This is a genomic window from Gilliamella sp. Gris1-4 (assembly GCF_001690335.1).
GTDB classification, from domain to species: Bacteria; Pseudomonadota; Gammaproteobacteria; order Enterobacterales; family Orbaceae; genus Gilliamella; species Gilliamella apicola_P.
Map to the genome: position 1 here is coordinate 1 of NZ_LZHA01000014.1, position 57,671 is coordinate 57,671.

The 57,671-nt window shown below is 35.1% G+C and carries 54 protein-coding genes, 1 pseudogene and 1 riboswitch (1 of these 56 running past the window's edge); of the genes and pseudogenes, 27 read left to right on the top strand and 28 right to left on the bottom strand.

The genetic code is table 11. From position 1 onward, the window contains the following. On the top strand, positions 1-615 hold a 615-nt coding region (locus A9G31_RS01500; protein ID WP_065559901.1), incomplete at its 5' end, for an IS5 family transposase. Between the two features lie 77 nt (positions 616-692). On the opposite strand, the gene A9G31_RS01505 is transcribed toward A9G31_RS01500, so the two are convergent. The 4 genes from A9G31_RS01505 to dusA form a co-directional block, all read right to left on the bottom strand. Beyond that, on the bottom strand, positions 693-980 hold the full coding sequence (locus A9G31_RS01505; protein ID WP_065560126.1) for a hypothetical protein: 288 nt from the start codon (positions 978-980) through the stop codon (positions 693-695). Between the two features lie 12 nt (positions 981-992). Continuing rightward, entirely contained in the window at positions 993-1,448 is a 456-nt protein-coding gene (locus tag A9G31_RS01510; RefSeq protein ID WP_065560127.1) for a hypothetical protein, read from the bottom strand. A gap of 35 nt (positions 1,449-1,483) precedes the next feature. Then, positions 1,484-3,499: a DNA helicase Rep gene (gene rep / locus A9G31_RS01515; RefSeq protein ID WP_065560128.1), complete on the bottom strand. Its 2,016-nt coding sequence runs from the start codon at positions 3,497-3,499 to the stop codon at positions 1,484-1,486. A 104-nt stretch (positions 3,500-3,603) separates the two neighbouring features. After that, the gene (gene dusA / locus A9G31_RS01520) at positions 3,604-4,530 is read right to left on the bottom strand and encodes a tRNA dihydrouridine(20/20a) synthase DusA (protein ID WP_081299300.1); all 927 of its coding nucleotides are present in this window, start codon (positions 4,528-4,530) and stop codon (positions 3,604-3,606) included. A gap of 120 nt (positions 4,531-4,650) precedes the next feature. Here dusA and A9G31_RS01525 point away from each other — a divergent pair, with 120 nt between their 5' ends. Next, positions 4,651-5,028 (top strand): DUF5362 family protein, encoded by a 378-nt coding sequence (locus A9G31_RS01525; protein WP_065560130.1) that lies wholly within the window; start codon positions 4,651-4,653, stop codon positions 5,026-5,028. 93 nt (positions 5,029-5,121) lie between these two features. Here the strand turns inward: A9G31_RS01525 and bamE are convergent, their stop codons facing one another. Then, positions 5,122-5,541: an outer membrane protein assembly factor BamE gene (bamE, locus tag A9G31_RS01530; protein WP_065560131.1), complete on the bottom strand. Its 420-nt coding sequence runs from the start codon at positions 5,539-5,541 to the stop codon at positions 5,122-5,124. Between the two features lie 212 nt (positions 5,542-5,753). Here bamE and A9G31_RS01535 point away from each other — a divergent pair, with 212 nt between their 5' ends. Further along, entirely contained in the window at positions 5,754-6,365 is a 612-nt protein-coding gene (locus A9G31_RS01535; protein ID WP_065560132.1) for an FKBP-type peptidyl-prolyl cis-trans isomerase, read from the top strand. Between the two features lie 41 nt (positions 6,366-6,406). Here the strand turns inward: A9G31_RS01535 and A9G31_RS01540 are convergent, their stop codons facing one another. Beyond that, positions 6,407-7,603 (bottom strand): MFS transporter, encoded by a 1,197-nt coding sequence (locus tag A9G31_RS01540; protein ID WP_065560133.1) that lies wholly within the window; start codon positions 7,601-7,603, stop codon positions 6,407-6,409. Between the two features lie 132 nt (positions 7,604-7,735). On the opposite strand from A9G31_RS01540, the gene dapB reads away from it, so the two are divergent. The 5 genes from dapB to tamB all read left to right on the top strand — a co-directional run bounded on the left by dapB (position 7,736) and on the right by tamB (position 15,279). Continuing rightward, entirely contained in the window at positions 7,736-8,557 is an 822-nt protein-coding gene (dapB, locus tag A9G31_RS01545; RefSeq protein WP_065560134.1) for a 4-hydroxy-tetrahydrodipicolinate reductase, read from the top strand. A 7-nt stretch (positions 8,558-8,564) separates the two neighbouring features. Continuing rightward, a complete protein-coding gene (tadA, locus tag A9G31_RS01550) occupies positions 8,565-9,062 on the top strand; it encodes a tRNA adenosine(34) deaminase TadA (RefSeq protein WP_065560135.1) in 498 nt (165 codons plus the stop codon). A 130-nt stretch (positions 9,063-9,192) separates the two neighbouring features. Then, positions 9,193-9,732 carry a hypoxanthine phosphoribosyltransferase gene (gene hpt / locus A9G31_RS01555; protein ID WP_065560136.1) on the top strand — a complete coding sequence of 180 codons (540 nt, stop codon included), beginning with the start codon at positions 9,193-9,195 and terminating at the stop codon, positions 9,730-9,732. Positions 9,733-9,749: 17 nt separating this feature from the next. After that, the gene (tamA, locus tag A9G31_RS01560; RefSeq protein WP_065560137.1) at positions 9,750-11,465 is read left to right on the top strand and encodes an autotransporter assembly complex protein TamA; all 1,716 of its coding nucleotides are present in this window, start codon (positions 9,750-9,752) and stop codon (positions 11,463-11,465) included. A gap of 1 nt (position 11,466) precedes the next feature. Continuing rightward, the gene (gene tamB / locus A9G31_RS01565) at positions 11,467-15,279 is read left to right on the top strand and encodes an autotransporter assembly complex protein TamB (RefSeq protein WP_065560138.1); all 3,813 of its coding nucleotides are present in this window, start codon (positions 11,467-11,469) and stop codon (positions 15,277-15,279) included. A gap of 52 nt (positions 15,280-15,331) precedes the next feature. Here the strand turns inward: tamB and mnmD are convergent, their stop codons facing one another. After that, complete coding sequence (gene mnmD, locus A9G31_RS01570; protein ID WP_065560139.1) at positions 15,332-16,045, bottom strand: tRNA (5-methylaminomethyl-2-thiouridine)(34)-methyltransferase MnmD; 714 nt, start codon at positions 16,043-16,045, stop codon at positions 15,332-15,334. Between the two features lie 88 nt (positions 16,046-16,133). Between mnmD and A9G31_RS01575 the strand changes: the two genes are divergently transcribed. The 6 genes from A9G31_RS01575 to A9G31_RS01600 all read left to right on the top strand — a co-directional run bounded on the left by A9G31_RS01575 (position 16,134) and on the right by A9G31_RS01600 (position 20,925). Next, on the top strand, positions 16,134-16,865 hold the full coding sequence (locus A9G31_RS01575) for a 1-acylglycerol-3-phosphate O-acyltransferase (RefSeq protein WP_065560140.1): 732 nt from the start codon (positions 16,134-16,136) through the stop codon (positions 16,863-16,865). A gap of 3 nt (positions 16,866-16,868) precedes the next feature. Then, positions 16,869-17,651, top strand: coding sequence for a methyltransferase domain-containing protein (locus A9G31_RS01580; protein ID WP_065560141.1), 783 nt, complete (start codon positions 16,869-16,871; stop codon positions 17,649-17,651). Positions 17,652-17,748: 97 nt separating this feature from the next. Next, a complete protein-coding gene (gene rfaD / locus A9G31_RS01585) occupies positions 17,749-18,675 on the top strand; it encodes an ADP-glyceromanno-heptose 6-epimerase (RefSeq protein ID WP_065560142.1) in 927 nt (308 codons plus the stop codon). Between the two features lie 15 nt (positions 18,676-18,690). Next, on the top strand, positions 18,691-19,740 hold the full coding sequence (gene rfaF / locus A9G31_RS01590; protein WP_065560143.1) for an ADP-heptose--LPS heptosyltransferase RfaF: 1,050 nt from the start codon (positions 18,691-18,693) through the stop codon (positions 19,738-19,740). Then, the gene (gene rfaC / locus A9G31_RS01595) at positions 19,740-20,702 is read left to right on the top strand and encodes a lipopolysaccharide heptosyltransferase RfaC (RefSeq protein ID WP_065560144.1); all 963 of its coding nucleotides are present in this window, start codon (positions 19,740-19,742) and stop codon (positions 20,700-20,702) included. The genes rfaF and rfaC overlap by 1 nt, the downstream gene beginning before the upstream one ends. A 22-nt stretch (positions 20,703-20,724) precedes the next feature. Continuing rightward, the gene (locus tag A9G31_RS01600; protein ID WP_065560145.1) at positions 20,725-20,925 is read left to right on the top strand and encodes a YaeP family protein; all 201 of its coding nucleotides are present in this window, start codon (positions 20,725-20,727) and stop codon (positions 20,923-20,925) included. Here A9G31_RS01600 and A9G31_RS01605 read toward each other — a convergent pair. The 3 genes from A9G31_RS01605 to trmA form a co-directional block, all read right to left on the bottom strand. Then, positions 20,918-22,315 carry a heavy metal sensor histidine kinase gene (locus A9G31_RS01605; RefSeq protein ID WP_176700333.1) on the bottom strand — a complete coding sequence of 466 codons (1,398 nt, stop codon included), beginning with the start codon at positions 22,313-22,315 and terminating at the stop codon, positions 20,918-20,920. The two genes, A9G31_RS01600 and A9G31_RS01605, sit on opposite strands and share 8 nt — an antisense overlap. Beyond that, a complete protein-coding gene (locus A9G31_RS01610; RefSeq protein ID WP_065560147.1) occupies positions 22,302-22,988 on the bottom strand; it encodes a heavy metal response regulator transcription factor in 687 nt (228 codons plus the stop codon). Before A9G31_RS01610 ends, A9G31_RS01605 begins: the two co-directional genes overlap by 14 nt. A 359-nt stretch (positions 22,989-23,347) precedes the next feature. Next, positions 23,348-24,451 (bottom strand): tRNA (uridine(54)-C5)-methyltransferase TrmA, encoded by a 1,104-nt coding sequence (gene trmA / locus A9G31_RS01615; RefSeq protein ID WP_065560148.1) that lies wholly within the window; start codon positions 24,449-24,451, stop codon positions 23,348-23,350. Positions 24,452-24,805: 354 nt separating this feature from the next. Between trmA and srmB the strand changes: the two genes are divergently transcribed. Both srmB and A9G31_RS01625 read left to right on the top strand, forming a co-directional pair. After that, positions 24,806-26,104, top strand: a complete 1,299-nt coding sequence (gene srmB, locus A9G31_RS01620) for an ATP-dependent RNA helicase SrmB (protein WP_065560149.1) — start codon at positions 24,806-24,808, stop codon at positions 26,102-26,104. A gap of 131 nt (positions 26,105-26,235) precedes the next feature. Then, entirely contained in the window at positions 26,236-26,838 is a 603-nt protein-coding gene (locus A9G31_RS01625) for a peroxiredoxin C (RefSeq protein ID WP_065560150.1), read from the top strand. A 96-nt stretch (positions 26,839-26,934) separates the two neighbouring features. Here the strand turns inward: A9G31_RS01625 and A9G31_RS01630 are convergent, their stop codons facing one another. Together A9G31_RS01630 and A9G31_RS01635 are read right to left on the bottom strand one after the other, a co-directional pair. Further along, positions 26,935-27,249 (bottom strand): DMT family transporter, encoded by a 315-nt coding sequence (locus A9G31_RS01630; protein ID WP_065560151.1) that lies wholly within the window; start codon positions 27,247-27,249, stop codon positions 26,935-26,937. Positions 27,250-27,273: 24 nt separating this feature from the next. Next, on the bottom strand, positions 27,274-27,597 hold the full coding sequence (locus A9G31_RS01635; RefSeq protein WP_218056337.1) for a DMT family transporter: 324 nt from the start codon (positions 27,595-27,597) through the stop codon (positions 27,274-27,276). A 537-nt stretch (positions 27,598-28,134) separates the two neighbouring features. Between A9G31_RS01635 and A9G31_RS01640 the strand changes: the two genes are divergently transcribed. Genes A9G31_RS01640 through A9G31_RS01650 form a run of 3 tightly spaced genes read left to right on the top strand, consistent with a single transcriptional unit; the run spans position 28,135 to position 30,366 of the window. Beyond that, a complete protein-coding gene (locus A9G31_RS01640) occupies positions 28,135-28,791 on the top strand; it encodes a nucleoside recognition domain-containing protein (protein WP_065560152.1) in 657 nt (218 codons plus the stop codon). Beyond that, a complete protein-coding gene (locus A9G31_RS01645) occupies positions 28,784-29,251 on the top strand; it encodes a YjiG family protein (RefSeq protein ID WP_065560153.1) in 468 nt (155 codons plus the stop codon). Before A9G31_RS01640 ends, A9G31_RS01645 begins: the two co-directional genes overlap by 8 nt. 14 nt (positions 29,252-29,265) lie before the next feature. Continuing rightward, positions 29,266-30,366, top strand: a complete 1,101-nt coding sequence (locus A9G31_RS01650; RefSeq protein ID WP_065560154.1) for a M20 peptidase aminoacylase family protein — start codon at positions 29,266-29,268, stop codon at positions 30,364-30,366. Between the two features lie 121 nt (positions 30,367-30,487). Here the strand turns inward: A9G31_RS01650 and ribB are convergent, their stop codons facing one another. The 6 genes and pseudogenes from ribB to eco form a co-directional block, all read right to left on the bottom strand. Continuing rightward, positions 30,488-31,135 (bottom strand): 3,4-dihydroxy-2-butanone-4-phosphate synthase, encoded by a 648-nt coding sequence (gene ribB, locus A9G31_RS01655; protein ID WP_065560155.1) that lies wholly within the window; start codon positions 31,133-31,135, stop codon positions 30,488-30,490. Between the two features lie 161 nt (positions 31,136-31,296). Continuing rightward, a riboswitch (FMN riboswitch) is annotated at positions 31,297-31,474 on the bottom strand. A gap of 109 nt (positions 31,475-31,583) precedes the next feature. Beyond that, positions 31,584-32,342 (bottom strand): ABC transporter permease subunit, encoded by a 759-nt coding sequence (locus tag A9G31_RS01660; RefSeq protein ID WP_141671346.1) that lies wholly within the window; start codon positions 32,340-32,342, stop codon positions 31,584-31,586. 243 nt (positions 32,343-32,585) lie between these two features. Then, positions 32,586-33,455: pseudogene (locus tag A9G31_RS01665) on the bottom strand (ABC transporter permease subunit); the annotation flags it as partial. A 321-nt stretch (positions 33,456-33,776) separates the two neighbouring features. Next, positions 33,777-34,913, bottom strand: a complete 1,137-nt coding sequence (gene potG, locus A9G31_RS01670; protein WP_081298093.1) for a putrescine ABC transporter ATP-binding subunit PotG — start codon at positions 34,911-34,913, stop codon at positions 33,777-33,779. 101 nt (positions 34,914-35,014) lie between these two features. Next, a complete protein-coding gene (locus A9G31_RS01675; RefSeq protein ID WP_065560156.1) occupies positions 35,015-36,124 on the bottom strand; it encodes an extracellular solute-binding protein in 1,110 nt (369 codons plus the stop codon). A 339-nt stretch (positions 36,125-36,463) separates the two neighbouring features. Next, positions 36,464-36,958 (bottom strand): serine protease inhibitor ecotin, encoded by a 495-nt coding sequence (eco, locus tag A9G31_RS01680; protein WP_065560157.1) that lies wholly within the window; start codon positions 36,956-36,958, stop codon positions 36,464-36,466. Positions 36,959-37,059: 101 nt separating this feature from the next. On the opposite strand from eco, the gene ydiK reads away from it, so the two are divergent. Both ydiK and pssA read left to right on the top strand, forming a co-directional pair. After that, on the top strand, positions 37,060-38,112 hold the full coding sequence (gene ydiK, locus A9G31_RS01685; RefSeq protein WP_065560158.1) for an AI-2E family transporter YdiK: 1,053 nt from the start codon (positions 37,060-37,062) through the stop codon (positions 38,110-38,112). Between the two features lie 186 nt (positions 38,113-38,298). Next, a complete protein-coding gene (pssA, locus tag A9G31_RS01690) occupies positions 38,299-39,654 on the top strand; it encodes a CDP-diacylglycerol--serine O-phosphatidyltransferase (RefSeq protein WP_065560159.1) in 1,356 nt (451 codons plus the stop codon). A gap of 526 nt (positions 39,655-40,180) precedes the next feature. Here the strand turns inward: pssA and A9G31_RS01695 are convergent. Further along, entirely contained in the window at positions 40,181-41,107 is a 927-nt protein-coding gene (locus tag A9G31_RS01695; protein ID WP_065560160.1) for an L-lactate dehydrogenase, read from the bottom strand. Positions 41,108-41,534: 427 nt separating this feature from the next. Here A9G31_RS01695 and A9G31_RS01700 point away from each other — a divergent pair, with 427 nt between their 5' ends. Genes A9G31_RS01700 through A9G31_RS01715 form a run of 4 tightly spaced genes read left to right on the top strand, consistent with a single transcriptional unit; the run spans position 41,535 to position 44,976 of the window. Continuing rightward, entirely contained in the window at positions 41,535-42,380 is an 846-nt protein-coding gene (locus tag A9G31_RS01700) for a metal ABC transporter substrate-binding protein (RefSeq protein ID WP_065560190.1), read from the top strand. Further along, positions 42,380-43,270, top strand: a complete 891-nt coding sequence (locus tag A9G31_RS01705; RefSeq protein WP_051634116.1) for a manganese/iron ABC transporter ATP-binding protein — start codon at positions 42,380-42,382, stop codon at positions 43,268-43,270. Before A9G31_RS01700 ends, A9G31_RS01705 begins: the two co-directional genes overlap by 1 nt. 6 nt (positions 43,271-43,276) lie before the next feature. After that, positions 43,277-44,143 (top strand): metal ABC transporter permease, encoded by an 867-nt coding sequence (locus A9G31_RS01710; protein WP_065560161.1) that lies wholly within the window; start codon positions 43,277-43,279, stop codon positions 44,141-44,143. Then, positions 44,140-44,976 carry a metal ABC transporter permease gene (locus A9G31_RS01715; RefSeq protein WP_065560162.1) on the top strand — a complete coding sequence of 279 codons (837 nt, stop codon included), beginning with the start codon at positions 44,140-44,142 and terminating at the stop codon, positions 44,974-44,976. Before A9G31_RS01710 ends, A9G31_RS01715 begins: the two co-directional genes overlap by 4 nt. Before the next feature lie 117 nt (positions 44,977-45,093). Here the strand turns inward: A9G31_RS01715 and dnaB are convergent, their stop codons facing one another. The 3 genes from dnaB to A9G31_RS01730 are packed head-to-tail and all read right to left on the bottom strand — an operon-like array spanning position 45,094 to position 48,369. Next, positions 45,094-46,518 carry a replicative DNA helicase gene (gene dnaB, locus A9G31_RS01720; RefSeq protein WP_065560163.1) on the bottom strand — a complete coding sequence of 475 codons (1,425 nt, stop codon included), beginning with the start codon at positions 46,516-46,518 and terminating at the stop codon, positions 45,094-45,096. A 53-nt stretch (positions 46,519-46,571) separates the two neighbouring features. Next, the gene (gene truA, locus A9G31_RS01725; protein ID WP_065560164.1) at positions 46,572-47,363 is read right to left on the bottom strand and encodes a tRNA pseudouridine(38-40) synthase TruA; all 792 of its coding nucleotides are present in this window, start codon (positions 47,361-47,363) and stop codon (positions 46,572-46,574) included. Continuing rightward, positions 47,350-48,369 (bottom strand): aspartate-semialdehyde dehydrogenase, encoded by a 1,020-nt coding sequence (locus A9G31_RS01730; RefSeq protein ID WP_065560165.1) that lies wholly within the window; start codon positions 48,367-48,369, stop codon positions 47,350-47,352. Before A9G31_RS01730 ends, truA begins: the two co-directional genes overlap by 14 nt. 178 nt (positions 48,370-48,547) lie before the next feature. Between A9G31_RS01730 and A9G31_RS01735 the strand changes: the two genes are divergently transcribed. Together A9G31_RS01735 and A9G31_RS12135 are read left to right on the top strand one after the other, a co-directional pair. Next, positions 48,548-49,594 carry a LacI family DNA-binding transcriptional regulator gene (locus tag A9G31_RS01735; RefSeq protein ID WP_065560166.1) on the top strand — a complete coding sequence of 349 codons (1,047 nt, stop codon included), beginning with the start codon at positions 48,548-48,550 and terminating at the stop codon, positions 49,592-49,594. A gap of 370 nt (positions 49,595-49,964) precedes the next feature. After that, positions 49,965-50,081: a transposase gene (locus tag A9G31_RS12135; protein WP_141671343.1), complete on the top strand. Its 117-nt coding sequence runs from the start codon at positions 49,965-49,967 to the stop codon at positions 50,079-50,081. A 71-nt stretch (positions 50,082-50,152) separates the two neighbouring features. On the opposite strand, the gene A9G31_RS11545 is transcribed toward A9G31_RS12135, so the two are convergent. The 6 genes from A9G31_RS11545 to rimP all read right to left on the bottom strand — a co-directional run. Further along, positions 50,153-51,019 (bottom strand): hypothetical protein, encoded by an 867-nt coding sequence (locus A9G31_RS11545; protein ID WP_065560167.1) that lies wholly within the window; start codon positions 51,017-51,019, stop codon positions 50,153-50,155. 985 nt (positions 51,020-52,004) lie between these two features. Beyond that, the gene (truB, locus tag A9G31_RS01750) at positions 52,005-52,910 is read right to left on the bottom strand and encodes a tRNA pseudouridine(55) synthase TruB (protein ID WP_442902663.1); all 906 of its coding nucleotides are present in this window, start codon (positions 52,908-52,910) and stop codon (positions 52,005-52,007) included. Positions 52,911-52,977: 67 nt separating this feature from the next. After that, the gene (gene rbfA, locus A9G31_RS01755; protein ID WP_065560170.1) at positions 52,978-53,355 is read right to left on the bottom strand and encodes a 30S ribosome-binding factor RbfA; all 378 of its coding nucleotides are present in this window, start codon (positions 53,353-53,355) and stop codon (positions 52,978-52,980) included. Positions 53,356-53,421: 66 nt separating this feature from the next. After that, positions 53,422-56,085 (bottom strand): translation initiation factor IF-2, encoded by a 2,664-nt coding sequence (gene infB, locus A9G31_RS01760; protein ID WP_065560171.1) that lies wholly within the window; start codon positions 56,083-56,085, stop codon positions 53,422-53,424. A gap of 17 nt (positions 56,086-56,102) precedes the next feature. Then, positions 56,103-57,578, bottom strand: coding sequence for a transcription termination factor NusA (nusA, locus tag A9G31_RS01765; protein WP_065560172.1), 1,476 nt, complete (start codon positions 57,576-57,578; stop codon positions 56,103-56,105). A 16-nt stretch (positions 57,579-57,594) separates the two neighbouring features. After that, positions 57,595-57,671 carry the final stretch of a ribosome maturation factor RimP gene (gene rimP, locus A9G31_RS01770; RefSeq protein ID WP_065560173.1) on the bottom strand. 385 nt of this gene lie beyond the right edge of the window, so the window shows 77 of its 462 coding nt (coding positions 386-462); its start codon lies beyond the right edge, outside the window; the stop codon is at positions 57,595-57,597.

Sequence of the window (57,671 nt, forward strand, 5' to 3'; positions counted from 1 at the left end):
TTGCCAGAAGAGTTTGGTGAATGGAGCACTGTCTATAGGCGATTTAATTTGTGGTCTAAAAAAGGAATATTAGTTGATATTTTCAAACATTTATCACAACTAGCGGATTTTGAATGGGTGTTCCTAGATGGCTCGATTATCAGGGCTCATCAACATAGTACAGGCGCTGCAACGGAGTATTCCGAGCAAATAGGTCAGAGCTGTGGTGGTAATTCAACTAAAATTCATCTTGCGGTTGATAGTGGTGGTTTGCCTATTTGTTTTGAGCTTTCTGAAGGACAACGACATGATATCACTTATGCAGAAAACCTAGTTGAAAAGCTTGATGAAGTCAATACAGTGATAGCCGATAAAGGTTATGACAGCGAGCCTTTTCGGTGCTTTGTTCGTCAAAAAGGCGGACGAACGGTGATTGCTAAACGTAATTATGGTAAGGATATAGATAAAAGCAGTATGGATAGGTGCCTTTATCGCTATCGTCATTTAGTCGAGAATGCCTTTGCTAGAATCAAGCAATATCGTTCAATATCAACTAGATACGATAAGTTAGAAAGGAATTATGCCAGTATGGTATCACTGGCATTTATGTTAATGTGGCTGCCAATGTATTGTTGAGTAATTTATGTACAGCAAAGATCAACAGCCCCTAATAACTTTATATTTTAATTAACTCTATATTTTCATGCTATTACTTAGTTTTTTTTAGTGATTATTTGACATATTTCTTCACATTCGTTTGTTTTCATCACTTCGATAATATGTGATAACTGTGATTTAAATATAGGTTGTTGAGTTATTAATTGTTCGGCCTTTTCAATGATTGCTGTCTTTTTCGATTCTGGGATAAATTTTGCGTAATTTTCAGCTGACTGTTCTAATGTGGTGATAATATCCAATTTAGATTGTTCAGTTAAACAGTCTGGTAAAGCAATCCACTTAAATCCACCGTAGTAATATTTTAACATTTCTGATTGCATCATTTTCACACTATACTATATGACTCCACCTCTTTCATTATCGGGAAGTTCTTTATAAAACTGATTAATATGGGGAGATATTGCCGCAAAATATTTTATATTAAAAGTACTTAATAAAATAATTTCTTGTTGAAATCGTTTTAGGTTATTCGTTAGATCTTGGCTGGTTATTTCGTTTGATTTATTTGATGAAAAGGTTAAATAAATCTCAACTATATGGTTGATATAATTGGTTATATCTAATTTCTCATCTATTTTATCTTTTGAAAAATTCTCAAGAAGTTTGGGATCAGTAAATTGGCTAAGAATTTCTTTACCTTCTTTTGTATATAACCTAGGTAATGTTTTTTGCGCTTCAAATTTTTTGGTTAATTGATAGAGCCTCGTGCGTTCTGAGTGATAATTTAAACCTGTAGCATTCGCAAAGCAACTAGTTAAAATTAATATGACACTTATTATTAACTTCATCATTTGTTATTCCTTATTTTATAATTGTCAAAATTTGGTTACTTAGCCTTGGCAATTTGCGCTTTTAGCATGGCTAGCCTACTTTGCCCTTGTTGCATTTTTTTTTCAGGTGATAATTCGTTACGCTGATCTTGCCACTCCAAGTCGTCTTGTGGCAGTTCTAATAAAAATCGACTCGGTTCAACTTGAAGGGTTTCGCCAAATTGTTTACGTTGCCGGCTAAAAGAAAAAGTCAGTTCTCGTTGCGCCCGAGTAATACCAACATAAGCTAAACGGCGCTCTTCTTCAATGTTATCTTCATCAATGCTGGTTTGATGAGGTAATAAACCTTCGGACATGCCAATCAAGTAGACATAAGGAAACTCTAATCCTTTAGATGCATGTAGTGTCATAAGTTGTACTTGGTCGAGTTCTTCTTCGGACTCGTTACGTTCTAACATATCACGCAAAGTAAATCTAGCGACAGCTTGTTCAAGTGTCATTGCTTCATCAATATCATCACCTTGCAACATATCGTTTAACCAACTGACCAATTGTTCTACATTCCGCATACGCATTTGCCCTGATGTTGGGGATGATGAGGTTTCATAAATCCAGCTCTCATAATGAATCCCGTGTAGAAGTTCATAAATAGCTTCCATGGGTTCAGTATGAGATTTTTGAATAAGGGCATCAAACCATTGTATGAATTCTTGTAATGACTCCATACGTTTACCTGAAAGCAATTGGGTCAACCCCATATCATGGCTTGCTTGATATAAACTAACACCTCGATGATTAGCCCATTCGCCAAGTTTTTGAATAGTTGCTGGACCAATTTCTCGTTTTGGTGTGTTGATAATACGAATAAACGCATTATCATCATCTGGATTAGTTAATAATCGCAAATATGCCATTAAATCTTTAATTTCAATTCGAGCAAAAAATGATGTACCGCCAGAGATTCGATACGGTATCCGATATTGCATGAGTATCTTTTCAATTAGTCGTGCCTGATGATTGCCACGATATAAGATAGCGTATTGACCATATTGACTGTTATGCGCAAAGCGATGGCCAATAAGGTGATTAATAACTTTTTCGGCTTCATGCTCTTCGCTATCGGCTGAAATAACTTTTAATGTTTCACCATAACCCAGTTCTGAGAAAAGTTTTTTTTCAAAGATATGTGGATTATTTTCGATTAAGATATTCGCCACTTTTAAAATTCGACCCGATGATCGGTAATTTTGTTCTAATTTGATCACTTCTAAATTAGGAAAATCTTGTTTAAGTAATACTAAATTTTGTGGTCGTGCACCACGCCAAGAGTAAATAGACTGATCATCATCACCAACAACAGTAAATTTAGCTCGGTTACCAACTAGTAATTTGATAAATTCGTACTGACTTGTGTTTGTGTCTTGATATTCATCAACCAACAAATAACGAACTTTGTTTTGCCATTTTTCGCGAACTTCTTCGTTGGTTTTTAATAAGAGTGTGGGCAATAATATAAGATCATCAAAATCTAATATACTGCAAGCTTTTAATTGTTTTTCATACAATTGATAACAGTGAGCAAATAGTTTCTCTTTATTCGTCTGCGCTCTTGCCATCGCAATAGTTGAATCAACAAGATCATTTTTCCAATTTGAGATTGTTGAGCGTAATTGATTAATCAAATCCTTATCATCTTCTAACCATTGATGAGTTAGTTCCTTGAGTAGCGCTGTTTGATCATGATCATCAAATAGTGAGAAGTTAGATTTAATTCCCAGATGAGTATACTCTCGGCGAATAATATCCAATCCTAGCGTATGGAATGTTGATATTTTAAGCCCTCTTGCTTCTTGTTTACTAAGTGCTTGGGCTATACGTTCTTTCATTTCGCGTGCGGCTTTATTCGTAAAGGTAACTGCAACAATATGGCGTGGTAAATATTCTTTAACACGAATTAAATAGGAAATTTTGTTAATGATAACCCGAGTTTTGCCAGAACCTGCCCCAGCTAAAACAAGGCACGGTCCTGAAACATATTCAACGGCTTTTTGTTGACTTGAATTTAAACGCACAGAATAAAACCATTAGGGAAAATGTGAGCTAGTATATAACGATATACTAGCAGCGCGCAATTAGCGTCATTATTGAGCGAATTTAATTGCTATTTTGTTAAATATTATTTGATGAATGTTAAAGCCTGTTCAACAACCTCGACCCCTGCCCCTTTTTTATGCGTATTTTCGCTAAGATAACGCCGCCATTGCCTTGCTCCTTTACGTCCATTAAATATACCTAAAGTATGCCTCATAATATGGTTAAGTTGCGCACCTTGCATTAGCTGTTGTTCGATATAAGGGTAAAGTGCTTGAATAGCAGATAGAGGATCAATGACGGGAGCATTTGTGCCAAAAATTTGCGTATCAATTTCAGTAAGTAACAGTGGATTTTGATATGCCTCTCGCCCAACCATTACACCATCAACATGCTGTAAATGGCATTTTATTTCATCAATTGTTTTTATGCCACCATTGATGGCTATAGTTAAATTGGGATAATCTTGTTTCAATTTATAAACACGTTCATAGTCAAGTGGCGGAACCTCACGATTTTCCTTTGGGCTTAATCCTGATAACCATGCTTTGCGCGCATGTACAATAAATGTTTTGGTGTAAGGCATTACCTTTTCAATAAATTGACACAAAAAAGTATAGCTATCGCAATCATCAATACCAATTCTTGTTTTTACCGTGACGGGAATATCAACCTGATCTTGCATCTGAGCAATACAATCGGCAACCAAATTTGGATTTCCCATTAAACAAGCACCAAACATACCATTTTGTACGCGATCTGATGGACATCCCACATTTAAGTTGATTTCGTCATAACCACGTTCTTGCGCTAATTTTGCACATTGCGCTAATGCGTTAGGATCGCTACCGCCTAGTTGCAAGCTAACTGGATGCTCTTCATTGTTGAAAGCTAAATAATCACCTTTCCCAAATAAAATTGCGCCTGTAGTCACCATTTCGGTATATAGCAATGCTTTTTTTGTTAAAATTCGATGAAAATAACGGCAATGTTTATCTGTCCAATCTAACATTGGGGCAATAGAAAAACGATTTAAACTTGAGCTAGTATGCAAAAAATCACCTCGACATTAATTGAAAAAATGTTATTCTATTTGTCGTTTTTAAATAGAGCAACAATATAAGGAATAAAAATGGATACAAATCAAGCAAATGTAATTTCTTTTCAAACTACTGAATTATTAAAAAAACATATGCGTTTTATTGCAACAATGCAACAAATTTTTGGCGTTATTTTTATAATTGTAGGCGCTCTTACCTGTCTAGGTATAATCACTGCTATTATTGGTATTCCACAAATCATTGCTGGGGTAAAACTTTTTAAGTCAGGAAGCGCATTTAGCTTAGCTGCAAGTGTTCAAAAAGAAAATGATATTATTGATGCTATTGAAAACCTATATGGCTATTGGAAATATGCTTTAATAACATTTATCGCTTCAATACTATTTTTCATTATATATATGATAATTATTGTTTCTATTATTGCTTCATACAGTAATGGTTATTACTAATAAATATTATTTTAATCCATTACTTTTTTGTTTAAATAACTAATCTAAAATAAAAAACCTCGTTTTTAACGAGGTTTTTTATTAATATTTTAATTAAGATTCAGGAACATCATCATCTTCGGATTTAGTATCAATTGGATCTGATATACCTTGTTTATTCATCTCTTCTAAAGATTTTGAACCAGCTAGCTCTGAAGTTTTGATATCCTTAACAATACCCATTTCATCAAAATAGACAGCGTAAGTTCTTTGGCTAACAGCACCATGCTGTGGTTGTTGCCGGAAAACATAATACCAAACACTATCACCAAAAATAGAAGTTAGCATTGGTGAGCCCATAATAAACACAACTTGCTCTTTGCTTTGCCCAACTTGCAATAGCTCAATAGCATCTGGTGTCACATAATTACCCTGATTAATATCAGGTCTATAGACCCAACGATCAACAACAGAACAACCCGTTAATAAAACACTAGTTACAATTGCAAGTGCGGAAAATTTACGAAACAACATCTACACTTAATCCATTCTTTAAAATTTAATGATCCGTATTATCGCTGATCTTTTAATTAAGTGCTAGCCAAATTAATAAATTCTTTCGAAGTTATGTAATGAAATAGTAATAAGGTTTGATAATATGAATTATTACTTGACTTTTACTTATGTATCTCCAAACTAATCACCTTATTAATAAACCTTACCAATTAACTATATAAAGGTAAAAAATGAAGTTAGAAACTATTGAACAAAAAGCAAGCTATGCAATCGGCTTACAAATTGGGCAACAATTAAAAGAATCTGGATTGAACAATTTAGAACTTAATGCGTTAAAACTAGCAATGGAAGATGTTTTAGCTGGTAATCAACCGGCTTTACCTCTGCAAGAATTACATGAAGCATTACGCCATGTGCATGAACAAGCGACCAAAGAGAAGGCCAAACAAGCAGAAAAAATTGCTCAAGCAGGTAAAGATTTTCTAGCAAAAAATATCAAAAAAGATGGCATTAAATCAACTGAATCTGGTTTACAGTATGAAATCATCAAACAAGGCGATGGCGATTTACCGAAAGCAACCGATCGCGTGCAAGTTCATTATACAGGGCAACTAATTGATGGCACAGTATTTGATAGTTCTGTTGAACGTGGTCAACCTGCTGAGTTTCCAGTCAATGGCGTAATTCAAGGCTGGGTTGAAGCGTTACAACTTATGCCTGAAGGTTCAAAATGGCGTTTATATATTCCTCAAGAATTAGCCTATGGTGCTCAGGGTGCTGGCGCATCAATTCCGCCATACAGCGCATTAATTTTTGATGTTGAATTATTAAAAGTTTTATAAGCAAGAATGGACGCTACTTGGCGTCCATTTGTTTTGAACGATTATCGTTTAGGAAGATGATAAGCACTAAACGCCGCAAGTAACAATAAAATACTCGCCGTACCAAACGCAACTAAATGAGTATGTAAATGATCATAAGCCCATCCACCTAACCATGAACCAATCATCGCACCAATTTGATGTCCCAAATAGGTTAATCCTGAAAGTAGTCCCACAATTTTTACACCATAAATATCAGCGGTAATGGCTCCAGACATCGACAAAGCACCGGCCCAAACCAAACCACCCACTGCTGCAATAGTAAAAAGCTGCCATTTAGTTGATGCTAAAACAAGAGCAATAAAACCTAAACCTCGTATTAAATAGACCATCATTAAAATGTTTTTTCGTTGCACTATATCAGATAAATAACCCAAAACTAAGGTACTAAAAATAGCCACTAAACCAATCAAACCAATACCATTAGAACTAATGATAGGGTCAAATCCATGATCGATAAGCATTGGGACTCCATGTGTTCCTAATAAATTCATACTGAAGCCACAGGTAAAAAGCCCAAAACTCAGTTGCCAAAATGGACGTGTTTTTAACACATCTATAAGTTTGATACTAGGCTCTATTTTTTGATTGATAACAGGCTCTATACTATAGGCTTCGATTTCAGATTGATTATCTTTCATAATAAACAAAGCAATAGGCAAAGCGATAATCATAAAAATCACAGCAAACGAAATTAGCGTTGTTTGCCATCCATAAATAGGAATGAAGAAAGCAAAAACAGGTAACATCACTGCAATACCTGCCATACTTCCTGTTGATAAAATAAATAAAGCCAATCCTCTACGCTTGATAAACCAACGTGCCACAATAGGCGTAAAACTGACAGAACCAACAAAAGAAGTACCAAAAGATAATGCAACACCAAAAGATAGAAAAAAGTTCCAATAATCAGTTGAGTTAGCAGCCCAAACAGTAGAAATAATAATAATGATGGAACCAAATATTAGGACAAAACGAGTGCCATATTTACCAACTAAATATCCCGCTATTGGCATAGCAATTCCAGAGAAAAGCATACCTATAGCAATAATTCCAGAAAGAACGCTACGACTAAAATTAAGATCATTTGCAATGGGAAGAAAAAAAACTCCCATACTCATCCTCAAGCCACTAGAAAGCAAAGTGAGAAAAGAAGCCGCAATAACGATATTCCAACCAAAATACCACGGAGATCGCATAATAACTCCTAATTATATTTTTATATAAAACGGTTCAAAAATTGTAGCATTTAAGTTTAGTTGATGTGTATAAGTTATGTATTTTCCGCTATAATATTTATTTATATTCATAAAAAAATTAAGGAAAGTTATATGTCAACAAATATGATTCGTATCGCAATTGCCGGCGCAGGTGGCAAAATGGGACGGCAACTTATCCAAGCTGTTTCGCAAATTGAAGGAGTTACCTTAGGAGCAGCATTTGAACGAGCAGGTTCCTCACTAATTGGTAGTGATGCAGGTGAGCTTGCAGGGATCGGTATTTGTGGCATTAAAGTCACCGATAATCTAGAACAAGCTAAAGATCAATTTGACGTATTGATCGATTTTACGCGACCTGAAGGCACACTCGCCCACTTAGCTTTTTGTGTTGAAAATAAAAAAATGATAATCATTGGCACAACTGGTTTTGATGATGCAGGCAAACTAGCTATTACTGATGCAGCGAAAAACATTGCCATTGTCTTTGCCGCAAACTTCAGTGTCGGTGTTAACTTAATGCTAAAATTATTGGAAAAAGCTACCAAAATTATGGGCGGTTATACTGATATCGAAATTATTGAAGCCCATCACCGTCACAAGGTTGATGCCCCTTCTGGTACAGCATTAGCCATGGGTGAAGCCATTGCAGATGCACTTGATTGCAACTTAAAAGATCGTGCAGTTTACTGCCGTGAAGGTCATACAGGGGAAAGACCACAAGGCGCTATCGGCTTTGCCACTATCCGTGCTGGAGACATAGTAGGAGAACATACTGCTATCTTTGCCGATATTGGTGAGCGCGTTGAAATTAGTCATAAAGCATCTAGCCGCATGACATTCGCTAATGGCGCTGTTCGAGCCTCGCTCTGGCTTGCCAAACAACCCGTTGGTTTATACGACATGCGCGATGTTTTAAATCTAAATAATTTGTAATTTGAAAATGTCAGATGAAATTTGGATGCAACATGCACTAGTGCTTGCTAAACGCGCCGAGTTGCTTGGAGAAATCCCTGTCGGTGCTGTAATTGTTGATGAAAATAATCAAATTATTGGCGAAGGTTTTAATCAACCCATCAGCACGCATAATCCCACTGCGCACGCTGAAATGATGGCTATTGAACAAGCAGGTAAATATTTGAATAACTATCGTTTGATTAATACGACCCTGTATACCACACTTGAGCCTTGCATTATGTGTGCTGGAGCCATTATACACAGTCGTATTAAACGTGTAGTATATGGTGCTAAAGATTATAAAACTGGCGCAGCAGGTTCTTTTATTGATGTTCTTGCTTACCAAGGTATTAACCATTTTGCAGAAGTGACTAGCGGAGTGTTGATTAACGAGTGTAGTACTGTTTTAAGCAGCTTTTTTAAAAAACGTCGCTTACAAAAAAAATTGGTCAAGAATGGTTGTCAAAAAGTTTCCGATAACTAGTTGTTTATGTATAAAACTCTATAATTTATTTCCATATTACTTTAATAAAAAATTAGTTTTCTTATTCTTTTTATAAAGGAAAATTGTTAAAATCTAATTTAATTTTTAAAAGTTAATTTGAGAATTATTAATGAAAAAACACACCTTAGAAATGATGATATCTGCTGATGATGTCCAAAAACGTGTAATTGAACTAGGTCAACAAATAAGCCAAGATTATCAACATAGCCAAAATGAACTAATCTTAGTTGGACTTTTACGTGGCTCTTTTATTTTTATGGCCGATTTGAGCCGAGCAATTACTGTCGGGCACGAAGTTGATTTTATGACAGCATCAAGCTATGGTAATGCTGTTATTAGTAACCGTGACGTTAAAATCTTAAAAGACTTAGATGAAGATATCCGTGATAAAGATGTATTAATAATCGAAGATATTATAGATACGGGTAATACTCTTAGCAAAGTCATGGCTATTTTAAAATTGCGCCATCCACGTAGTATTGAAATTTGTACGTTGTTAGACAAACCCTCTCGCCGTGAAGTAAACGTTCCAGTTAAATATATCGGATTTTCAATTCCTGACGAATTTGTTGTAGGTTATGGTATTGACTATGCTCAGCACTACCGTCACTTACCTTTTATAGGTCATGTAACTTTACTTGAATCTTAATATTATACGAGGTATATGTGTCTCGATTCTCCTGTTCATTAGGTTTACTTTTAGTTATAACAACTACGTCAAGTTATGCTGACATGGAATTATCCATTAAGGGATTAAAAGGCGATCTTGCTGATAATGTTGAGGCACGTACTTCATTAATTACACCTGACAAAGTTAGTAATACTCCAAATTTTAAGCGTTATTTCGAAAGTGAAGCAAAAAAAGCATTACGCGCATTGGGTTACTACTCTCCTAACTTTGAATATAACGCACAAAATCCGAAGGTTCTTGTTGTTAACATATCACTTGGTGAACCCGTATTAGTTAATCAGCTTAATGTTAATATTACTGGTGAGGGGCTACAAGATCCTGATTTTCAATATTTACTTAAAAATGACTTACCAAAAATTGGCGATGTGTTAAATCATGGGATCTATGAATCATTTAAGAAAAGTCTGCAAAATTTATCACTAAAAAAAGGTTACTTTGATGCCAATATGCCTAAACATCAACTAGCTGTATCTATGTCTGAGCATCAAGCCTTTTGGAATATTGATTATACAACAGGTAGACGCTATCGATTTGGTAAAGTTACTTTTCATAATGCCAAAATTCGTGATGACTATTTAGCAAATATTGTGCCGTTTAAAGACGGTGAGGAATATACAGCAGAACAATTATCATTATTAAATAGACGCCTTACCTCTACAAACTGGTTTAATTCAGTGGTTGTTGTCCCAGATTTTCCTCATCTAACCGAAGATAGAGTTCTTCCTATTGATGTAGAAACCTCACCCCGGAAAAAAAATAATATGGACTTAGGATTGGGCTTTTCAACAGATAACGGCGTGCATGGTAAGATTGGTTGGAATAAACCTTGGATCAATAGTCGGGGGCAAAGTTTTCAAAGTAACTTATCTTTATCTTCGCCAGAACAATTGGTGACCATGAGTTACAAAATCCCTTTGAAAAAATCACCATTAGAGCAATATTACACTATTCAAGGTGGTTATAAAAAGATAGATAATAATGATACCTACTCACGTTCTTATACGTTCGGGGCTTTGCGCAACTGGGATAATTTTTATGGGTGGCAAACGGCATTAGGATTAAATATGCTAAATGATGACTTTACCCAAGGGGATTCAAGTTTTAAAACATTTTTGTATTACCCGTCACTTAGCATATCAAGAATCCGTTCTGATGGTAGTTTATTAGCAATGTGGGGAGATTCGCAACGTTATTCTATTGAAGCAGCTGGAGAACAATTAGGTTCAGATATTAATCTAGTGCGATTTCAGGCACAACAAGCATGGATTCGCTCCTTAAAAAAATCGCATCGATTTATAGCTCGTGGCAATTTTGGCATTATACAAGCGAGCAATTTTGACCGTGTTCCACCATCATTTAGATTTTTTGCTGGTGGTGAACGCAGTATTCGAGGTTACAGTTATCAGTCTATTTCGCCTAAGGATAAAAAAGGTAAATTAAAAGGAGCTTCTAAACTCATCACAGGTTCACTTGAATATCAATATAATTTATCTGGATCATGGTGGGGAGCCGCATTTGTAGATACAGGTGAAGCAATAGATAAAGTTGATACAACTAAATTTTATACAGGAACTGGTTTTGGCATTCGTTGGGCTTCGCCGGTCGGACCAATAAAGGTTGATTTAGCAACACCACTTAACAAAGATACAGGCTCTATTCACCTATACATTGGCTTAGGAAGCGAATTATAATATGACTAAAAATTCAGCTAGATTTAAAAAAGTAAAAAAATTAAAGCGGATACGTAAATGGAAAAAACGAAGCATCGCCATTTTATCTGTTATCGCCTTTCTAATTGTTTTTGTTATTTTGTTTATATACACCAGTCTTGGTGTAAAATTAACCACCTATGTTTTAAATAAATTTCTACCTGAGTTAAAAATAGCTCAAGTTGAAGGCACCTTTCATGATTTGCATATACAAGGACTTTCGCTTGAATTACCGGGTATTAATGTTCAAGTTAATGATGCTTCATTTTCACTCACAGGACTTTGTTTATTAAAGACTGAAGTCTGCGTCAATCAATTCAATGCCAATGGTGTAAATGTTTCAATTAACACTAAAGAAATCGAAAGTTCACCAAGTGAAACTACTATTGATACTACCGCAGAACAACATTTTGTTCTCAAAACTCCATTACCTATAGAGCTTAACAGCACACACCTTACTAATGTAAAAGTCACTGTTGATGATATGCAATTTGGAATGTCTGACTTCACGGGTAAAGCCACATGGGTTAATAATCAGATTTATGTTTATCCTGCTGTTGCCACAGAGTTAAGTGCTATTTTTACAGGTAATCAAAGAGCAGATGTACCAGTAAAAACGTCCGATAAAGATATCGCACTTAATGAAAAAATTTCCCAACTTTTTAATCAACCGCTAATTGAATCATTGCCTCAGGTTAATATTCCATTAGATATTAATATGACTAGTTTAAGAGGGACAAACTGGCTATTACATATGGGGGGGCAAGATTATCTATTTGATAACGTTGCAATTCAAACCAATATTGTTAATAGCCGTATTATTATAAAACAATTAGATACTGATGCTATAACTCCCTATGCTAGCGGACATGCTTCACTTTCTGGCGAAATAACATTACACGATGACTGGCCAATATTAGCTTTAATAAAAGCAAATACCGAACAAAATCAACTTGATGCACAGTTTTCAGGCAAATTGCTTGGTGAGTTATTGACCAACATAAAACTTGATGGTTCGAATCAAATGGTGATGAGTGGACACATCAATTTTATTGAAAAATACTTACCTGTAATCACTCAAATTGAAGGTAAGCATATTCAATGGCCAATTGAAGGGCAAGCACAATATCAATTAAATAATTTTTCCACATCAATAAATGGTAATGTAAAGCAGTTTCAAATGTCGGCCAAAGGTATTGTTGAAGGGAAAGAATTAATTAATACTTCGTTTGATATTGCTGGCAAAGGAACTAATCAAGAGGCAAGCATTGATCATGGCATCATTAAATTACCTCAAGGTGAAATTAATATAGATGGAAATATAAGTTGGTCACAAGCATTACAATGGGATATCAACATAAAACTAAATAATGTTGATATGTACAAAGAACTACCTAGCTATCCGATTCAATTAAATGGTCAATTTAAAACTACAGGCATATTAGACAAGGATAAATGGGCATTTGATTTATCCGATCTGCAACTAAAAGGTAATATTAATCGTGCCAATTTTTTAGCATCTGGTAACGTATATGTTGATTCTGAAAATTTAGCCACTGCAAATAATTTTGCAATAAAATGGGGTAAAAATCAGTTCGATTTAAATGGTTCCGCTGAAAAAGGCAACTTACAGGCGAAGCTAAATCTCGAATCATTATCGTTATTAGTTGATGATATGCAAGGTTCAATTGTAGGCAATATAAAACTTAATCGTACACATGATAATGCAATTATAGATACTAGTTTAGCCATTAACTCGCTATCTTTTAACACCATCAAAATAGCCAAAGCTAATCTTATAGGTAAAGTTGAGTATAAAGAACAGATCAGTGGCAACATTAAACTCACAGGACAATCAATAGAACTTTCAAACCAAACCATAAAAAAACTAAATGTTGATCTATCTGGTAGTGAAAGCCAACATATATTAACCGTTAATATTGATGGTGAACCTGCATCACTAAAAACATCGTTAACAGGAAAACTTGATAAGGAACGCACAAAGTGGAACGGAACCATTTCAGGAGCGCTACTCAATTTAAACAAAAATAACAGTTGGCAATTAGCTAAATCTGTTGACTTATCTTATGATGTTAATAATCAAATCCCAGCAATTAATGCTCATTGCTGGATTAATGGGAAGTCAAGCATTTGCCTCGATAAGCAATTTTTGTTAGCCAAAAATACTAATACAAGTATCACCTTAAAAAACATTAATCTATCTAAGCTACCGATACAAAATGACGGTGAAACCAAACTTGCTGGTAGTATAAATGGAAAAATAACTATTCAATTTAATAATGACAATACAATACCATTAATAAAAGCAAATTTAACAAGTTATGATGTTTATATTCAACAAATGGTTACCTCTCAATCGTTACTATTGCCTTTTGATGTTTTCAAAATAGATGCTGAATTTAATGAACAACAAGCTAAATTGGATTGGAAATTTGGTCTGAATAAATTAGGAAAAATAAACGGTAATCTTGTTATTACTGATCCAATTGAACAAAAAAAATTAAGTGGTCAATTAAGTATCGATCACTTAGCTTTAGCAATTATTAACCCGTTATTAGATAGCAAAGACTATGCCAAAGGGGCTATTAACGGTAACATTAAATTTTCTGGTTCCTTAAATGAGCCATTGCTAACAGGAAACATTAACTTACAAAATAGTGAAATCAAATCAAGCCAATTACCAATTGATATTAAATCAGCTAAATTTGACCTCAATTTCAATGGTAAATCATCCACATTAAAAGGTGTTTTAACTACGCAAGCTGGCAATGTTAATATTAATGGTAATGCCAGCTGGAATACTATAGATAAATGGCAAGCCTCATTAGCTGTTAATGGCGCTGCCATGGAAGTTACTGTGCCACCAATGATTGTTATGTCAATTGTTCCAGATATTAAAATCAATGCAACACAAGATGAATTAACTTTATTAGGTAAAGTTAGCATTCCAAAAGGAAAAATAACTGTTGAATCACTTCCCGCATCAAGTGTTGATGTTTCACCAGATGAAGTAATGCTCGATATAAATCTAAAAGCAATTAAAAAACAAGAGCTTGACATTAAAATTTTTAGTCATATTGAAATCGATATAGGCGATAATGTTACTGTCGATGCATTTGGGTTAAAGGCTTCACTTAAAGGTAACTTAATTGCGGCACAAACTAATAAAGGGCTTGATCTACATGGTGAGGTTTTAATTCCAACAGGTCGATTCCATGCCTATGGACAAGATTTGATTATTCATAAAGGCATCGTTACATTTTCAGGATCAGCGGATCAAGCCACACTCGATATTGAAGCAATCCGTAATCCAGAATCAATGGAAAATAGTAATATCATGGCTGGAATCCGTGTTACAGGATCGTCTGAATCGCCAAAAATTGAAGTATTTTCAGATCCCGCCATGTCACAGCAAGAAGCACTATCCTACTTAATCCGAGGACAAGGACTTGATAGTGCAGAACAAAGTGATAGCGATATGATGACAGCATTACTGGTTGGTATTGGAACAGCAAAAACAGGTAAATATATTGGCGATATTGGTAATGTATTTGGTATTAAAAATCTAACACTTGATACACAAGGTGCCGGTAATAACTCTAAAGTTGTGGTTAGTGGCTACATATTACCTAATTTACAACTTAAATATGGAGTAGGTATTTTTGACTCGTTGGCTACTTTTACTTTGCGTTACAGACTAATGCCTAGTCTATATTTAGATGCTACATCAAGCTTAGCACAAACATTGGATATTATTTATCAATTCGATTTTTAAATCAAATTAGTTTTAATAAAATGTTTGGCCTTGCGCAATTACTCTGGCAAGGCTACTCATTTTTATAACCAATTAACATTTCACGCTTTATCCCAAAACCTTTGCGTTTAACTACTTTGAATCCAGCATTTAGTAAATTTCGTCTCACATACCCAGCCGCAGTAAAGGTAGCAAAAGAGCCATTTAAAGCCGTTAATGTATAGCAATCTTCAAATAATGATTTTACCCACATATCCGGATTTTTTGCTGGCGAAAACCCATCAAAAAACCAAGCATCGATCAACACATTTTGCTTTGTTAAAAAATCTGAAAAATTGCTAATATCATCATTACATATCTTTAAACTAACATCGTCAAACTGGAAAGTAGAATCAATTAAAAAAGCCTGAAGTCGTTTTGATAACGAAAGTAATGTTTTATTTTTAGAAAGTACATTATTATGAATCTTTATTAATTCATTTAACGATAATGGGTACTTTTCAACACTAAAAAATGCAAGATGTTTAAGTATATGATTCGGGTATTGACTTCTAAAATGCAAAAATGTTTCCCATAAAATCAAAAAACTTAGCCCAGAGCCAAAGCCTGTTTCGCCAACTATAAATGTATCTTGCTTATGATGCAAAAAACGTTGACGTAAATCATTACCCTCAATAAATACATATCTGGTTTCCTCAATTGCACCTTCGGTATTGAAATAAACATCACCAAAATAAGTAGAAATAGGAGTTTGATTCTTGTCCCAAATAATAGTCGATTTATGCATAATCATCCTTTAAACAGAAGCCGTTAATGAACTGTATATTAGTCTTGATTATGTATATAATACGCCAAGTCAACTTATGAGGTAAATTATGGTATTTCTTTTTCGCTTAATTAGTATTGTTATAATTGGTATTATCGTTTGTGTTTTAGGTATCATTTTTTGCCTTTTCAACCCAAGAAATCCCAAGAACGTAGCAAGATTTGCTCATTTATTTAGTTTTTTCTTTAAACCTATATTGGGTGTAAAAGTTGATACTCGCACTATCCCTAATATCAATAAAATAGCTAGCTGTATCTATATTGCTAATCATCAAGATAACTATGATATAGTTGTAGCGGGTGATGTTGTGCAATCTAAAACGGTAACAGTAGGAAAAAAAAGTCTAGCTTGGATTCCTTTTTTTGGGCAACTTTATTACCTTACAGGTAACATTCTTATTGACCGAAACAATAAATCAAAAGCTCACGATACAATTGGGCAAGTTGTTAATGAAATTAAAAAGCGTGGCATATCTATTTGGATGTTTCCTGAGGGTACTCGTAGCCGTGGACGGGGATTATTACCGTTTAAAACAGGTGCTTTTAAAGCAGCCATTGCTGCTGGAGTACCAATTGTGCCGATCTGTGTATCGCAAACCAATAATATTAAATTAAACCGCCTAAATAATGGACATATCATTGTTGAAATGTTAGAACCTATCGAAACAAAAAATCTAGGCAAAGAGGATACTAGAGTCTTAATGGAACAGTGCTATAGCCTAATGGCAACTAAAATAGCGCAAATAAATGCTGAAGCAAAACAACTAAACAATCAAAAATAATTCATGAATAAACAAGATCGTAATTTTGATGATATCAGCAATAAATTTGCACAAAATATTTATGGCACAACCAAAGGTCAAATTCGCGAAGCAGTAGTATGGCAAGAACTAGAAAAAGTTTTAGCTACCTATCCACACAATAAATCATTAAATATTCTAGATGCTGGTGGAGGACAAGGTCAGATCGCCTGTCGGCTAGCCAAACTTGGGCATCAAGTAACGCTTTGCGATATCTCTGAACAAATGCTAGAACTGGCAAAACAAAAAGCTCAATCCGAAAAGATAAATATAGATTGTCTTTGTTGCCCTATTCAGCAGCTTGATAACTTAATAAACAAACAGTTTGATTTAGTCATTTGTCATGCTGTATTAGAGTGGGTTGCTGAACCAATTGAATTAATAAAATCATTAAAACAACACCTTAAATCTGATGGTTTTTTATCGTTAATGTTTTATAACTATCATGCGCTTTTGTTTAAAACGGTCACATTAGGCAATTTTGGTTACACAAAATCAGGGTTAGCTAAGCGTAAGAAAAAGACACTTTCTCCCGATTATCCAAGAGTTCCAACAGACGTATATCACTGGCTTACACAACTTGATTTTGATATTTTGCAAAAAACGGGGATTCGTATTTTCCATGACTACCTAATCAACAAATCCAAAGCAGAAACTCATTTTGAACAACTATTAGAACTTGAACAAAAATACTGCCAAACTGAACCTTATCTTAATTTAGCAAGATATATATTAGTTACTGCAAAAAATAAAATGAATTCACAATAAACTCTTTTTACTCATGCTTTTTTAAATGAGCACTCGTAAAATTTATCATAAATCGTTATTATAAGCAGATTAGTTTTATTGATTAAGGAAAATAATCATGATTGTTGTAACGGGCGGTGCTGGGTTCATTGGTAGTAATATTGTTAAAGGTTTGAATGACCTTGGGCATAAAGATATTTTAGTGGTTGATGATCTAACTGACGGCACTAAATTTTCTAATCTAGCTGATCTAGATATTGCCGATTATATGGACAAAGATGAGTTCATCGCAGCTATTATTAGTCATGAAGATCTTAATATTGAAGTTGTTTTTCATCAAGGTGCCTGTTCGTCAACCACAGAATGGGATGGCAAATTTATGATGGAAAATAACTATGACTATTCTAAAGACTTGTTGCATTACTGTCTCGATTTCAATATTCCATTTTTATATGCTTCATCAGCCGCTACTTATGGTGGGCGCAGTGATAACTTTATTGAAGATCGCTCTTACGAAAAGCCATTAAACGTATATGGATATTCTAAATTCTTATTTGACCAATATGTGAGACAATTACTACCCCAAGCTAATTCGCCTATTTGTGGATTCCGTTATTTTAATGTCTATGGACCACGTGAATCACATAAAGGTAGCATGGCAAGTGTCGCATTTCATCTAAATGAACAAATTAATAAAGGTGAAAAACCAAAACTCTTTGCAGGTAGTGAAAACTTTAAACGTGACTTTATTTATGTTGGTGATGTCGTTGCGGTCAATTTATGGTTCTGGAAAAATAAAATATCAGGAATTTATAACTGTGGAACAGGTCGAGCAGAATCGTTCCAAGCTGTCGCTGATGCGGTTCTTACTTACCATAAAAAAGATGAAATTGATTATATCCCCTTTCCTGAACACCTAAAAGGACGGTATCAAAGCTATACCCAAGCAGATCTGACTAAATTTAGACAAACTAAATGCCCAATTGAATTTAAAAATGTTGCAGAAGGAACTACTGAATATATGAAATGGCTTAATGAACAATAAGATGGAATTGATTAAATGAAAACACTCATTATTGGTCCTTCATGGGTTGGCGATATGATGATGTCGCAAAGCCTGTATCGTACATTAAAACAACTTGATTCTAATAACGAAATTGATGTTTTAGCGCCGGCTTGGTGTCGAGCGCTATTAAATAAAATGCCAGAAGTGAATCAAGCAATTGCAATGCCATTAGGCCATGGTGAGTTTGCTTTAAAAAAACGTCATGAAATAGGTAAATCACTGCGTGATAACCATTATGATCAGGCTATTGTATTACCTAATTCATTCAAATCAGCATTGATTCCATTTTTTGCCAAAATTCCTAAACGTACAGGTTGGAAAGGCGAGATGCGTTATGGTTTATTAAATGATCTTCGTAAACTTGATAAGCAAGCATTTCCGTTGATGGTTGAACGCTATATTGCTCTTGCTTATCCTGATAGACAGATTCATTCGGCTTCCGATTTACCACAACCACTACTATGGCCAAAACTCAATGTCGAACAAGATGAAATAACCCAAGCTCTTTCAACTTTTACTATAACACAAGATGAACCATTAATTGGCTTTTGTCCTGGTGCTGAATTTGGCCCTGCAAAACGCTGGCCCGATTATCATTACGCGGCACTTGCTGATATGCTAGTTAAACAGCACGCTAAAATTATTATTTTTGGGTCCCAAAATGATCGTGAAGTAGGAGAAAAAATTATTGCTAAAATGATACATCGCGATAAATGTATCAATCTAGCAGGTCAAACACAATTAGAACAAGCTGTTAACCTAATTGCTGCTTGTAAAGCCATTGTGACTAATGACTCTGGACTAATGCATGTTGCAGCAGCTTTAGACAGACCACTGGTTGCTCTTTATGGGCCAAGTAGTCCAGATTTTACCCCTCCACTATCAGATAAAGCTGAAGTTATTCGTTTAATTACCGGATACCACCGTGTTCGTAAAGGCGATGCAGAACAAGGTTACCATCAAAGCCTGATCGATATTAAACCCGATATTGTTTTCGAAACCTTGATGAAACTCATCATGCGCTGTAAGAAGAGTAATGAATAATGAGAGTATTAATGGTTAAAACATCATCCATGGGGGATGTACTTCATTCTTTACCAGCATTAACTGATGCTGCTAACAATTTACCAAATATATCCTTTGATTGGGTAGTAGAAGAAAATTTTGCCCAAATACCTAGTTGGCACTTTGCTGTAAACCAAGTGATACCGGTTGCAATAAGACGCTGGCGAAAAAATTGGTTCGCTAAAGCAATTCGTCAAGAGCGCCATGATTTTATTGATACCTTAAGACGACAACATTATGATGTGATTATTGATGCACAAGGACTCATTAAAAGTGCGTTTCTTATTACTCGTAAAGCACGGGGTATTAAACACGGTTTGGATCGCAAAAGTATCAAAGAACCAATTGCTAGTTGGTTTTATGATGTAAAACACAATGTACCTAAACAAATGCATGCTATTGAACGCGTTAGATTACTGTTTGCAAAAAGCCTACAATATAAATTACCTGATTCAATGGGTGATTATGCAATTGCGCGTCACTTTTTATCTTCATTACCTATCGATAATCAGCAATATCTGATTTTTTTACACGCAACAACACGAGATGAAAAGCACTGGAGTGAAGATGCTTGGCGGAAATTAATTAAATTAGTTGAGCCGACTGGGTTAAAAATAAAATTACCTTGGGGAGCACCACATGAGCAAGCACGAGCAATTCGTCTAGCACAAGGATTCCAACACGTAGAGGTACTTCCCAAACTTTCACTTTCTGATATAGCAACCGTTATTGCGGGAGCAAAAGCCGTTGTTTCGGTAGATACTGGTTTAAGTCATCTAACCGCTGCACTAGATCGTCCGAATTTTACTTTATTTGGCAAAACCGATCCAAAATTAATTGGTGGCTATGGAAAAAATCAATTTAGCATTATCTCAAATGAAAAATGTATGCAAACCATTCAAGCCGAGCAAGTTTACAAACAATTAGCTGGCTTTTTATAAGTGAAATAAAAAAATGAATTTAATGAATAAATATAGCGATCTTATTTATGAAAAATACGCACAAATTGGCAGTAATGATCTCGGTTATATTGATGATGCCTTAGGTGCTGTTATGCAAGTATTAGACGAAGTTGTTCGTAACGAAAATGTCCCACAAGAACTAAAAGATAAAGCCGCTTATGCAGCGGCTAATTTACTGATCAGCGACTTTGATGTTAAATAGTGGTTGGTAAATTAATAATAAAACGGGTTGATTGCTCATCAGACTCAGCGTAAATTGAACCTTTATGTGTTTCAATAATGGATTTGACGATAGCAAGCCCTATTCCTGTGCCCGAACTATCATTACGATGACGTGATTCGTCAACTCGGTAAAACCGATCAAAAAGGTGTGGCAAGTGTTTACTGTCAACTTTTTTACCTGGATTAGAAATAATAATTCGAATGCGCTTTTCACTTACTTGACTTAAAGTTATAGTAATTGTTTGATTTTCAGGTGTATAACGGATTGCATTGGATAAAATATTACTGATTGCCCTACTTAACATCATCTTATCACCTTGAATATGAGAACAATTACCTTCAAGATTAATAGCAATATTCTTCTCATCGGTAAGTGGTTCAAAATATTCATACATCATTGTGATCAAGCTATGTAAGTCAATATCAATTAAATTAGGCACCAATTGATGATTATCTGCTTGTGCTAAAAATAACATATCAGAAATCATCTGTGACATTTTTTCGTATTCTTCTAAATTAGAATATAAAATCTCACGATATTCCTTAGTCGTTCTGGCATTACTCAGTACTATTTGCGTTTGAGTTGTTAGATTGGTAATAGGCGTTCTTATCTCATGGGCAATATCTGCTGTAAAATTACGTTGTCGTTGAAATACATCCTCTATCCGACTAAGCATATCATTGAATGCTTTCACTAAACTAACATATTTAATTGGCACTAAAGAAGTAGGAATGCGGTAATTCAGATTTTTAAAATTAATTTTTTCGATCTTTTTAATCAATCGATTAATTGGTTTTTGGGTAAAATAGACACTAACAAAAGAACCAATTAAAGCCAAAATACAAGCAATAGCAATAAGCAATCCTAAACCATCGTGTAATCGCCGAATGAATTCAATATGTAAATCACGACCAACAGCAACTATGGTTGTATATTGTCTACCATTTTCAATAACAACTCGTGAGGCAGCAACTCGATATGAGGCTTTATCTTGATTCCAAATAGCAGTACTGTGATTTGTAATAATGGTATCAAAATCAATATGATTTTTAGCAACCGTTAGATTAGGTCCACGGGTTCGATAAACAATTTTACCGTTTTCATCAATAACATAAACGAATAGACGATGATGTCCAGTCAAAATTAATAATAAATTTTGAATAAATTCATCACGATTCTCATCTGGAGAATAATAAACAAGTTCACGTTCTATAGAATCAATAACCGAATTAAGTTCAGATACATTTTGTTGAATTGAAATTTTTTCAAAAGAACGCTCAATAAAAAAACTAAAACAATAAAGTAAGCCACAAGTTAATAAACAAACAATAAGAGGCAAACGAAACGAAATTAATTTATTCTGCTTCATCCAAGACATCTAACTTATACCCCATTCCACGGACTGTATGAATTAATTTTGGCTCAAAATCAGCATCGATTTTATTACGCAATCTTCGAATTGCAACATCAATCACATTTGTATCACTATCGAAATTCATATCCCAAACTTGAGATGCAATTAATGATCTAGGTAATACTTCACCAGGATAACGTAAAAAATATTCTAATAACAAAAATTCTTTATTGGTTAAATCAATGCGTTTATCTCCACGTGTTACCATACGTTTAGGAAGGTCCATGATCAAATCCGCAATACTCAATTGAGAATTATTGACTTGAGGGACATTACGTCGAAGCATAGATTTAACTCGAGCCAATAATTCAGCAAACGAGAAAGGTTTTACTAGGTAATCATCTGCACCTAAGTTAAAGCCTTTAACTTTATCCTCCACACTCCCCATAGCGGTAAGAAACATGATTGGGGTCTCTTTGCCTGCTTCTCGCAGTGACTGAACAATTTTCCAACCAACTATATCAGGCAACATAACATCTAAAATAATTAGATCATAATCTTCTGTCATGGCTCTATGATAACCATCAAGACCATTATTTGTTAAATCAACAACAAATCCAGATTCAACTAAACCTTGGCGAAGATACTCACCTGTTTTTTGCTCATCTTCAACTACTAACAATTTCATATTTGAATACTTCCTTTGTTATTTGTCTGGTTGTCGTAATTGCATAATACAGCTATAGAATAAATGATAAACACCAAACCAATCATGATGGTTTAATGACTATTTTGTAATTATGATGTCATTAATTAGTTGGTTTATCTTTGTTATAGTAGCTACACAATGATTCATGAGGCTAGACATTATTGTTTCATTGTTTTATTTCCTTTCATCCATTCCTTGCAATTTAATGCAGCCCTAGTTTATCTAGGGTTTTTTTGTTATAGGTCGATGCAAGCTTACATTCACCCGAAACAACAATTAGTTAGGCATAAATTGAATATATTTTAACAAAAATACTCCACATTGAATATTACTTCCTATTACTTTTTACACAATACAATACCTGTTTCGACATGATCTGTATAAGGAAATTGATCGAACATAGCAAAATGTTGAATCGAATGTGTCTTAGTTAATAACTGCAAATTGTCACGCAATGTATTAGGATTACACGAAATATAAATAATTGTTTTGTAAGTTTTTAATATATTAATAGTATTTAAATCCACTCCCCCTCGTGGCGGATCAACAAGTACCGTATCACACTGATAGTCATTCAAATTGATTCCTTTTAAACGATTAAACTCTCGTTCTTTTTTAATTGCACTAGTAAATTCTTCGGCTGACAACCGTACAATATTAAGATTATCGATTTGATTAACTTCTATATTATGCAGAGCTGAATAAACTGATGCTTTAGCTATTTCGGTTGCCAATACTTTGCGAAAATTTTGTGCCAGCGCGATCGAAAAATTACCATTACCACAATAAAACTCAAGTAAATCACCAGATGAATTTTTTGTAACCGATATAGCCCACTGTAGCATTTTAATATTTACTGCCGCATTTGGTTGAGTAAAACTATTTTCAATTTGTCGATAAATAAACGTCTTATCCATTACTGGCAACACTTCATCAACATAATCCACATCAATTGCTATTTTTTGATTACTCGCTCTCCCTACAATATTAGCGATTACTCCATGCTCAGCTAACTGTGCTTTTAATTTTTTTGCTTCTATGATCCATTCATCGCTTAATTTTTTATGATATAAAAGCGTAATTAATAACTGACCACTTAAAGTCGAAAAATAATCAATTTGAAACAGCATATGGCGAAGTAACTGATTATATTGCAATAAAGGTAAAATGGTTTGCATAGCTTGATTAATTAGCTTAGTTGCAATAGGAAATTCATCAATCCGTATTCGCTTTTTTGTTTTTTTATCATACATAATATGATAAAGATCTTCACCATCATGCCAGATTCTAAACTCAGCACGCATACGGTAATGGCTAATAGGTGAACAATGTACTGATAATTCGGGAAGCGAAAAGTCTGACAATAATGCTTTTAAATTATCTACTTTTTTTTTCAACTGTTGATTATAATTATCATTCGAGAAACATTCGGTTATATTCATTATCTGATAGTTATTAAAAGAGTATTATTTAATATAGAAATTTGAGTCAATCGTGTTAAATCACAAAATAATTAAAAATTAATTATTTAAACTAATTTATCTTTAGCACTATAAATAGTCATTATACATGTTATCATAAATAGCCATATATCTTACCACAAACAGCCAACGATGATAAGTTTCGCTTGGATAAAGCATCTAGTTTTAGAAATAAAACTATGTTTTCACTACAATCACTTCTTTACAATTAAGTACTCCATAAAGATTGAATAATACTCCATCACACTTTTATTGATTGTAGTTATAACGATTAACGTTATAATGTGCCCTATAATTTTAGATAAAAAGAACACTATGACAGCACACACTTTTTCTGATTTAGAATTAGATGATATTTTAATTCATAATCTTCAAACACAAAATATAAACACTCCCACCATAATCCAAGCACAAACGATCCCTGTTGCTTTAGATGGCAAAGATATTTTAGGTTCCGCACCAACAGGTACAGGTAAAACGTTGGCTTTTTTAATTCCGTCCGTACAACATTTACTTGATTTTCCACGTCGTAAGCCTGGCCCACCACGAATTTTAATTTTAACGCCAACGCGTGAACTAGCCATGCAAATTGCTGAACAAGCTAAATTATTAACCGAATCAACAAATTTAAGCATTGCAACTATTACAGGTGGCGTTGCCTATATGAATCACGCTGAAGTGTTTAGCAAAAACCAAGATATCGTTATTGCTACAACAGGCCGATTATTACAGTATATAAAAGAAGAGAACTTCGATTGCCGAGCGGTTGAAATGCTTATTTTAGACGAAGCCGATCGCATGTTAGACATGGGTTTTTCCAAAGATGTCGAAACAATTTCAGCGGAAACCCGTTGGCGTAAACAAACCTTATTATTTTCAGCCATACTGGAAGGTGAAGGACTACATAATTTTGCTAGCCGTATTTTGAATGATCCTATCGAAATCAATGCCGAGCCATCACGCAAAGAGCGTAAAAAAATCCTACAATTTTATTATCGTGCTGATGATTTAACTCATAAAGTGGCACTTCTTATTCACTTATTAAAACAAGAAGAATTAAAAAAAACAATTGTATTTGTTCGTAAACGCGAACGTGTCCATGAATTAGTTAGCCTACTGCATCAAGCTGGTATCCATAGTTGTTATTTAGAAGGTGAGATGGTACAAGCCAAACGAAACGAAGCAATAAAGAGAATCAGCAATAACACTGTCAATGTGCTTGTTGCAACCGATGTTGCTGCACGAGGTATTGATATTGACAATATTACTCATGTTATTAATTTTGATGCACCAAAAACGGCTGATGTCTATTTACATAGAATTGGGCGCACCGCACGCGCGGGCAAAAAAGGAACAGCAATTATGCTAGTCGAGGCGCATGATAATGAATTACTGCAAAAAATTGAGCGCTATATTAAAGAACCAATCAAACTAAGAACGATTGATGAATTACGTCCTAAAACTAAAGCGCCAAAACCAGTAACCAAGAAAAAACCATCACAAAAGGCAAAACAAAAAAATGTAAATAAAAAGCAAGAACAAGCAAAAAAGAAAAAAGTAAAACAACGCTATCGAGATACTAAAAATAAAGGTAAACCCAAAATCAATAATTAATACCGAACAATAATTGCAACTCAATAGTTTAAACTTATGATACTAATCGTTTATAACAACTTTGACAATGGATTTTAATTGTTATAATGCTACGCACAATGAGTTGCAGTTAATTTTTAAGGAGAAACACTATGACACTAGTCACTCGCAAAGCACCAGATTTTACATCAGCAGCTGTTTTAGGTACTGGTGAAATTGTAGACAATTTCAATTTATTAAAACACATCAATGGTAAGTATGCCGTTGTATTCTTCTGGCCAATGGACTTCACATTTGTTTGCCCATCTGAAATCATTGCATTTGATCACCGTCTAGAAGAATTCAAAAAACGTGGTGTTGAAGTAATTGGTGTTTCAATGGACTCTGAATATGTACATAATGCATGGCGCAATACTCCACAAGATAAAGGTGGTATTGGTGAAGTTAAATTCCCAATTGTTGCAGATATCAAACACTCGATTATGCAATCTTATGGTATTGAACATCCTGAAGCTGGTGTTGCACTGCGTGCTTCATTCTTTATCGACAAATCAGGAATTGTGCGCCACGAAACAATTAATGACTTACCAATTGGACGTAACATTGACGAAATGATTCGTATTGTAGATGCGTTCCAATTCCATGAAGAACATGGTGAAGTTTGCCCTGCTCAATGGACAAAAGGTAAAAAAGGCATGCAAGCAAATCCAAATGGCGTTGCTAGTTTCTTAAAACAACATGCTGATGAAATTTAATTTAGTATAATTTCTTTTTTATTCATTCATATCTTTTTACACTTTACGTTACCGGAGTTAATCTCCGGTTTTTTTTATAAATATAAACACAATTGCTCATAAAGTAGCATGTAAACCTACAACACCAACGATAATAATGGTGAGACCAAATATACGAGGAAAATTCTTAGGTTCATTAAATAACAGCATATTGGCTAACACCGCACCCGAAGTACCAAGACCGACCCAAACAGGATACACAACACTCAATTCAAGATAATGGAGTGAAAAATAGAAAAGCACGAAAGAGATAAAAAAACCTCCCCAATACAAAGTCAGTCTAAACAGATTTTTTTGCTGAGCATATAATTTAAGGCCTATAGCACCAATTACTTCGAAAACTGATGCAATTAAGATTAACAGCCATCCCATGATTAAATTGTCCTTATGATAATATCAACCGTCAGCACGTTTTAGTTGTACAACACCAATAATAATTATCGCCACAAAAAAAAGTTGAATTAACTTAATTTCTTTATTAAAAAGTAAGATATCAATCACCGTTGCTCCGACGGCACCAACACCCGAAAATATGGCATAAACCGTACCTGTAGGTATTGTTTTACAAGCATTGGTTAAAAACGTAAAATCAATAATAATGAGCGTAACAATAATAATCCATTGCCAAAGCTCGGTTGCGATGCTAAATCCTAAAATCCAACATATTTCAAAAAAGCAGGTTAGCACCACAAATGCCCACTCTTTATTCATGCTAAACATATAGCTACCTCGTTTTATGCTACTTTATTTTATGTCGTAATCAATTTTCTGCTGCAATGTGTTTAAGTATAATGCTTGATTATGCTCTATTGTCTAAAAGCAACGACAAGACAAAAGATGGTTCGCAAATAGAATTTGCCGCCAAAAGATATCAATTGTTATATGGTTCTATTCATTAAACCAAAACGCCTAACGTTTACGAAACATCATTACAATTTTTATTATTATTTTTCAAATAAGTAGATAATTCTATAATGAAGATATATAAATGGCAAGGACAAAATTACACAACTCAATGTTAGAAAGTTTATACAAGCTAACCAATTCACCTTTATATAGTACTTTATTATGCAAGATATAATAAAGACTTGTGATTTATTAGAAAAAAATAAAAAAAGTTATATCTTTTTCAATTTGACATCAAATCGTTATAAAATGCTAAAAAAGCACTTTTTGAGCATTTTTAACTAAACAGTACAAGAAACATTTGTACTTATAAATATCTATTTTTTAAACATTAGGAAAAAGGAAAGTAGCATGTCAAAAAAGACAGACAATGAATTTAAAGTCGGTATAAAAGCCTATGTATCGCTAGTAGTAGCAATCTTATTTTTTTCAGGCTTATTTTTTAATGTAGAAGGTAAAGAATGGTTAGGAGCATTTGATTTTACTAGCTTAAGCGGTAAATTTGGCACTATGCTACATCCTGATAAAAACACTTTTGTGGGGGAAGGAGGTAACAGTGCTAGAGCTGGATTTATTTTCGCCTTATCACTTATACCTACGGTTATGTTAGCGCTAGGCGTGTTAGAAATATTTACCCATTACGGTACCATTCGTGCTGCACACAAATTATTAACACCATTGTTAAAACCAATTTTAGGTGTACCAGGTAAAACAGGACTTGCATTAATTACCGATCTACAAAGCACTGATGCTGGTGCTGTATTAACTAAAGAGTTATATGACGAAAAGCAAATTACTAAAAAAGACCTTATAATTATTAGTGCTTGGCAATATTCTGGTGCGGGTTTAATTAATAACTACTTCTCGATTGGTTCGGCATTATTTGCCTCAATGACTGTAGCTATTTTTATTCCTCTTGTCGTCATGTTAGTGCTTAAATTTGTAGGCGCAATAATGGTTCGCTTAGTATTAAATACAATTTATAAAAAGGATTTTATCAATGAGTAATTTGCAAAAACAAACTAATAACCCTTTAGATATTTTTGTAATTGGTGCCCGCAAAGGATTCAACATTGCTATTAATAATTTAATGCCCAATATTTTAATGGCATTTGTAATTACCGAAATACTAAAACGTTTAGGTATAATGCAATTAATAGGAACTTATTGTGCTCCAGTAATGGAGATTTTTGGTCTACCTGGCGAAGCAATTACCGTATTACTAACTGCATGGCTATCGGCATCAGCAGGTACAGGCGTTGCAGTTAACTTATTTACCGCAGGAACAATCAATCCAACAGCAATAACCATATTAGCCCCTGCTATTTTCTTAATGGGCTCACAATTACAGTATATGGGACGATTATTAGGTGTTGCCGATGTACCCAAAAAATACTGGCCACTACTCATGTTAACTAGTATTTTCAATGCATTAGTTTCAATGATTATTATGCGATTTTTTGTTTAATAAAGGAGATAAGCATGTCTAACGTATTAGAACATTATCAGTATTTACATCAAATTCCAGAATTGGGATTTGAAGAACACAAAACATCGGCATATATTGCACTGCAACTTGAACAAGCAGGCTATGAAGTAACTCGCAACATCAATAACACAACAGGAATTGTTGCGCAATACGATAGTGGTAAACCAGGCCCTGTACTCGCTTTACGGGCAGATATGGATGCTCTAGGGCATATCATTGACGGCGAACCTTGTGCAAGACATACCTGCGGTCATGATGGCCATTCATCAATATTATTAACCTCGGCACAAGAGTTAATAAAAGAAGGCAACATCAAAAAAGGTCGATTGAAACTCATCTTCCAACCTGCCGAAGAACTTGGAACAGGTGCTTTAGCTATGATTGAAGGAGGAGCAATTGACGATGTTGATATGATTATCGGTTTACATTTGCGCCCTAAAGATGAATGCCCCAAAGGCTTTGCATCAGCGGCAATGTACTATTCAGCATCTACCACGGTTGAAGTAAATATTCATGGTATCCCAGCACATGGTGCTCGACCTCATTTAGGCGTTAATGCCCTTGATGCAGCAACGCTGGCCATTCAAGCAGTTAACACCATTCACCTTGCACCAAGCTTAACCTATAGCGTTAAAGCAACACGTTGCATTTGTGATGCTGGAGTCACCAATGCTATTCCATCTGAAGCATATGTATGCTGGGATCTAAGAGCGCCAACTAACCCAGCTATGGATGAACTAAAAGCCAAAACGTTAAATGCGATAAAACTCAGTATTGAATCTATCGGTGCGAAAGCGGATATCAATGTCACTAAAGAAATTCCAGCTGCGGAAATTGATAATGATGTTACAAAAATTATTGCCGAAGCCATTGTGGATGTACTTGGCAACGAGGGGCTAAAAGAGCCTATTTTCACCCCGGGTGGAGAAGACTTTTTCAATTATCCTTGTGAACGTAATGTCAAAGCTGGTTTTTGGGGATTAGGAGCTGATCTAACACCAGGATTACATCATCCTGAAATGAAGTTTGACACTTCAGCATTAGAAAATGGAGTCAAAATAACCAAAGCTTGTGCATTAAAAGTACTTGGCTAATTTCCACCCTATCCGCCGATACTTTACTTCGGCGGAAGATGATTTAAATCACAAACAAAAGCTCTTCCCCTACCTTGTATAATACTGTTGATAAGCAATTAACATTTTTAAGTTAGGATCTTCACTTCAATGGCAAATGATTACGATATTCAACAATATCTTCAATAGTCACAACAGGCATATGATACTGTTTAGCAAATTTAACAACCTCAGGCGCTCTTGCCATAGTACCATTGTCGTTGGTTAACTCGCATAGTACTGCAGCAGGCTTTAAACCCGCTAATGTTACTAAATCAATAGATGCTTCAGTATGACCTCGGCGAACTAATACGCCCCCCTCTTTAGCAACTAAAGGGAACACATGTCCTGGATGATTAAGATCACTTGGTTTGGCGTTATCATTCACAGCAGCCTTAATAGTCGTAACGCGATCAGCAGCTGATACACCTGTTGTAACTCCATTAGCCGCTTCAATTGAAATGGTAAACGCTGTATTATTTTTACTAGTATTATTTTCTACCATCATAGGCAAATTTAACTCATCACAGTATTTTTTAGGCAAACATAAACAAACAATACCACTGCCGTAACGAATGGTTAGAGCCATTTGTTCAATGGTAATGGACTCGGCAGCCCAAATAATATCACCTTCATTTTCGCGATCTTCATCATCTAAAACTAGTACACCTTGACCGGCTTTAATAGAAGCAATTGCTTTTTTAACACGTTCAATGGGCGTTCCAAATTCATTTAAATTAAACTGATTCATGGTAAATACCTATATTTTTATTAACTCATTTATTTCATTATTTATCTAATTAAAATCAAATGGCTATTTGCTATCTAATCAATTAAGTATAAATAAAATACCAGAATCAGGGCAGTGCTTGACCAGCATGACTTTGCCTTTCAGCAAATATTGGAAAGATAAGCAACTCTCTTTTATCCAGACTTTTACTGTCGGCTTTGGAATTTCACCAAATCTGCTTGTCCTTAATCTATCAAAATCTAACTGAGCAATAAAACAACTACCACAGTTAACAAAATAAATTAAGCGCTCGTGGGCTATACCACCGGTGGGGACTTACACCCCGCCCTGAGAATTTTGCCAAAAAATTGACGAATCACACTATAATACAAAATGATAAAAAAGACACGGAGTTTTAAAACGAAATATTGCCGCAAACAGCGGCAATAATAGAAAGAGCAGAGTTTAATTAATGCCTACGAGTTTCACTTATGCGACGCCGTTCGGCTTTACGCATCCATAGCCACGAAATAAAGCCAATAATACCAACAATTAGCAATATAATTGTTGCTAAAGCATTAACCTGAGGATCAACCCCTAAACGTACTTTTGAAAATATCAATTTAGGTAACGTCATAGCACCTGGTCCAGTCACAAAGTTAGCAATAACCACATCATCAAGTGACAATGTAAATGCTAAAAGCCAACCTGACACTAATGCTGGTGCGATCATTGGTAATGTAATGATAAAAAATACCTTTAAAGGATTTGCACCAAGATCTAATGCAGCTTCTTCAATTGACTTATCTAATTCACGCAACCTAGCACTAATTACCACAGTCACATAAGCTGTACAAAATGTAGCATGAGCCATCCAAATAGTTATAGCGCCACGGTCTTTTGGCCAACCAAGTACCTGTCCCATTCCCACAAATAACAACAGCAAAGCCAAACCAGTAATAACATCTGGCATAACTAGCGGTGCTGTAGTCATAAACGAAAATAAATTAGAGCCTCGGAATCCTCTAAAACGAATGATAGCATAAGCCGCTAATGTACCAAGCACAACAGCAAAAGTTGCAGCACCTGCAGCAATAGACAAACTTAGCCCAACAGCTTTAAGTAATGTTTCGTTATTAATTAACTCAAAATACCATTTGACCGAAAAATCAGCCCAAACTGTCACCAAACGCGAACTATTAAACGAATAAACAATCAAAATAATCATTGGGATATATAAAAACGAAAATACCACCAAAAAGATAAGTCCTTTCAAACACCGGAATAGCAATGCAATGGTAACTAAAACGGTAATAATGAAACTAAAAACAAAACAGCTATAATAAAAGCTCCATTCACCCAAAAGCGATAATCCCGATGATGAAATCAAAACACTCAATAAAATCGCACCGAGCAATGACGAGATAAAAACAATCAAAGCCGATCGCATAATAACGGGCAAATCGTTCATCTATTTACCTCCCATTTGTCGATTTTGAAATTTATTGAAATAATAAATAGGTACAATCAATATCATCAACATCACACTAGCTACAGCCGAGGCAGCTGGCCAGTCATGATTATTAAAGAACTCAGTCCAAAGCTGTGTACCAATCATAATTCCTTCGGAAGGGCCTAATAATTCGGGGATCACGTACTCACCTACAGCAGGAATAAACACTAACATCCCCCCAGCAATCACCCCATTTTTGGTTAAAGGTACAATGATCTTAAAAAATGTTTTTATCGGTTTACAACCTAAGTCTAATGCTGCTTCGATTAACGTTGAATCGACCTTACTTAACGACGTATAAATTGGCAATACCACAAATGGTAAATAAGAATAGACAATACCAATATATACAGCAAAGTAGGTTTTCATAATAATCAAAGGCTGATCAATAACCCCTAACCACATTAAAAAATGATTTAATAAACCATTAGGATTCAAAATGCCAATCCACGCATAAACACGAATTAAAAACGATGTCCATGAAGGTAAAATGATTAACAACAATAAAATATTACGGGTTGACTGTTTGCATTGAGAAATAGCCCAAGCCAATGGATAACCAATTAAAATACAAAGCACGGTTGAAATCGCAGCAATCTTAAGTGATTGCAAATACGAATCAATATAAATCGTATCGCTAATTAGATTTAAATAATTGCCAAAATTTAACGTAATATTAAGTAAACCATCGTCATAACTTAACAAATCAGTATAAGGTGGTACAGCTAAAGCAATTTCAGAAAAACTGATCCTAAATACAATTAAAAATGGTAACAAAAACAGTAATAGCATCCATAAATAAGGGATCGCAATTACGGTTAACCGTCCATAAAGAGTCATTAAATCCGAATCATCTCGTTGTTGACGCAATTTTTTATATGTATAAAAAATTACAACTAACCCTGCTGGAATAAATAAAATACTGCCAGCAATAATAAGCCGATAAGCAAATTTAGACGGCCTATAATGCGCTAAAAAACAACCAAAGCATGACAATAAAAAGCTCAATGTCATTGCGGTAAATAGCGCATCTAAAAATAAATTGTCAAATGCACCTGTTGTTACAAAACGCCAATAAACATTGAGCAACACAAATGCATTTAACAACAATCCCAATACAATGGATCGCATTATGATATCCTCTTTTGTTTATTCAGTAAGCACAACACAACTGTCAACTTCCCAGCTTAAGTTAACTATATCACCCCAAGTTGGCATTCCTTTACGATAACGATGCTCATTTTGCAATTGTGCAATAATAATTTGCCCACTTGGCAATTTGACATGATAAATCGATAAATCCCCAAGATAAGCGATTTCAACAACTTCACCTGTAGCACAGTTATAGCCATCTTCAGGTAATTGTTCACATAATTGAATTTTTTCTGGGCGCAGAGCAACTTTAATCGGCACACCTTCCACCGCTGGAGAATCATAATCCACTTTAAATGGATGTTTAATAGTAGGACAACTCAAAATCAAACCATCTTCTAACGTATCTTGCAAGATACCGTCAAAGATATTAACCGAACCGATAAACTCAGCGCTATAACGGCTATTTGGATGTTCATAAATTTCTTCTGGCTCACCAATTTGCACAAATTGACCTTTATTCATAATAGCAATACGACCAGCCATAGTCATAGCTTCTTCTTGATCATGGGTAACCATAACGCAAGTTGCACCCACTTGTTCTAAAATGCTCACCACTTCAAGTTGCATTCGATCTCGAAGTTGTTTATCAAGTGCACCCATTGGCTCATCAAGTAACAATAATTTTGGTCGTTTGGCTAAGCTTCTTGCTAAAGCTACACGTTGGCGCTGACCACCTGATAATTGGTGTGGTTTACGTTTACCAAATTGCTCCATATGTACAAGTGCTAACATCTCTTCAACGCGATGTTTAATTTCGCTATTGCTTAATTTATCTTGTTTTAAGCCAAAGGCAATATTTTGTTCAACCGTCATGTGAGGAAATAAAGCATACGATTGGAACATCATATTAATAGGACGATTATAAGGCGGAACCTGTGATAAATCTTTTCCATCTAAAATGATTTGCCCCGAAGTCGGTTGCTCAAAACCAGCTAGCATACGCAATAATGTTGATTTACCACTTCCAGATGCGCCTAATAATGCAAAGATTTCACCTTTATATATAGTCAAATTTACATCATCAACGGCATAATAATCATCATTAAAAACTTTTGTTAAATTTTTGATCTCCAATAAAGGAGTTATCATCTTTTTTTTAGGCTGTACCTGATTTGTTGTTTTATCGTTCACTCTTTTTTCCTCATAACAACAAGCCAAAAAAAACGAGACGGAAAGACTCATAGCCTCTCCGTCTTGGATTATTAGTTAAGACTCGATATACAAAATATCGCTTATTTACCAGTTTTGAGCTTAGTCCACGTACGGGTAATTACACGCTCAAGTTTTGGATCTTTAACTTTTAAAGTGAATAGTTTTTTCATCACTTCTGGTTTTGGATAAACTGCTGGATCATTTTTCACTTCTGGTTTTACAAAATTTTCATTAGCAACCTGATTAGCGCTAGCAAAGTTAACATCGTTAGTAACTTGCGCTGCAATTTCTGGTTTCATAACAAAGTTTAAAAACTCATGAGCTTCATCCGGGTTTGCTGAATCTTTTGGAATAGCAAAGGTATCAAAAAAGACTAAAGCGCCTTCTTTTGGTATTTGATAACCAACATGCACACCATTATTTGCTTCGTTAGCTCTATCTCGTGATTGTAAAATATCGCCAGACCAACCCAAAATCACACAAATATCACCATTAGCTAGATCGGTAATATATTGTGAAGAGTGAAAGTAACGAATATTTGGACGAACTTTTTCTAACAACTCATAGGCAGCACCAGTATAATCCTTGGCATCTGTACTATTTGGATCTTTACCTAAATATTGAAGAGCACTAGCAAAAATTTCGGTAGGCGCATCTAAAAATGCCACACCACAATCTTTTAGTTTTTCCATATTTTCTGGTTTAAACACTAAATCCCAGCTATCCACTGGTGCATTATCACCTAGACGCTCTTTAACTTTATCAATGTTATAACCAATACCTGTTGTCATCCACACATAAGGGATAGCATATTTATTATCAGGATCATGTGTTGCCATTAATTTCATTAGATTAGGATCTAAGTTTTTCCAATTAGGCAATTTACTTTTATCTAATGGAAGATAGATATCAGATTTAATTTGTCTAGCTAAAAAGCTATCTGAAGGCGAAACCACATCAAAGCCAGAATGACCTGCCATTAATTTACCTTCAAGAGCTTCGTTAGAATCATAAACATCATAAACCAGTTTAATACCAGTCGATTTTTCAAAATCCGAAATCGTATTAGAACCAATTTGTCCTGCCCAATTGTAAAAATGTACGACACGATCTTTAGCTATAGCAGATTGAGATAACGCTAGTGAAACACCAGCCACGATTGAAAGAATTGTTTTACGTTGAGTAAACATGCTCACCACTTCTCCTCTAGTTGTAGGGATATTACATGTTAGACACAAGCCCATTGCAAAGACACAACGGACCCCCAAATTTTACTATCGACATTGTTAACAATAACCAAAATTATCAAAATAACAACCGTCTAGCGAAACCGAGGTAATCAGGCAATCACAAGTCATTAATAAAACAAATGAACTAGTAGAGCTAACCTTGCATTACGAGGGATAAAATACCTTTTTTTTTTAAGATGTCCACTTAAAAAATCAAATATTGAAAGTTTAAAGATTGAGTGGTTGTATTTTAACCACTCAGGGAATAAGGAACAACCAATTAACAATTAGATAATAAAATTATTCAGCACTTGCTTGCATAGTTTTAGCATTTGGCTGCCAAACACGATATTTAACTTGCAAATCGTTCGGGACATAAAAAACTAATGGCAATTGGCTGTTATAGCTAAACAAACCTAAATTATGATTGATTGTCACAAATTGATTTTTATTAGTACCTTCAGGGCAAGCCATTAATGTTGAAATGTTACCAATAGACTTTTCAACTACGTAATAAGAGTATCCCCAACCTTTGAGTTCTTCTTGTTTAACAACACCACCTATATTTTGCAAATTACAATCAACATTCATTTCTTTACCAATGATCACCTCAACTTTCGTATTACTTTCATCTACGATAGTTGGTAAATGGATAGCATAACGCGTAAAGCCGACTTGAGCAGCTGGGAATGGTGCTATATCATTGACATTTTGTACAACAGGTTGCTTTTTTGGTGAATTTGCACATGCTGTTAATGCTACACCTAATAATGTTAATAACAATAATTTTTTCATTTTTAATCTCCATTAACTAATTAATCATAAACACCATCATATTAATTTTCAGCGATAATGCGTATAATAACACTAACTAGATTAATAAATATGGTGTAAAAATGCCAGCAGAAAAAAACACTACCGATTTACTCAAGTTGATTTTAAACCTGTTAATTATTGGTTTACTAATCATTATTACCTATCGTGTTGTTGAAGTTTTTTTATTTGGATTCTTCTGGGCTGTTATGGTGGTGATTGCCACTTGGCCATTGATGATAAAAATCCAACAAAAACTGTTTAACAAACGCTGGCTATCACTACTGGTAATGGCACTAATATTGGCCTTTGTTTGCATTATACCTTTCATATTGATTATTAGCTCGGTAGCACAAAATGGTCACCATCTTATTGAATGGGCCAAAACACTTTCTCATCAAAAACTACCAACACTTGATTGGCTTGAAAGCGTACCAGCCTTTGGTCCTGAACTACATCAAAAATGGTTAAACTTAATACAGACTGATGGTTCTGACTTAGTTTCAAGCATACAACCTTATATTGGTACTATGATAGGTTGGCTACTTGAGCAAGCCACCAATATTGGTATATTCATCTTTCATGCGGGTGTGATGATTATTTTTAGTCTATTACTCTTTTTAAAAGGCGAAAGTATCACCAAATACGTATATCTACTAGCTAACCGATTATCAAAACAGTATGGCAAAGTTACCGTCACTTTAGCGGGGCAATCCATTCGGGCAGTAGCACTTGGTGTTGTGGTTACCGCCATCACCTTAGCCTTGATTGGTGGGTTAAGTTTTATAATAACGGACATGCCTTTACCGGGAGTACTAACACTAATATTATTTATTTGCTGTGTTGCACAAATTGGTCCCGTGGTTGTAATGCTGGGATGCATCTTCTGGCAATTTTGGGCAGGTAACACCATTGCTGGTATTGTATTAATTGTTGTGGCAATTATTTTAACCACCTTAGATAGCGTAATGCGAGCTTATCTAATAAAAAAAGGTGCCAACTTACCGTTTTTACTTATATTATTTGGTGTTATTGGAGGTTTACTTGGCTTTGGTATAATGGGATTATTTATTGGTCCAGTCGTACTAGCTTTAACTTATAAAATAATTCAAACATGGGTTGATGAACAATCATAAACAATTTATTATCACCCAGTAGGAAGCATAAGAGCATAAAAAGTTGCTAAAGACATTACTCGACTTAAAGCAACTCAGCTACAATGCATACAAATTAAAAGGAGTGTTATTTTTACTGGCTTAACTTATATTACATTTGGAAACAAGTTTCTAGTGTAACTTGACAGTTATAATAACAAATAAATCATGCGAATACCATTTATAAAATACAATCACCAAAAACACCTTGACGAATTAGATAAAATTCAGCAAGATGCCGAGCAATATCATATCTGCTATAACCCCAAAGCATATCGACTGGCTTTAATTGAAAATATCAAAAAAGCCCAATACCGAATCTATATAGTTGCACTCTATCTAGAGCAAGATGAAGCAGGACAAGAAATTCTTAACGAACTGTACCAAATCAAAGAGCAACGTCCTAATTTAGATATTAAAATATTTGTTGATTGGCACCGTGCTCAGCGTGGAAGAATTGGTGAGGACAAAGCCCATACCAATGCTAATTATTATTACCAACTAAAACAGCAACATCCTGATATTGACATTCCCATATATGGTGTACCAGTTAATCGCCGTGAAGTATTAGGCGTGCTGCATCTAAAAGGTTTTATTATTGATAACACTGTCATTTACAGTGGTGCTAGCATTAATAATGTCTACTTACACAAACGTGATAAATATCGTTACGACCGTTATCACTTTATTACTAACCCACTATTAGCAGACAGCATGGTGCAGTTTATTCACGACCACTTTTTACCATATCAAGCGTTGCAACTACTTAATATTGGCACTCATAAAACCAGAAAACAAATCAAATCTGAAATAAAGGTGTTACGCCAACATTTAATGGATGCCAATTACCAATATAATGCCAATACCGACAACCAAACATTATCAGTTGCACCAATAATGGGGCTTGGTCGCAATAACACATTAAATAAAATCATCCATCACCTAATCAACATAACCGAACGAAAAATCACCTTTTGCACACCTTACTTTAATTTGCCAGGCATTTTAGTGCGCGATATCATTCGCTTACTTCGTAAAGGTCGTCAAGTTGAACTGATTATTGGTGATAAAGAAGCCAACGATTTTTATATTCCACCAGACCAACCTTTTAACATATCAGGTGGATTACCCTACTTATACGAAATCAATTTAAGAAGCTTTATTGAGCGCCTACAATCTTTTATTGACAAAGAGCAACTCATCATACGCCTGTGGAAGGATGGAGGGCAAACCTATCATCTTAAAGGTATCTGGGTAGATGATAATTGGGTACTTATAACAGGCAACAACCTAAATCCACGCGCGTGGCGGCTTGACCTTGAAAATGGCATATTAGTACACGACCCAAAACAAGAATTAAGTGATAAGTTCAATCAAGAATTAGACACTATCCGTCAAAAAACAACATTGATCACGCATTTTCAACAAATCCAAGCGAGCCAATTTTATCCGAGCCATGTTCATAAATTAATAAAACGGATTAGCCGAATAAAAGTAGATAGAATTATTAAGCGATTGCTATAAAAATTTTTAACTAGGCTTTTACTCAAAACCTAGTTAACTTTTTAATTAAAGCTTTTTTTGACAAATATAGTCTGCCAAATATTCTTATTTAGTAGGCTAACGTTATTGGTTAACTGCTCATTCAAATATTAGAATAAAATGAGCATATTAAACTTGAAGTGTTATGTTGCGTTTTTTACTTTAAAATTGCTTCTGTAGACTATTGATTTTATTAAAGTTTTTATTGTTAGTTAAAATAAGTGATTGTAGAGAATTGTAGACACCTGCATAAAAATTTCATACTTTAGCTACAGAATGGTCTACTTAAGAATACTCATTACCATTTTTTAAGTGATGCTAACTATAATCAACTTGAAAACCAACTTAAAATCATCTTAGAAGATTAGCAGTATATTTCAAAACTATTTCTTTTTCTTCCATGATCGTTATAAAAACCTTGTTCGTGGCGTATTGTGTATGCAATGACGCCACAAATAGATAACGCTTTGCTAGCGCGCTATTCAAGCAATATCAAAAATAACTTGTACTACGGTAATTTGATATGATCAATATATCCTTTCACAATATTGATACTTTTTTCAAAGAGTTGTCTTTCATTTTCATTAAAATCGAGCTTGATCACTTTTTTAATACCATGTTGATCTAAAATTGCAGGAACACCAATTGCAACATTTTTATAGCCATACTCTCCGTCTAAAATACAACTAAGCGCTAATGCTCGATGACTATTAGTGAATATATGTTGGCAAATTTCGGTTATGGTGCTAGCTATTCCATATTCAGTACAGTGCTTACGGTTAGCAATTTCAAAACCCATTTTTCGAGCTTGGGTGCCAATTTGTTCAAAATCGATTTTGTTTTTTTCTAAATCATTAAGATTAATTCCATAAACCGAAGAATGCGACCAAACGGGGAATTGTGAATCACCATGCTCACCAACAATAAAGGCATCAATGCTTTGTGGACCAATATCCATTTTTTCGCCCAATAATCGACGCAAACGTACCGTATCAAGCCATACTCCTGTACCAATCACTCGGTGACGAGGTAAGCCAGATAGTTTCCAGACTTGATATGTAATGGCATCGCAAGGGTTGGTGGCAATTAAAAATATGCCTTTAAAACCATTGTTCATCATATCAGGTACTATGTTGGCAATAATTTTAGAGGTTCCTGCAAGCTCTTCTGCACGGCTTTTTTGAGCGATGCCTGAAGTTACAGTGATAATCGCAATATCAATATCGGCGCAATTGGTCGATTCGCGTAAACTGACTTTAACCATATTTTGCCGATAGGCCGCCGCATCTAGTAAATCTTGTGCATGCCCATAGGCTAATTCTTTATTAAGATCAACAAGTGCAATTTCTTCGCAAATACCTCGGTTAACCAATGTATAAGCCGTTGTTGATCCCACATTACCCACGCCGATAATCATCACTTTTCGCAGTTTCATATTAAGCCTCGCTTTATTAAAAAATAAGGTAAAACAACAAGTGTTTTTTATAGTATAAAGCTAGATTAGTATGATTTAATAAATAATCTTTTCTACTTTAACTATTATTTAAATAGACGGAATTAGCTACTAATTATTTTGGTTTTATATACAATGAATTAATAACATAGCTATGTCTAAAGTTAATTGAGATCGTGAACTTTAAAAAAAATTGACTTTTACCTTTTTAAATGATAATAATTCTCATTAACATTTAAATTTATTGCTATAAATAATTGGCAATGAAGTGTTACTACTACAAGTAATTAAATTGAAAGATATTTGTTTATGAGTTAAACGCTAGGAGTCGCTAATGAAGTTCAATTTTTTGAAAAATCGTAAAATATTATTAAAGGTTATTTTAACTTCGTTAATTATTTTGACAGGTATGCACGAATCTGCACAAGCGTCAGAAAAGAAATTTAAAGTCGTTACTACCTTTACGGTTATTCAAGATATTGCACAAAATGTAGCTGGTGATGCTGCTATAGTAGAGTCAATTACCAAGGTCGGCGCAGAAATTCATGAATACGACCCCACCCCGCAAGATATTACCAAAGTGCTTTCAGCAGATTTAGTGTTATGGAATGGTCTTAATTTAGAGCTTTGGTTTGAACGCTTTTTTGAAGATGTAAAAGATGTCCCATCCGTTGTTGTGACTGAAGGTATTGAGCCAATGCCAATCCGAGAAGGAAGCTATAAAGGTAACCCTAATCCACATGCTTGGATGTCGCCAACACTAGCCTTAATTTATATTGAAAATATTCGCGCGGCATTTGTTAAATATGATCCTAAAAATACGGCTATTTATAATAGAAATGCTGCTGATTATATTGCTAAAATTAAAGCACTTGATGCACCATTACGTGAACGATTGGCCAAAATCCCTGAGTCAAAACGTTGGTTTGTGACCAGCGAAGGAGCTTTTAGTTATCTAGCTCGTGACTATAATTTGAAAGAAGCTTACCTATGGCCAATAAACGCTGAACAACAAGGCACACCTCAGCAAGTTAGGCAATTAATTGATTTAGTGAGAGCAAATGATATTCCTGTCATTTTTAGTGAGAGTACTATTTCAGATAAACCCGCTAAACAAGTGAGCAAAGAAACCGATATTAAATATGGTGGCGTTTTGTATGTCGATTCGCTTTCAACTAAAAATGGTCCTGTTCCAACTTATATTGATTTGTTAAAAGTGACCGTTGAAACTATTGCTAAAGGATTTGAAAAATAATGACTCAAATTTGCTTGAAAGTTGATGATATCACGGTGACTTATAATAATGGCCATACTGCAATTTATGATGCTAGCTTTAGCTTAAACGGTGGTACTATTTGTGCTTTAGTTGGTATTAATGGTAGTGGCAAGTCAACGTTATTTAAAAGCATTATGGGAATGGTTCATCCAACCCGTGGGCGTGTAACTTTTAATGATTTCTCAGTAAAGCAAGCTTTAAAGCAAAATATCATTGCCTATGTGCCACAAACCGAAGAAGTCGATTGGGATTTTCCAGTTCTGGTGTCGGATGTAGTAATGATGGGGCGATACGGGCATATGTCTTTTTTACGTATTCCAAGCAAAGAAGATAAAAAACAAGTTGATATTGCTCTTGAACGTGTGAACATGCTTGATTTTAAGCATCGTCAAATTGGCGAACTTTCTGGTGGGCAAAAAAAACGAGTATTTTTAGCTCGAGCATTAGCTCAACAAGGTAAAGTGTTGTTGCTAGATGAGCCCTTTACTGGAGTTGATGTTAAAACCGAAAATGCCATTATTGATTTATTGAAAGATCTGCGAGAAGAAGGCCATTTAATTTTAGTTTCAACCCATAACTTAGGTAGTGTTCCTGAATTTTGTGATCAAGTGGTATTAATTAATCAAACTGTACTGGCCTTTGGTCCAACTAAAACAACTTTTACACCGCAAAATTTAATGACCACCTTTGGTGGTGCACTACGTTACCTTAGTTTATCAGGCGAGAAACTGCATGATGACGAAGATCCTCGTAAAGTATCCATATTAACTGACGATGAGCGTGCTGCTATTTTTTATGGCGAAGGTAAGCATGATTCCCCCCATCGAGATTTATTGATTGACCATTACGATAATAAACCCAAGGGGTAACAATAAATGGAACTTTTACTTGAACCATTTACCTACGATTTTATGCTTAAAGCGATTTGGGTAAGTAGTATTGTTGGCGCTGCTTGTGCTTTTTTATCGGCTTTTTTAATGTTAAAAGGTTGGTCACTAATGGGCGATGCGCTATCGCACTCTGTTGTACCTGGTGTTGCTGGTGCGTATGCACTTGGACTACCTTATTCAATTGGAGCATTTTTTACTGGGTTACTAGCGGCACTTGCAATTACGTTGGTTCGTGCCTTTACACGCTTAAAAGAAGACGCCACTATCGGTTTTATTTTTTCAACCTTTTTTGCTGTCGGTTTGTTAATTATTTCGCTCAATCCAACATCTGTTAACGCACAAACTATTATATTTGGTAATATTCTTGGAATTGATGATAGCGATATGTGGCAAGTGCAAATCATTATTTTGGTATCATTTATACTACTTTTCTTTTTTTGGAAGGATTTGTTAGTTGTCTTTTTTGATGAAACTCATGCCAGATCGATTGGATTAAAACCATTAAAACTAAAAATCCTATTTTTTACTATTTTAAGCGCATGTACCGTTGCAGCATTACAAACAGTTGGGGCTATTTTAGTAATAGCTATGGTTGTTACCCCTGGGGCAACCGCTTACTTACTGACTAATCGATTTTCTCGGCTATTGATTATCTCGGTTCTTATTGGCACTGTAACTAGTGCTGTTGGTGCTTGGATTAGCTACTTTTTAAATGGCGAAACTGGTGGCGTTATTGTAACGCTACAAACGCTGATTTTTATTGCCGCATTTTTATTTGCACCAAAGCAAGGACTTATTGCCAATCATCTTCAGATCCGTAAAAGCCGTTTAAATAAAGGGAGAAAGGTATGACCGAGTTTTGGGAATTTATCTACTATCCTCTGACCCTTCCTCTTATTCAGCGAGCAATTTTAGCTGCACTAGCAACTGGTATAGTTTGTGCTTTGCTTTCTTGCTTTTTAGTTTTAAAAGGCTGGTCATTAATGGGGGATGCAATTTCGCATGCGGTTTTACCTGGAATTGTGCTTGCCTATTTAGCAGGTATTCCCATTATAATTGGTGCTTTTGCTTCAGGCCTATTTTGCTCGGTTGCAACAGGTTACATCAAAGAAAACAGCCGATTGAAAGAAGATACCGTAATGGGGATTGTATTTTCGGGTATGTTTGCTTTTGGTTTAGTATTATTTTCAAAAGTAGATACTTCACAGCATTTAAATCATATCCTATTTGGTAGTGTACTTGGCACTAGTTATGACGAGCTTAAAAAGATCATATTTATTGCTACAATTGTATCAATCTTAGTTATTATAAAACGCCGTGATCTTATGCTTTACTGCTTTGATCCTGTACAAGCTAAAGTTGTTGGACTACCAGTTAAACTATTACATTATGGTTTATTAAGTGTGTTAGCTTTAACCATTGTAGGTTCGTTAAAAATAGCGGGGATGATTTTAGTTATTGCTATGCTGATAGCTCCAGGTATAACTGCTTTTTCGTTAACTAAACGTTTTGAATGGATGTTAGTAATTGCTGTGTTAGTTTCTACATTTTCAACGGTGGCGGGCACCTTGATAAGTTATTATGCAGATGCATCAACCAGTGCTTGTATTGTTATTTTGCAAGCAACCATATTTTTATTTGCTCAGGTTTATCAGTTTATTACTAGCAAAAAATTACGCCACTAAAATTATTCTTGTAACTATTGCAAAGAAGCCGTTTTTAGAAATACTTTTTTACAGCTATAAAAAAACAGCGTAATGATATTTTTAAGCCATTTTACGCTGTTATTATTAATTTAATTGTTATTCATCATCCAAATATTTACTATTATCTGCATAATTATCAAAACGTGAAAACTGACCTTGGAATTTTAATCGAACTTTACCAATTGGTCCGTTTCGCTGTTTTCCTAGAATAATTTCAGCAATGCCTTTATGTTCTGAGGCTTCGTTATAAACCTCATCACGATAGATAAACATAATCACATCAGCATCTTGTTCGATAGAGCCTGATTCACGTAAATCAGAGTTAACTGGTCTTTTATCGGCTCGTTGCTCCAAACTACGATTAAGCTGAGATAGTGCAACAACAGGAACTTGTAATTCTTTAGCCAAGGCTTTTAGTGAACGCGATATTTCGGCAATTTCTAAAGTCCGATTTTCAGAAATATTCGGTACACGCATAAGCTGTAAGTAATCAACCATTATCATACTTAAGCCTTTATGTTCCCGATAAATACGTCTTGCTCTTGAGCGTAATTCCATTGGCGTTAAACCTGATGAGTCATCGATATAGATGTTTTTCTTTTCGAGCAATAGTCCCATTGTGCTTGAGATTCTTGCCCAATCATCGTCTTGCAGTTGTCCTGTTCGAATTTTCGTTTGGTCAACACGTGAAAGCGAAGCTAGCATACGCATCATGATTTGTTCTGAAGGCATTTCTAAGCTGAATATTAATACTGGTTTTTCTTGTTCTAACGCAGCATTTTCGCACAAATTCATAGCAAAAGTGGTTTTACCCATTGATGGCCTTGCCGCAATGATAATTAAATCGGAACGTTGCAAACCAGCCGTTTTTTTATCTAAATCGATATAACCTGTTGAAACCCCTGTCACACCATCATGTGGACGTTGAAACAACTCTTCGATTTTAGCTACCGTTGCTTCTAGCACTTCGGTAATACTTTTTGGACCTTCACCTTGTTTAGTTCGGCTTTCAGCGATTTGAAATATTTTGCTTTCCGCCAAATCTAAAATTTCGGTACTATCTCGCCCTTCTGTTGCATAACAGTTATCAGCAATATCATTTGATGCACTAATTAATTCACGTAAAACCGCTTGTTGGCGAATAATATCACTATAAGCAACAACATTAATCGCACTTGGTGTGTTTTTTGAAAGTTCAGCCAAATAAGCAAAACCACCAACATCAGCTAAAACATCTTTACTTTCAAGGCTTTCAGAAAGGGTAATTAAATCAATTGGTGTACCTTTACTGACCAATGTATGCATTTCAGAAAAAATTAGTTGATGATGACGCGAATAAAAATCGCGATCAGTGATCATTTCAGATACAGCATCCCAACGTTGATTATCAAGCATCAAGCTACCAAGTACTGCTTGTTCAGCTTCAATTGAGTGTGGTGGAAGCTTGATATTATGCAAGTTTGATTTTTTCGCTTCTTGATTTCTAGAATCTTTATTTGTGCTTGTTCGATCAGTCTTCATTACATTTATCTTTTTAATTTAATTAACTTTTTATTGTTCACTTATTATCCAACTTATTTTAAAAATAATGGGCCTAATGCTTGGGTTGGTATTTGATATTCTGATGGATAATCCACCTGAACTAAATATAATCCTTCAGGTTTTGCTGTTGCAGCAGCTTTCGTTCTGTCTTTAGCCTGTAAAAGTTCACTAATCCATTCTGGATGTCGATTACCCGCACCAACTTCAAGTAAACTGCCCACAATGTTACGTACCATATGGTGAACAAACGCGTTAGCTTTAATATCAACAATAATAAATTCACCTTGTCGCCAAACTTCGATATGATGAATATTACGCCAAGGTGTTCTTGATTGGCACTGCGCAGCTCTAAAGGATGAAAAATCATTCTCACCTAATAAATACTGTGCAGCTTGATGCATTAAGGTTTCATCCAAAGGTAAATAATAATGCGATACTCCTTTAGCTAAAATTGCTGTCCGATAACGATGATTATAAATCACATAACGATAACGCCGAGCAGTCGCACTAAACCGCGCATGAAAACCATCATCAACTACTTGCGACCAACGCACCGCAATATTATCAGGTAAATGAGAATTCACTCCCATTGTCCAAGCACTAGCTGATCGCATAGCTTGGGTTTCAAAATGAATAACTTGACCAGTTGCGTGTACACCAGCATCTGTGCGACCAGCACAAAAGACGTTTATTGGTGAATTAGCAATTGTCGATAGTGCGGATTCTAGTCTTTCTTGAATAGAATCAACATACTGCTGTCGTTGCCAGCCAAAGTAATTACTACCATCATATTCAATACCAAGGGCAATTTTATATATAGTCATTAATGAGGATCTCAAGTGTCTCAATTAACATTAATGCACCTAAATAACGAATATTATCAGCAACTGACCAAAATTGAATTTGTTCATAATGGCCGTAACTGTGTCTCAAATTAGCCAATTTAATAGTTAGCTGACCTTCAGACTCTATACTAACTTCGGTCACTGGAGTTGGCAGATTATCGCTTTGCACTTCAACCCCAAACTCGCTAAAACGTGCCATATCTAACTCAATCGGTAAGCTACTTGATACATTAATAGCTTGTGACACCCCATAAAACACAGGCACAATCACTGACTCAATAGAGACAGGAAGTTCATAATTACTTAATATTTTACGAATTTGATTAACTTGTGACTTTTCACCTAATATTGAATCATCATGTTCGTGCGATACAGGTAATAAGTTAAATGCTAATTGCTTGTCAAATAACTGATTATCAACTGGCATGCCATTTAATAAGCGAGCGCTCTGCCCAGCCAGCTCATCCACTCCTGGCTTACCATACAATGAGGCTGGAATAAAACTGGTGACATGTAAATTGGTTAATAACTCAATATCAGTTAAAGATGCAACACAACGCAATAATTGGCACACTGTGGCACTAGCTACAGCTATAATGTTTTCATTACGGTATTCAGTTAATACACTGTTATTAACTTTAGGTACTACTAATGGAATATGATCCTGCTGAGCAAAATAGCCACTTGCATCAATCACTACACAACCTGATTCTGCCGTAATTTGTGCATATTTTTCACTTGTTTCATAACCAGCAACAAAAAAGGCAAAATGGCACTGACTCCAATCCATTTGTGCACTATCGGTAACAGTTAAATTTTTACCAGCAAAACGAACAACTTCACCAGCACTATTGTCACTACCGACCAAATAGAGATTTTCAATTTTTAGACTATTGTCTTGTAAACTACGTTGTTGTAATAATTCAACTAGCGCAGAACCCACTTGCCCTGTCGCCCCCACAATAGCAATATTCCATGCAGACATATTTATAAACCCAAATAAAAAATTTAACGGTAATTATATCACTATATTGTCAAAGATAGCGGAAAAAGATATTTTTCAATTTTGGAACACAGATCGACAAAACAAAATCTGATCCCTTACAAATTAGCTTAATATCCGTAAAGTAATAAGCCACTTTAATCAAAATTTATTCGTTAATATGACAAAAATCACTCTATCGGATATTGCTACAAAAGCTAATATTTCAGTTGCTTCGGTTTCAAGAGTATTAAAAAAACCACATTTAACATCCCCTCAAACTCAACTACGCGTTTATCGAGCTATTGAGGAATTAAACATGGATACATCAAAAAATTTTAAATCCTTTCAACCAATACACAACAGTAAAAAGATATTAATTATTGATAATCAACTTTTTTCAAAAAGTTTAATCAACCTTGGTTTAGAGCAATTTTTAAAAAAAGAGCAGTATCAACTGTTTTATTTACAGTTTCCTTATAACAATAAAAGCGATATCCATCATATTATTCGTTATGTAGCCCAAAATGCATTTGACGGAATTATTATTATCAATGACGCCCCGTATTTAAAAACACTAATTTCTTATAAAAATACATTACCACCCATTGTTTTAGTTAATCACTTTTCGCTTGATTTTATCTGTGTTCACTTTGATCATTTATTGATCGGATATCAAATGACAAAATATTTAACTGACAATTCTCATACCCAAGTTGCTATTTTACTTAATAATGATCAATCAATGGATTCCGCACTTTTGTTAAAAGGTTATAAGCAAGCTTTGTTACGCGCAAATATTACTGTTGAACCTCGATATATTATTCAAGGATGTTTTACCTATCAGCATGCTAAATCAGCTATTAAAAAATTAATAAATGGCAGAAAAACACCATCAGCCGTAATTTGCGCCGACAATTTTAGCTTATCTTATTTAGATGAAATTTATTACAAAGACCTACACCATCAATCACCTGATAGCATGGTTTTAGGGGCGTTACATCAAGCCAATGAAAGTAAATCCAAACTAACTAAACCGCTCACTATCTCGTATTTTAGCGCTTCTAAAGAACTTAAATATAATGAATTAGATAATTTATGTAGAATTAATAAACCATTATTTAAAATGGGGCAAAAATCAGCAACTTTACTATGTGATATTATTAAAGACACAACAAGGTCTATTAAGCATAATAAAATTATCAATGTTGAATCAATATTTTACTAATACTTATACTATCCCAAAATACATTTTTCCATTTTGTTTTTACTCTTGTCTTTCGCTTCTCATGATATCACCGCCACGGTTAACCCTGATTTTTTGCGTTCATACTCTCCTTGATACGTCGTTTTCGCATCTAAATTGGTATCATGAATTTTTTAATTTTAAAAACATATTTAACAACCAATTTCGACAAGATGACCATTCATTTGGATAAAAATAATTACAATCAATGTCATCTAATATAATCTTTTGTAGTTCTTTCTCGCTATAAGAAGATTCTAACAATGATCGAATTTCTTTTGTAACTATCCCCTAAAATAGTACAGCAAAAAAGTAGAAAATTCTCTATGATAAAAGAAAAGGGGATTTAATTATGAAAAAAATGACTGAACATCAAATCGTCGCTATTTTAAAAGAAGCTGAAGCTGATATTCCCGTTAAAGATCTGTGCCGTAAATATGGCATGGGTAATTCAACTTTCTATAAATGACCGGAAAAATACGGTGGTATGGAAAGCTCAGATATTAAACGTCTAAAAGAACTAGAGGCGGAAAGTAAGTGCTACAAGCGACTCGTGCCATCCGTTTTCAGTCCAGTTTGTTTTTGTATTGCTATAAACTTCTTTTCTGACATTTCCACAATACATTCAGCTACTTTTGTATCCTCTTTTACATGGACGATAGATACTCTTAAGTAATTACCAAAATCGGTTTTTAATAAACTCTCATAATAAATACCGACGCACTGATTATAAGACCACTTGTTATCATTTTCACATCGTTCAGCAATACTTTCTCTTAGTTCTGATGCATCAAAATCAGGGTCTTCTACCAAATTTGCTTGACCTGTTTTTGAACAGGCACAAATTAAACAGTCTTGCTGATCATTCGTTTGATTTTCACCAAATACTTCTAATGGAATCACTAAAGATGGAGCGGGGGCTGGTTGATAAAGTTTTTTATAATTGACGGTAAAAGATTTTTGATTACATTTCATGATTAACCTATCATTACCAAATAAGCTAACATTTTCTATTGCTTGACATTGATTTGAGGAAAGTAAATAGTAAGCCAATTTAATTACTTTATCATAGGGGAATTGGGATGTATGTTGTTTTTGAAATTTAATAATACTATCACTAATATGGGATTTTAGTTCACTATTGTTCCTATCTAGAATAGGCATAACATATAGTTGATCATAATATTTACCATATCTGGTTCCATCAACAGGATCAGTATAGATAATGCTATAATCATTATCATTGAGTAAATTAACATAAGGATATTCTGGAACAAAATATTCTTCATAGTCATCTAACCCTCCGCCAAACCAAGGATTAATAAATGAAGAATTACCTTTTTTGGTAGCCAGCGCATAACTTAGTATGCTGTTATCTGGATTTTGGCAGGTTAAAATAATGTACATTTGGTCGTTGGTAACAAAAGAGTGTTTAAATTTATGGCAAATTGGTTTGCCATAGTTGGGGTTGTAATAATAAAATTTTTTATCGGTTGTTGCATAGCCTTCAGCGAAATTCTCTCTTAAATTTTGAATCCGTTTTTCATCTGATGTCCCAGTATCTTGATAGAATGGTTTTAAAGTATCGCCAAGTAGTTTCTCTTTAAGATTTTTTTTTTGCCACTAAATAATTTTGCGTTTTATTTTCTATGATTGAGTTATTTATTGGGATAAAAAAGATAATCGCAAATAACATTGTAATTGTTATATAGTCACCTTCCTTTTTGTTGGATTTGATTAGTAAGTAAGATACACCGACAAGAGAATTAAAAATAAATAAAACGATAATTATAAACGTTGTTATTTTTTGATCACTAAGTATAAGATTACTATCTTGACCAAGTCGAGAAAAAATAATAAGGCATTCAATTGTGAGTAAAATTGTAACAAAAATTCGCATATTCTAATTTTTTCAACTATTACATAGTTCCACATATTATAATGAAAATAATGATATTCACAAAATAGAATGAAGTAACCGTAAAATTGTGGTTAAACAAGGCATATTTTCTAAACTAAAAGAAATAAATATTGCAGCAAATTCTGCGGCAACAAAAGTATTTCCTAATATGTCGATTAAAACATTAAAAATGTATGAAAACAAATACACGTTTTCAAGTTGAAGGATGGCAAATGACTGCCCAACTTGAACAAAGCAAAAGAATAGAGATTTTTAATGAAAATATTATTCATTTAAAAAAAGTAAATGTAACTATCCTCTAAAATAGTACAGCAAAAAGTAGTAAATTCGCTTTGCTAAAAATAGCTGAGTACCAAATCGTCTTTATATTAAAAAATAATTTAGGCAAGAATTTTCTGAACCTAATTTAGAATCACAACTTCTGCTGTACTATTTGCTTGTTTTTTGAGGTTAGCTTTAAACTAAGCAAGACTACTTGATGAATGTTGATATTAAACGCTTTGGCAATAATTTGTTATTTTGCATTATACCAGCGCCAATAAATTGCTTGCCTTGATAAATTCGCACTAAGGTTTCAACTTGCGTGGAGCTTTCAAGTTCAATGGTTCGTCCTAATAATATGTCTTTACCTTGCGTATCGCTAAGGGTAACTTTTGGGCGATCTTGCAATGGGCTGTCAACGGGCATTAGTAGATCATCTTTAAGTTCGATATTTTGTAACTGTTCTAACGTAACCATGTTTTCAATCGGGTAATTGGTAACTTGTAAACGCCTTAAATAAATAACGTGTGCTCCGCAACCCAATAATTCCCCTAAATCATCAATAATGGTTCGGATGTAGGTGCCTTTTGAGCAGTGTATTTCTAACGTTAATTCGTTTTTTATTGTATCAAATTGGATAAATTGATTTTCGTAAACGGTAATTGGTCTAGCTTCACGTTCAACCACAATACCTTGGCGAGCATATTGGTAAAGCGGTTTTCCTTGATATTTTAATGCCGAAAACATAGTTGGCACTTGTAAAATATCACCGCGAAAATGTGTTAAAGCTTGGTTGATTTGTGATTCAGTCACTTTAACAGGTTTGGTACATATAATTTGACCATCGGCATCAGATGTATCGGTTCGTTCTCCTAGTTTGGCGATCACACGATAACGCTTATCTGAATCCAATAAATATTGTGAAAATTTGGTTGCTTCACCAAAACAGATAGGAAGCATCCCTGTCGCTAGTGGATCAAGAGCTCCCGTATGCCCTGCCTTTTTAGCATTAAATAACCATTTTACTTTTTGCAACGCATCGTTTGATGTCATGCCTTGCGTTTTGTCTAGCAACAAAACGCCGTGAAGATCACGGCGAGTTTTTTTTATATTCATCATTTTTTATACTGAAACACATAGTTACCGGAAACTTTTTTACAGAGTTCAGGACTATTTTTTAATATTAATCTTTATGACGCTCATTATCTTGTTTGATAACATCCGCCACCAAACTCGACATTTGCATACCTTTAACGAGCGACTCATCGTAAAAGAATTTTATCTCTGGAATGATTCGCAAACGCATCGCTTTGCCAATTAAGGTTCGAATGTAACCTTTAGCATCATTAAGTACCGTTAATCCTTGTTCAATAACTTGTGGATCATCGTCATTCAAAAAAGTCACAAAAACTTTGGCATACGAAAGATCACGCGAGATATCAACGCCTGAAACAGTTACCATACCAAGGCGAGGGTCTTTGATTTCTCGTTGTAAGATAATTGCAATTTCTTTTTGTAATTCATGTCCAACTCGAGATGAACGATTAAATGCTTTTGCCATATCTATTTTCCTTATAAATGAATAAGCAAGGACTATACCTTGCTTATAACATCAAATACGTTGTAATTAGATCGTACGTTTGATTTCGATAGTTTCAAAAACTTCAATCGTGTCGCCAACACGAACATCGTTGTAGTTACGCACACCAATACCACATTCGGTTCCATTACGTACTTCGTTAACATCATCTTTAAAGCGACGTAATGATTCAAGTTCGCCTTCATAGATAACAACGTTATCACGCAATACACGAATTGGGTTGTGACGTTTAACAACACCTTCGGTTACCATACAACCTGCAATTGCACCAAATTTAGGTGATTTAAACACATCACGCACTTGAGCAAGACCAATAATTTCTTGTTTGTATTCTGGTGCAAGCATACCGCTCATAGCTTGTTTAACTTCGTCAATTAGATCATAAATAACAGAGTAATAACGTAGATCTAAATTTTCTGATTCAATCACTTTACGTGCTGAAGCATCGGCACGAACGTTAAAGCCTAAAATGATCGCATTTGATGCAGCAGCCAGCGATGCGTCAGTTTCGGTTATACCGCCCACACCTGATCCAATAATTTTAACTTTAACTTCATCTGTTGATAGTTTAAGTAATGAATCAGAAATCGCCTCAGCAGAACCTTGAACATCTGCTTTTAGAACAATATTGAGTTCAGAAACATCGCCTTCTGTCATGTTGGTAAACATGTTTTCAAGCTTCGCTTTTTGTTGACGAGCAAGTTTTACATCACGGAATTTACCTTGTCGATAAAGCGCAACTTCACGAGCTTTCTTTTCATCACGTACAACAGTAGCTTCGTCACCAGCTGATGGCACTCCAGACAAGCCAAGAATTTCAACTGGTATTGATGGACCAGCTTCAGTCACTTCTTTACCTAGTTCATTGCGCATCGCTCGGATACGACCGTATTCAAATCCACAAAGTACGATATCACCTTTACGCAACGTACCTGATTGAACAAGTACTGTTGCAACTGAACCACGACCTTTATCAAGGAATGATTCAATCACAACGCCGCTTGCCATACCTGTTTCGTACGCAGTTAATTCAAGCACTTCAGCTTGTAGTAAGATGGCTTCAAGTAGTTGATCAATACCAGTACCTGCTTTAGCAGACACATGAACAAACTGAGTATCCCCCCCCCAATCTTCTGACATTACGCCATATTGTGCTAGTTCGCCTTTTACACGCTCTGGATCAGCTTCAGGTTTATCAATTTTGTTAACAGCAACAACAATTGGTACATTTGCCGCTTTAGCATGTTGGATTGCTTCTATAGTTTGTGGCATTACACCATCATCAGCAGCAACAACAAGTACTACAATATCCGTTGCTTTAGCACCCCGCGCACGCATAGAGGTAAACGCCGCATGACCTGGAGTATCTAAGAAAGTTATTTCTCCACTTGGTGTTTTAACATGATAAGCACCGATATGTTGTGTAATTCCACCAGCTTCGCCTGAAGCCACTTTTGCTTTACGAATATAGTCAAGTAAAGAGGTTTTACCATGGTCAACGTGTCCCATAATGGTAACAACTGGTGCGCGCGAAACTTTTTCAGCGCCTGTATCACGGTCGCTCATGAGTGATTCTTCAAGTTCATTCTCACGACGTAATACCACTTTATGTCCCATTTCTTCAGCCACTAATTGTGCCGTTTCTTGGTCGATAACCTGATTAATGGTTGCCATTGCTCCCATTTTCATCATGGTTTTGATCACTTCGGAACCTTTTACTGCCATTTTATTCGCTAATTCAGCAACGGTAATGGTTTCACCAATAACAACATCACGATTAACTGCTTGGACAGGTTTAGTAAAACTTTGTTGCAACGTGCTTTTACCTTTCTTTTTATTATGGCCGCCACGAGTCACAGCTCGAGCTTCTTCACGTTCCGCTTTGCCTTCTGATAACTTGTTGCCTTTTTTCTGTTTAGTTTGTTTAGTGTTTCGACCACGTCCACGAGCGCTTTCAACTTCACGGTCAGTTTCATCTTCTGCTGCTCTAGCGTATTTAGAGGTTGTCACATGATAATCTTCATCTTCTGTATGATCACTATCATCAACTTCATTATATTGTTCTGCTAGCTTACGAGCTTCTTCAGCCATACGCTTGGCATCTTCCTCTAATTTTCGACGATTTTCTTCTTCCGCTTTACGTTTAATCTCATTCGCTTCAGCTTCTAATCGTGCTTTTTCTTCTTGCGCTTTTTTTACTTTTGGATCAACTACTCGCTCTTGTGCCGCTTTCGCTTTTTCCTCTTGAGCACGCTTTTTCGCTTCTTCTTCAGCTTTCTTTTCTTTTTCTTCCGCTTCTTTACGCGCTTTTAATTCGGCTTCTTGTTTCGCTTTTAGTTCTGCTTCTTGGCGAGCTTTTTGTTCAGCTTCTAAGCGTGCTTTTTCTTGCTCCGCCGCAATTTCAGCTGGATCGCGTTTAACAAAAGTTCGTTTTTTACGAACTTCTACTTTTATTTCTTTGCTTTTGCCACCACCGCTCGACACATTTAAAGTTGAGTGCGTCTTACGTTGCAATGTTAACTTTGTTGGGCCTTGCTGAGGTTTTAAATGAGCAAGCAAAGCTTCTTTCTCCTTTTGTGTGACAGTGTCTGTTGCAGATTTCTTCATACCTGCATCAGCAAACTGTTGCAAAAGTGTTTGCACTGGTGTGTTGATTTCTTGAGCCAGTGTTTCTATTGATACTTTGGTCATGTATTACTTTTCCTCAATTATTCATCTGCAAACCAACAAATATTACGAGCAGCCATAATAAAATCGCCAGCTTGTTCGTTTGTTATACCTTCAATCTCAGCTAAATCATCAGTACCTTGTTCTGCTAAATCTTCCAAAGTAATGATGTCATGTTGTACTAATTGATAAGCTAACTCTTGTGTCATACCGGGTAGATTTAGCAAATCTTGAGCTGGTTGTTTTTCGCCACTATTTGCTAGTGCAAGTGTTGTTAATGCATCTTTCGCTCGAGCTCTTAATGCTTCAACCAAATCTTCATCAAGCTCTTCAATTTCAAGCAATTCGTCAACTGGCACATAGGCAAGTTCCTCAAGTGAGGTAAAGCCTTCTTCAACTAATAGCTGTGCAAGCCCTTCATCAATATCAAGATGTTTCATCAAATTATTGATTGCAGCAAAAGATTCTGCATGATGTTTTTCTTGTAAATCTTCGTTACTCATCACATTTAGTGTCCAGCCAGTAAGCTGTGAAGCTAAACGGATATTCTGACCATTTCGACCAATGGCTTGTGGTAAAGTTTCAGCATTGACGGCTACATCCATGGTGTGTTTGTCTTCATCAACAACAATTGAAACAACATCTGCCGGCGCCATAGCATTAATTACATATTGTGCAGGATTATCGTCCCATAAAACAATGTCAATACGTTCTCCACCAAATTCATTAGATACTGCTTGTACGCGCGCACCACGCATACCAACACAAGCACCAACAGGGTCAATACGACGATCATTACTACTAACTGCGATTTTAGCACGTGAGCCAGGATCACGAGCCACGCCTTTGATGTCAATCATCTCTTCACCAATTTCAGGGACTTCAATACGGAATAACTCTTCCATCATTTCAGGGTTTGAACGGCTAATGCATAGTTGTGCAGGTTTATTATTTTGTTCTACAAGATATAAAATACCACGGACACGATCGCCTATACGGAAGTTTTCACGCGGTAACATATCATGGCGTGACATCATTGCGTCTGCATTGTTACCTAAATCAAGAATCACGCTATCGCGATTGGTTTTTTTGACAATTCCAGTCACAATATCACCAATACGATTTCTAAACATGTCAATGATCATTGCACGCTCAGCTTCGCGTACCTTTTGTACGATAACTTGTTTTGCTGTTTGTGTGGTTATACGGTCAAAAGCAACGGATTCAATTTGCTCTTCAACGTAATCGCCAAGTTTAACAGATGGGTCTTCGTATTGTGCAGCGTCTAATGTCATTTCTTTAGTTGGTTGCGTAACTTCATCAACAACAAGCCAACGGCGGAAAGTGTCGTAATCACCTGTTTTGTGATCTATTTTAACAACAACGTCAATATCAACATTATGCTTCTTTTTTGTGGCCGTTGCTAATGCGGTTTCTAAAGCTTCGAAAATTTTATCACGCGTAAGTGCTTTTTCGTTTGATACAGCTTCAACAACAGCTAAAATTTCTTTATTCATCCTTTACATCCGTACTCTATTTAAGGTTAAAATTAGGTACAATATTCGCTTTTTGAATATTACTAAAAGCAAATACTTCATCTTTATCATCTA

What these genes read in the sequence shown, in the direction of transcription:
- A9G31_RS01675 (WP_065560156.1), bottom strand. Translation starts at nt 36,124, where the DNA reads ATGTTTACTCAACGTAAAACAATTCTTTCAATCGTGGCTGGTGTTTCA.
- hpt (WP_065560136.1), top strand. Translation starts at nt 9,193, where the DNA reads ATGAAAAAACACACCTTAGAAATGATGATATCTGCTGATGATGTCCAA.
- A9G31_RS01600 (WP_065560145.1), top strand. Translation starts at nt 20,725, where the DNA reads ATGAATAAATATAGCGATCTTATTTATGAAAAATACGCACAAATTGGC.
- A9G31_RS01630 (WP_065560151.1), bottom strand. Translation starts at nt 27,249, where the DNA reads ATGGGATGGCTGTTAATCTTAATTGCATCAGTTTTCGAAGTAATTGGT.
- ribB (WP_065560155.1), bottom strand. Translation starts at nt 31,135, where the DNA reads ATGAATCAGTTTAATTTAAATGAATTTGGAACGCCCATTGAACGTGTT.
- ydiK (WP_065560158.1), top strand. Translation starts at nt 37,060, where the DNA reads ATGCCAGCAGAAAAAAACACTACCGATTTACTCAAGTTGATTTTAAAC.
- nusA (WP_065560172.1), bottom strand. Translation starts at nt 57,578, where the DNA reads ATGAATAAAGAAATTTTAGCTGTTGTTGAAGCTGTATCAAACGAAAAA.
- A9G31_RS01505 (WP_065560126.1), bottom strand. Translation starts at nt 980, where the DNA reads ATGATGCAATCAGAAATGTTAAAATATTACTACGGTGGATTTAAGTGG.
- mnmD (WP_065560139.1), bottom strand. Translation starts at nt 16,045, where the DNA reads ATGCATAAATCGACTATTATTTGGGACAAGAATCAAACTCCTATTTCT.
- rfaF (WP_065560143.1), top strand. Translation starts at nt 18,691, where the DNA reads ATGAAAACACTCATTATTGGTCCTTCATGGGTTGGCGATATGATGATG.
- A9G31_RS01650 (WP_065560154.1), top strand. Translation starts at nt 29,266, where the DNA reads ATGTCTAACGTATTAGAACATTATCAGTATTTACATCAAATTCCAGAA.
- rfaD (WP_065560142.1), top strand. Translation starts at nt 17,749, where the DNA reads ATGATTGTTGTAACGGGCGGTGCTGGGTTCATTGGTAGTAATATTGTT.
- tadA (WP_065560135.1), top strand. Translation starts at nt 8,565, where the DNA reads ATGTCAGATGAAATTTGGATGCAACATGCACTAGTGCTTGCTAAACGC.
- A9G31_RS01735 (WP_065560166.1), top strand. Translation starts at nt 48,548, where the DNA reads ATGACAAAAATCACTCTATCGGATATTGCTACAAAAGCTAATATTTCA.
- dnaB (WP_065560163.1), bottom strand. Translation starts at nt 46,518, where the DNA reads ATGAAGACTGATCGAACAAGCACAAATAAAGATTCTAGAAATCAAGAA.
- A9G31_RS01700 (WP_065560190.1), top strand. Translation starts at nt 41,535, where the DNA reads ATGCACGAATCTGCACAAGCGTCAGAAAAGAAATTTAAAGTCGTTACT.
- rfaC (WP_065560144.1), top strand. Translation starts at nt 19,740, where the DNA reads ATGAGAGTATTAATGGTTAAAACATCATCCATGGGGGATGTACTTCAT.
- A9G31_RS01540 (WP_065560133.1), bottom strand. Translation starts at nt 7,603, where the DNA reads ATGCGATCTCCGTGGTATTTTGGTTGGAATATCGTTATTGCGGCTTCT.
- A9G31_RS01710 (WP_065560161.1), top strand. Translation starts at nt 43,277, where the DNA reads ATGGAACTTTTACTTGAACCATTTACCTACGATTTTATGCTTAAAGCG.
- eco (WP_065560157.1), bottom strand. Translation starts at nt 36,958, where the DNA reads ATGAAAAAATTATTGTTATTAACATTATTAGGTGTAGCATTAACAGCA.
- dapB (WP_065560134.1), top strand. Translation starts at nt 7,736, where the DNA reads ATGTCAACAAATATGATTCGTATCGCAATTGCCGGCGCAGGTGGCAAA.
- bamE (WP_065560131.1), bottom strand. Translation starts at nt 5,541, where the DNA reads ATGTTGTTTCGTAAATTTTCCGCACTTGCAATTGTAACTAGTGTTTTA.
- A9G31_RS01705 (WP_051634116.1), top strand. Translation starts at nt 42,380, where the DNA reads ATGACTCAAATTTGCTTGAAAGTTGATGATATCACGGTGACTTATAAT.
- A9G31_RS12135 (WP_141671343.1), top strand. Translation starts at nt 49,965, where the DNA reads ATGAAAAAAATGACTGAACATCAAATCGTCGCTATTTTAAAAGAAGCT.
- trmA (WP_065560148.1), bottom strand. Translation starts at nt 24,451, where the DNA reads ATGAATATAACCGAATGTTTCTCGAATGATAATTATAATCAACAGTTG.
- srmB (WP_065560149.1), top strand. Translation starts at nt 24,806, where the DNA reads ATGACAGCACACACTTTTTCTGATTTAGAATTAGATGATATTTTAATT.
- A9G31_RS01525 (WP_065560130.1), top strand. Translation starts at nt 4,651, where the DNA reads ATGGATACAAATCAAGCAAATGTAATTTCTTTTCAAACTACTGAATTA.
- A9G31_RS01625 (WP_065560150.1), top strand. Translation starts at nt 26,236, where the DNA reads ATGACACTAGTCACTCGCAAAGCACCAGATTTTACATCAGCAGCTGTT.
- A9G31_RS01605 (WP_176700333.1), bottom strand. Translation starts at nt 22,315, where the DNA reads ATGAAGCAGAATAAATTAATTTCGTTTCGTTTGCCTCTTATTGTTTGT.
- A9G31_RS01635 (WP_218056337.1), bottom strand. Translation starts at nt 27,597, where the DNA reads ATGTTTAGCATGAATAAAGAGTGGGCATTTGTGGTGCTAACCTGCTTT.
- A9G31_RS01695 (WP_065560160.1), bottom strand. Translation starts at nt 41,107, where the DNA reads ATGAAACTGCGAAAAGTGATGATTATCGGCGTGGGTAATGTGGGATCA.
- A9G31_RS01610 (WP_065560147.1), bottom strand. Translation starts at nt 22,988, where the DNA reads ATGAAATTGTTAGTAGTTGAAGATGAGCAAAAAACAGGTGAGTATCTT.
- infB (WP_065560171.1), bottom strand. Translation starts at nt 56,085, where the DNA reads ATGACCAAAGTATCAATAGAAACACTGGCTCAAGAAATCAACACACCA.
- pssA (WP_065560159.1), top strand. Translation starts at nt 38,299, where the DNA reads ATGCGAATACCATTTATAAAATACAATCACCAAAAACACCTTGACGAA.
- A9G31_RS01660 (WP_141671346.1), bottom strand. Translation starts at nt 32,342, where the DNA reads ATGATTATTTTGATTGTTTATTCGTTTAATAGTTCGCGTTTGGTGACA.
- A9G31_RS11545 (WP_065560167.1), bottom strand. Translation starts at nt 51,019, where the DNA reads ATGTACATTATTTTAACCTGCCAAAATCCAGATAACAGCATACTAAGT.
- tamB (WP_065560138.1), top strand. Translation starts at nt 11,467, where the DNA reads ATGACTAAAAATTCAGCTAGATTTAAAAAAGTAAAAAAATTAAAGCGG.
- A9G31_RS01535 (WP_065560132.1), top strand. Translation starts at nt 5,754, where the DNA reads ATGAAGTTAGAAACTATTGAACAAAAAGCAAGCTATGCAATCGGCTTA.
- A9G31_RS01580 (WP_065560141.1), top strand. Translation starts at nt 16,869, where the DNA reads ATGAATAAACAAGATCGTAATTTTGATGATATCAGCAATAAATTTGCA.
- A9G31_RS01730 (WP_065560165.1), bottom strand. Translation starts at nt 48,369, where the DNA reads ATGTCTGCATGGAATATTGCTATTGTGGGGGCGACAGGGCAAGTGGGT.
- A9G31_RS01640 (WP_065560152.1), top strand. Translation starts at nt 28,135, where the DNA reads ATGTCAAAAAAGACAGACAATGAATTTAAAGTCGGTATAAAAGCCTAT.
- A9G31_RS01575 (WP_065560140.1), top strand. Translation starts at nt 16,134, where the DNA reads ATGGTATTTCTTTTTCGCTTAATTAGTATTGTTATAATTGGTATTATC.
- dusA (WP_081299300.1), bottom strand. Translation starts at nt 4,530, where the DNA reads ATGTTAGATTGGACAGATAAACATTGCCGTTATTTTCATCGAATTTTA.
- rbfA (WP_065560170.1), bottom strand. Translation starts at nt 53,355, where the DNA reads ATGGCAAAAGCATTTAATCGTTCATCTCGAGTTGGACATGAATTACAA.
- truA (WP_065560164.1), bottom strand. Translation starts at nt 47,363, where the DNA reads ATGACTATATATAAAATTGCCCTTGGTATTGAATATGATGGTAGTAAT.
- A9G31_RS01510 (WP_065560127.1), bottom strand. Translation starts at nt 1,448, where the DNA reads ATGATGAAGTTAATAATAAGTGTCATATTAATTTTAACTAGTTGCTTT.
- A9G31_RS01645 (WP_065560153.1), top strand. Translation starts at nt 28,784, where the DNA reads ATGAGTAATTTGCAAAAACAAACTAATAACCCTTTAGATATTTTTGTA.
- truB (WP_442902663.1), bottom strand. Translation starts at nt 52,910, where the DNA reads ATGAATATAAAAAAAACTCGCCGTGATCTTCACGGCGTTTTGTTGCTA.
- A9G31_RS01715 (WP_065560162.1), top strand. Translation starts at nt 44,140, where the DNA reads ATGACCGAGTTTTGGGAATTTATCTACTATCCTCTGACCCTTCCTCTT.